47 protein-coding genes (1 of these 47 running past the window's edge) are annotated in these 57,671 nt (G+C 51.5%); 23 read left to right on the forward strand and 24 right to left on the reverse strand.

Annotated features, from left to right (window positions below):
- Positions 1–134: 134 nt before the first annotated feature.
- The 6 genes from FYJ73_RS06595 to FYJ73_RS06620 all read left to right on the forward strand — a co-directional run bounded on the left by FYJ73_RS06595 (position 135) and on the right by FYJ73_RS06620 (position 6,851).
- Entirely contained in the window at positions 135–1,025 is an 891-nt protein-coding gene (locus tag FYJ73_RS06595; RefSeq protein WP_336509585.1) for a tetratricopeptide repeat protein, read from the forward strand.
- A gap of 40 nt (positions 1,026–1,065) precedes the next feature.
- Entirely contained in the window at positions 1,066–2,037 is a 972-nt protein-coding gene (locus FYJ73_RS06600) for a hypothetical protein (RefSeq protein WP_154533924.1), read from the forward strand.
- A 166-nt stretch (positions 2,038–2,203) separates the two neighbouring features.
- Positions 2,204–3,037, forward strand: coding sequence for a hypothetical protein (locus FYJ73_RS06605; protein ID WP_154533925.1), 834 nt, complete (start codon positions 2,204–2,206; stop codon positions 3,035–3,037).
- 920 nt (positions 3,038–3,957) lie between these two features.
- Positions 3,958–4,434: a GAF domain-containing protein gene (locus FYJ73_RS06610; protein WP_154533926.1), complete on the forward strand. Its 477-nt coding sequence runs from the start codon at positions 3,958–3,960 to the stop codon at positions 4,432–4,434.
- Between the two features lie 36 nt (positions 4,435–4,470).
- Positions 4,471–5,754 (forward strand): YhjD/YihY/BrkB family envelope integrity protein, encoded by a 1,284-nt coding sequence (locus tag FYJ73_RS06615; RefSeq protein WP_154533927.1) that lies wholly within the window; start codon positions 4,471–4,473, stop codon positions 5,752–5,754.
- Between the two features lie 437 nt (positions 5,755–6,191).
- Positions 6,192–6,851 carry an NAD(P)-dependent oxidoreductase gene (locus FYJ73_RS06620; protein ID WP_154533928.1) on the forward strand — a complete coding sequence of 220 codons (660 nt, stop codon included), beginning with the start codon at positions 6,192–6,194 and terminating at the stop codon, positions 6,849–6,851.
- A 50-nt stretch (positions 6,852–6,901) separates the two neighbouring features.
- On the opposite strand, the gene FYJ73_RS06625 is transcribed toward FYJ73_RS06620, so the two are convergent.
- The 4 genes from FYJ73_RS06625 to FYJ73_RS06640 all read right to left on the reverse strand — a co-directional run bounded on the left by FYJ73_RS06625 (position 6,902) and on the right by FYJ73_RS06640 (position 10,718).
- On the reverse strand, positions 6,902–7,402 hold the full coding sequence (locus tag FYJ73_RS06625; protein WP_154533929.1) for a hypothetical protein: 501 nt from the start codon (positions 7,400–7,402) through the stop codon (positions 6,902–6,904).
- Positions 7,383–9,443 carry a TonB-dependent receptor gene (locus FYJ73_RS06630; RefSeq protein ID WP_154533930.1) on the reverse strand — a complete coding sequence of 687 codons (2,061 nt, stop codon included), beginning with the start codon at positions 9,441–9,443 and terminating at the stop codon, positions 7,383–7,385. Before FYJ73_RS06630 ends, FYJ73_RS06625 begins: the two co-directional genes overlap by 20 nt.
- 230 nt (positions 9,444–9,673) lie before the next feature.
- Positions 9,674–10,507 carry a LytR/AlgR family response regulator transcription factor gene (locus tag FYJ73_RS06635; protein ID WP_154533931.1) on the reverse strand — a complete coding sequence of 278 codons (834 nt, stop codon included), beginning with the start codon at positions 10,505–10,507 and terminating at the stop codon, positions 9,674–9,676.
- Between the two features lies 1 nt (position 10,508).
- Complete coding sequence (locus tag FYJ73_RS06640; RefSeq protein WP_154533932.1) at positions 10,509–10,718, reverse strand: hypothetical protein; 210 nt, start codon at positions 10,716–10,718, stop codon at positions 10,509–10,511.
- A 385-nt stretch (positions 10,719–11,103) separates the two neighbouring features.
- Between FYJ73_RS06640 and FYJ73_RS06645 the strand changes: the two genes are divergently transcribed.
- From FYJ73_RS06645 to FYJ73_RS06655, 3 genes are read left to right on the forward strand one after another with little or no spacing between them, the layout of a single operon-like run.
- Entirely contained in the window at positions 11,104–12,363 is a 1,260-nt protein-coding gene (locus tag FYJ73_RS06645; RefSeq protein ID WP_154533933.1) for an Nramp family divalent metal transporter, read from the forward strand.
- A 27-nt stretch (positions 12,364–12,390) separates the two neighbouring features.
- Entirely contained in the window at positions 12,391–13,491 is a 1,101-nt protein-coding gene (locus tag FYJ73_RS06650) for a cation diffusion facilitator family transporter (RefSeq protein ID WP_154533934.1), read from the forward strand.
- Entirely contained in the window at positions 13,482–13,742 is a 261-nt protein-coding gene (locus FYJ73_RS06655) for a hypothetical protein (RefSeq protein WP_154533935.1), read from the forward strand. Before FYJ73_RS06650 ends, FYJ73_RS06655 begins: the two co-directional genes overlap by 10 nt.
- A gap of 250 nt (positions 13,743–13,992) precedes the next feature.
- Here FYJ73_RS06655 and FYJ73_RS06660 read toward each other — a convergent pair whose 3' ends face one another.
- From FYJ73_RS06660 to FYJ73_RS06670, 3 genes are read right to left on the reverse strand one after another with little or no spacing between them, the layout of a single operon-like run.
- Positions 13,993–14,481, reverse strand: a complete 489-nt coding sequence (locus FYJ73_RS06660; RefSeq protein ID WP_154533936.1) for a 3'-5' exonuclease — start codon at positions 14,479–14,481, stop codon at positions 13,993–13,995.
- A 52-nt stretch (positions 14,482–14,533) separates the two neighbouring features.
- A complete protein-coding gene (locus tag FYJ73_RS06665; RefSeq protein WP_154533937.1) occupies positions 14,534–15,445 on the reverse strand; it encodes a hydrogen peroxide-inducible genes activator in 912 nt (303 codons plus the stop codon).
- 11 nt (positions 15,446–15,456) lie between these two features.
- Complete coding sequence (locus FYJ73_RS06670) at positions 15,457–15,786, reverse strand: hypothetical protein (RefSeq protein ID WP_154533938.1); 330 nt, start codon at positions 15,784–15,786, stop codon at positions 15,457–15,459.
- Positions 15,787–16,181: 395 nt separating this feature from the next.
- Here FYJ73_RS06670 and FYJ73_RS06675 point away from each other — a divergent pair, with 395 nt between their 5' ends.
- Entirely contained in the window at positions 16,182–17,240 is a 1,059-nt protein-coding gene (locus FYJ73_RS06675; RefSeq protein ID WP_154533939.1) for a tetratricopeptide repeat protein, read from the forward strand.
- Positions 17,241–17,289: 49 nt separating this feature from the next.
- Here the strand turns inward: FYJ73_RS06675 and FYJ73_RS06680 are convergent, their stop codons facing one another.
- Together FYJ73_RS06680 and FYJ73_RS06685 are read right to left on the reverse strand one after the other, a co-directional pair.
- A complete protein-coding gene (locus FYJ73_RS06680) occupies positions 17,290–18,072 on the reverse strand; it encodes a TIGR02757 family protein (RefSeq protein WP_154533940.1) in 783 nt (260 codons plus the stop codon).
- A complete protein-coding gene (locus tag FYJ73_RS06685; protein ID WP_154533941.1) occupies positions 18,069–19,142 on the reverse strand; it encodes an Rpn family recombination-promoting nuclease/putative transposase in 1,074 nt (357 codons plus the stop codon). Before FYJ73_RS06685 ends, FYJ73_RS06680 begins: the two co-directional genes overlap by 4 nt.
- 209 nt (positions 19,143–19,351) lie before the next feature.
- Here FYJ73_RS06685 and FYJ73_RS06690 point away from each other — a divergent pair, with 209 nt between their 5' ends.
- Both FYJ73_RS06690 and FYJ73_RS06695 read left to right on the forward strand, forming a co-directional pair.
- Entirely contained in the window at positions 19,352–21,007 is a 1,656-nt protein-coding gene (locus tag FYJ73_RS06690) for an alpha/beta hydrolase-fold protein (RefSeq protein ID WP_154533942.1), read from the forward strand.
- Between the two features lie 40 nt (positions 21,008–21,047).
- The gene (locus FYJ73_RS06695) at positions 21,048–22,568 is read left to right on the forward strand and encodes a glycoside hydrolase family 28 protein (RefSeq protein ID WP_154533943.1); all 1,521 of its coding nucleotides are present in this window, start codon (positions 21,048–21,050) and stop codon (positions 22,566–22,568) included.
- A gap of 83 nt (positions 22,569–22,651) precedes the next feature.
- On the opposite strand, the gene FYJ73_RS06700 is transcribed toward FYJ73_RS06695, so the two are convergent.
- Positions 22,652–26,122, reverse strand: a complete 3,471-nt coding sequence (locus FYJ73_RS06700) for a bifunctional proline dehydrogenase/L-glutamate gamma-semialdehyde dehydrogenase (RefSeq protein ID WP_154533944.1) — start codon at positions 26,120–26,122, stop codon at positions 22,652–22,654.
- Positions 26,123–26,601: 479 nt separating this feature from the next.
- Here FYJ73_RS06700 and FYJ73_RS06705 point away from each other — a divergent pair, with 479 nt between their 5' ends.
- Genes FYJ73_RS06705 through FYJ73_RS06715 form a run of 3 tightly spaced genes read left to right on the forward strand, consistent with a single transcriptional unit; the run spans position 26,602 to position 28,658 of the window.
- Positions 26,602–27,123 (forward strand): low molecular weight protein-tyrosine-phosphatase, encoded by a 522-nt coding sequence (locus tag FYJ73_RS06705; RefSeq protein WP_154533945.1) that lies wholly within the window; start codon positions 26,602–26,604, stop codon positions 27,121–27,123.
- A complete protein-coding gene (locus tag FYJ73_RS06710; protein ID WP_473733509.1) occupies positions 27,110–28,090 on the forward strand; it encodes an aminodeoxychorismate synthase component I in 981 nt (326 codons plus the stop codon). The genes FYJ73_RS06705 and FYJ73_RS06710 overlap by 14 nt, the downstream gene beginning before the upstream one ends.
- The gene (locus tag FYJ73_RS06715) at positions 28,074–28,658 is read left to right on the forward strand and encodes an aminotransferase class IV (RefSeq protein WP_154533947.1); all 585 of its coding nucleotides are present in this window, start codon (positions 28,074–28,076) and stop codon (positions 28,656–28,658) included. The genes FYJ73_RS06710 and FYJ73_RS06715 overlap by 17 nt, the downstream gene beginning before the upstream one ends.
- 39 nt (positions 28,659–28,697) lie before the next feature.
- On the opposite strand, the gene FYJ73_RS06720 is transcribed toward FYJ73_RS06715, so the two are convergent.
- Positions 28,698–30,065 (reverse strand): CE1 family esterase, encoded by a 1,368-nt coding sequence (locus FYJ73_RS06720; protein WP_206081717.1) that lies wholly within the window; start codon positions 30,063–30,065, stop codon positions 28,698–28,700.
- A 237-nt stretch (positions 30,066–30,302) separates the two neighbouring features.
- On the opposite strand from FYJ73_RS06720, the gene FYJ73_RS06725 reads away from it, so the two are divergent.
- A complete protein-coding gene (locus FYJ73_RS06725; RefSeq protein WP_154533949.1) occupies positions 30,303–31,802 on the forward strand; it encodes a DUF3843 family protein in 1,500 nt (499 codons plus the stop codon).
- On the opposite strand, the gene FYJ73_RS06730 is transcribed toward FYJ73_RS06725, so the two are convergent.
- From FYJ73_RS06730 to FYJ73_RS06740, 3 genes are all read right to left on the reverse strand, one after another.
- Positions 31,799–32,419: a hypothetical protein gene (locus FYJ73_RS06730; RefSeq protein ID WP_154533950.1), complete on the reverse strand. Its 621-nt coding sequence runs from the start codon at positions 32,417–32,419 to the stop codon at positions 31,799–31,801. The two genes, FYJ73_RS06725 and FYJ73_RS06730, sit on opposite strands and share 4 nt — an antisense overlap.
- Positions 32,420–32,490: 71 nt before the next feature.
- Positions 32,491–32,979 (reverse strand): RNA polymerase sigma factor, encoded by a 489-nt coding sequence (locus FYJ73_RS06735; RefSeq protein ID WP_154533951.1) that lies wholly within the window; start codon positions 32,977–32,979, stop codon positions 32,491–32,493.
- A gap of 441 nt (positions 32,980–33,420) precedes the next feature.
- Complete coding sequence (locus tag FYJ73_RS06740) at positions 33,421–33,972, reverse strand: NADPH-dependent FMN reductase (protein WP_154533952.1); 552 nt, start codon at positions 33,970–33,972, stop codon at positions 33,421–33,423.
- 129 nt (positions 33,973–34,101) lie between these two features.
- Between FYJ73_RS06740 and FYJ73_RS06745 the strand changes: the two genes are divergently transcribed.
- Positions 34,102–34,293, forward strand: coding sequence for a hypothetical protein (locus FYJ73_RS06745; protein ID WP_154533953.1), 192 nt, complete (start codon positions 34,102–34,104; stop codon positions 34,291–34,293).
- 152 nt (positions 34,294–34,445) lie between these two features.
- On the opposite strand, the gene FYJ73_RS06750 is transcribed toward FYJ73_RS06745, so the two are convergent.
- From FYJ73_RS06750 to FYJ73_RS06760, 3 genes are all read right to left on the reverse strand, one after another.
- Positions 34,446–35,069 carry a hypothetical protein gene (locus tag FYJ73_RS06750; RefSeq protein ID WP_154533954.1) on the reverse strand — a complete coding sequence of 208 codons (624 nt, stop codon included), beginning with the start codon at positions 35,067–35,069 and terminating at the stop codon, positions 34,446–34,448.
- A gap of 101 nt (positions 35,070–35,170) precedes the next feature.
- A complete protein-coding gene (locus FYJ73_RS06755) occupies positions 35,171–35,575 on the reverse strand; it encodes a DUF4878 domain-containing protein (protein ID WP_154533955.1) in 405 nt (134 codons plus the stop codon).
- A 12-nt stretch (positions 35,576–35,587) separates the two neighbouring features.
- Positions 35,588–36,256 (reverse strand): YiiX/YebB-like N1pC/P60 family cysteine hydrolase, encoded by a 669-nt coding sequence (locus tag FYJ73_RS06760; protein WP_154533956.1) that lies wholly within the window; start codon positions 36,254–36,256, stop codon positions 35,588–35,590.
- Positions 36,257–36,452: 196 nt separating this feature from the next.
- On the opposite strand from FYJ73_RS06760, the gene FYJ73_RS06765 reads away from it, so the two are divergent.
- Both FYJ73_RS06765 and FYJ73_RS16205 read left to right on the forward strand, forming a co-directional pair.
- Positions 36,453–37,490 (forward strand): helix-turn-helix domain-containing protein, encoded by a 1,038-nt coding sequence (locus tag FYJ73_RS06765; RefSeq protein WP_154533957.1) that lies wholly within the window; start codon positions 36,453–36,455, stop codon positions 37,488–37,490.
- 257 nt (positions 37,491–37,747) lie between these two features.
- Positions 37,748–39,958: a helix-turn-helix domain-containing protein gene (locus FYJ73_RS16205; protein ID WP_154533958.1), complete on the forward strand. Its 2,211-nt coding sequence runs from the start codon at positions 37,748–37,750 to the stop codon at positions 39,956–39,958.
- 355 nt (positions 39,959–40,313) lie between these two features.
- Here FYJ73_RS16205 and FYJ73_RS06775 read toward each other — a convergent pair whose 3' ends face one another.
- The 3 genes from FYJ73_RS06775 to FYJ73_RS06785 all read right to left on the reverse strand — a co-directional run bounded on the left by FYJ73_RS06775 (position 40,314) and on the right by FYJ73_RS06785 (position 45,135).
- Complete coding sequence (locus FYJ73_RS06775) at positions 40,314–41,327, reverse strand: S41 family peptidase (protein ID WP_154533959.1); 1,014 nt, start codon at positions 41,325–41,327, stop codon at positions 40,314–40,316.
- A 12-nt stretch (positions 41,328–41,339) separates the two neighbouring features.
- Positions 41,340–42,125 (reverse strand): DUF3316 domain-containing protein, encoded by a 786-nt coding sequence (locus tag FYJ73_RS06780; RefSeq protein ID WP_154533960.1) that lies wholly within the window; start codon positions 42,123–42,125, stop codon positions 41,340–41,342.
- 271 nt (positions 42,126–42,396) lie between these two features.
- Positions 42,397–45,135 carry a DNA gyrase/topoisomerase IV subunit A gene (locus tag FYJ73_RS06785; protein WP_154533961.1) on the reverse strand — a complete coding sequence of 913 codons (2,739 nt, stop codon included), beginning with the start codon at positions 45,133–45,135 and terminating at the stop codon, positions 42,397–42,399.
- Between the two features lie 92 nt (positions 45,136–45,227).
- Here FYJ73_RS06785 and FYJ73_RS06790 point away from each other — a divergent pair, with 92 nt between their 5' ends.
- Entirely contained in the window at positions 45,228–46,568 is a 1,341-nt protein-coding gene (locus tag FYJ73_RS06790) for an MATE family efflux transporter (protein WP_154533962.1), read from the forward strand.
- Positions 46,569–46,717: 149 nt separating this feature from the next.
- On the opposite strand, the gene FYJ73_RS06795 is transcribed toward FYJ73_RS06790, so the two are convergent.
- From FYJ73_RS06795 to FYJ73_RS06805, 3 genes are all read right to left on the reverse strand, one after another.
- The gene (locus FYJ73_RS06795; protein WP_154533963.1) at positions 46,718–47,035 is read right to left on the reverse strand and encodes an MGMT family protein; all 318 of its coding nucleotides are present in this window, start codon (positions 47,033–47,035) and stop codon (positions 46,718–46,720) included.
- Positions 47,036–47,108: 73 nt separating this feature from the next.
- Positions 47,109–50,087 (reverse strand): DEAD/DEAH box helicase, encoded by a 2,979-nt coding sequence (locus tag FYJ73_RS06800; protein ID WP_154533964.1) that lies wholly within the window; start codon positions 50,085–50,087, stop codon positions 47,109–47,111.
- Positions 50,080–51,114 carry a threonine aldolase family protein gene (locus FYJ73_RS06805; protein ID WP_154533965.1) on the reverse strand — a complete coding sequence of 345 codons (1,035 nt, stop codon included), beginning with the start codon at positions 51,112–51,114 and terminating at the stop codon, positions 50,080–50,082. The genes FYJ73_RS06800 and FYJ73_RS06805 overlap by 8 nt, the downstream gene beginning before the upstream one ends.
- Before the next feature lie 216 nt (positions 51,115–51,330).
- Here FYJ73_RS06805 and pflB point away from each other — a divergent pair, with 216 nt between their 5' ends.
- The 3 genes from pflB (at position 51,331) to tsaA (ending at position 56,046) form a co-directional block, all read left to right on the forward strand.
- Positions 51,331–53,577, forward strand: a complete 2,247-nt coding sequence (gene pflB / locus FYJ73_RS06810; RefSeq protein WP_154533966.1) for a formate C-acetyltransferase — start codon at positions 51,331–51,333, stop codon at positions 53,575–53,577.
- Positions 53,564–54,343 carry a pyruvate formate-lyase-activating protein gene (gene pflA, locus FYJ73_RS06815; protein ID WP_154533967.1) on the forward strand — a complete coding sequence of 260 codons (780 nt, stop codon included), beginning with the start codon at positions 53,564–53,566 and terminating at the stop codon, positions 54,341–54,343. The genes pflB and pflA overlap by 14 nt, the downstream gene beginning before the upstream one ends.
- A 959-nt stretch (positions 54,344–55,302) precedes the next feature.
- On the forward strand, positions 55,303–56,046 hold the full coding sequence (gene tsaA, locus FYJ73_RS06820) for a tRNA (N6-threonylcarbamoyladenosine(37)-N6)-methyltransferase TrmO (protein ID WP_154533968.1): 744 nt from the start codon (positions 55,303–55,305) through the stop codon (positions 56,044–56,046).
- A gap of 635 nt (positions 56,047–56,681) precedes the next feature.
- Here the strand turns inward: tsaA and FYJ73_RS06825 are convergent.
- Positions 56,682–57,671, reverse strand: partial view of a glycoside hydrolase family 31 protein gene (locus tag FYJ73_RS06825; RefSeq protein WP_154533969.1) — the end only. It continues 1,314 nt past the right edge of the window; only the last 990 of its 2,304 coding nucleotides appear in the window; its start codon lies off the right edge, out of view — the gene reads right to left on this strand; its stop codon occupies positions 56,682–56,684.

Consider the following 57,671-nt stretch of genomic DNA (forward strand, 5'->3'; position numbering starts at 1 on the left):
AATGTTGCATCCTTATTTGCCGGAAATGCTACATTGCTAATTTCCGAAATCTGCTACATTCATTTTTCCGAAATCTGCTACATTGCTAATTTCTGAAATTTGTTGGTGCAAAGATACCGATTACAGATGGCCAACTGCATTTGGGAAAATGCTATTATAATGGTGTAGGAATAGACCAAAATAACAATTTGGCACTTTATTGGTATCGCAAAGCCGCAGACCAAGGACTTGTAAATGCTCAGACCGAGCTTGGTGATTATTACTATGGTCAGGATGGTGTCTTTCAAAGTATCGAAAAGTTGAAGCAAGCTGTTACGTGGTATAAGAAAGCGGCTGAGCAAGGCAATGATTATGCGCAATATAGTTTGGCCTATTGCTATTACAATGGCAAAGGTGTAGATACCAATTACCCAGAGGCCGTGAAATGGTATAGGAAAGCTGCTGCACAAGGCTATGACGCTGCTCTATACGAGTTGGGGCAATGCTATTATGAAGGAAATGGCGTTGCAAAGAATTATCAAGAGGCTGTGAAACTATTCAGACAGGCTATTGATAAAGGAAACGAAGATGCCCAACTGGCACTGGCAGAATGCTATCTATACGGAAGAGGAGTAAAGAAAAATCTTGACAAAGCAATTGGATTGTACCAACCTCTTGCAGACAAAGGCAATGGTAGTGCTAAAGAAGGACTAAGAAACGTAGAAGCTGCGAGAAGGGCGCCTGCGATTGATCGCGCTCAGAATCAATATTATAATACGATTGTACGTAAATATGGAGCGAAAGCAGCAAATGCTATGCTAAATGGCCGTCCTTATGTCGGAATGCCTGAGGGCGTCATCAGAGACTTTGTCTTTGTTGATGGTGATGGTATAGCATTCAATGCTTATGGCTTCTCCAGATTAGTGCAAGGTTATAAACTCTATCTGCCAACGACAAGATTAGCCATATATATTGCTGCAGGTAATATAAAGGCACCTCGTTGGATTTATTGTCAAAGGGGACGTGTATCAGCGATTAAGTGGTAAGTTTATTTTAATATTGTTAAACTCAATTTATAATATGAAGATGAAAAAGAAAATTATTAGTCTGCTAATAGCCATCATGGCTATGCTGCAAGTTCTGCCATTAATGGCTCAGAACATTCAACAAACACCCGCGGATAAGTTATTCGCACAGTATCGTGAACAATACTCACAGGAGGCTCAAGTATTAACCCTTGACAAATCTGGGATTAAAGATGTCTATAACTCAGAAGAAGCTAAAAAAGCTGAGTTCTTTATCAACCATACTCAGTCGGCTGTCGTGCTCGTTTTTTCCAATCCGAAAGCAGAACTTGTTTCAACGGCCCAACGGGATCTAAACGAATTGACAAAACAAGGTTACACCAAAAACCCGGCAGAAGAAGCAAGCTACTACTTGGTTAAGGGCGACAAGATCGTGGAACAGGTAGGCCTAGAAAAAGAGGGTGGTTCGGTTATGATCATCTTAACCAAATGCGCTTTTCCAAAGGATGAATTTGAAGACTTGAACAGCATGGCTTCAGAAGAGCAAATTCCTGCAAGCCAAAATGAGTTGGACCAAGAGATAAAGAATGGCAATTTCCCGAACAATTATTCTTCTGCTATGGTTAAAGAATGTTTGGTCGCCTATAACTGCGGTGAGATTCTGAATAATATGGTCGCAGAACAAATGGGAAGCGATATTCCTTGTAAGGAAAACACAATTTGGAAATTCGTCTCTGCTTTAAGCAAGAAAAACAAGATGGCATGCTTCGTTATGGCAATTTGGCCTCTTCTTTATGAAAGTTACCAAAACCATTATGAAGGAACCGTCTTGAATCCTTCCTTGAAGGTTGTATTGAAAAAGTTAGTCGCAATTTATTGCAAGGCGGATCCCGCCTTAAAGAGTTACAAGGATTTTCCTAAGTATTTTACTATAGATGATCAAGGCAACGTAACGCTGAATGAGCCAGACAACTGGAGCGATTCTGACTATCAGGAGACACTCTACAAGACATTGGTTGATGCTATAGAATAATAACTTGCATAATAACCATTTGATGGGCAACGCAGGCTGTCAAAACGAAGAAAAAGTTTCGTACTAATCAGATGGAATGTCATCTTATATAATTTGAAATTAAGAATTATAACCCTCAGAACGGAGTCTTAATTTCCGTTCTGAGGCAATTAAAAATAAGGATAGAATGGAATTAGAGAATCTGAAGGAGCTACAGTGTAGCATTACTCAATTGTGGCGCATGGAGGAGAAAGATTTCTCCCCATGGCTGGCAAGTCATTTGTCAGTGATCAGCGAATTAACCAATACGATTCTCCGACCAGAGAGACTTGAACAACGGGTAGGAAAATATGAAGCAGACATCGTTGCAAAGGATGCTTTGTCGGGTGTCCAAGTGGTAATCGAGAATCAGTTTGGCAAATCTGATCACGATCATTTGGGCAAGAGTATCACTTACATGTCGAACATTGGCGCTAAAATACTCATTTGGATATGTGAGGAGTTTAATGATGAGCATTTAGCTGCCATCAGAAAGCTAAATGAAGATACCAATAGCGACCTGCATTTCTTTGCCATTAGCGTCAATTGCTATAAGATTGGTGATAAGGGACTCTATGAGTTCAAATTGGAAGAAGGTGGAGACGGGCTAAATACAACGGACTGCAAGAAACTCAGCTTCTGGAAGGATGTAGAATCTCTCCTTCCTAAGCCTTTGAATGAGAAGTTTACTCCTACAAACCGGAACTATGCTGACTTTGGAAAGATCCTTTCCCAGGCAAAATTCGGCATGTCGTTTGACAGAAAAGGCGTTAGTAGAGTCTATTTTTATACTGACAATGAGCAAGATGCTCATTTGATTGCCGATAAAGTAAAGGACAGTTCTCTTCCTTTTGAAAATTCCATAGGCTCCAAGAACAACTCACTCTACTATTGGATCCTGAGAAACGAAAAGGAGAAAGATCCTCATTGGTTTGCTGATACAGCCACAAAAATATATCATCTTCTTGAAGACAAGAAATAAGATTTAAGGCAGATCGTGTACGGTCTGCCTTATTCATGCTTGCGTAAGATCTTTCGTGAAGTTCAACTTAAGTGCCTCCGGCTATCCCGTCACTGAGGAGTTTATGAAGGAGATGAACAAGCGGTGGTTCTGGCATACATAATAATGATATTATTTCCCCTCAGACCACTTACAGACCACATAGAAGTCTTAACAGCTACATAGAAATTCTAAAACACCCCAATAGATAAGAAGTTATCTGTACACTATAGTATCAAATCAAAAGCAAATGCTTATTTTTGTAGACAATATCGTTGAAGCCGACCCTGCAAAGAGCCGCCTTTTTGACCTATAGGTCTAATTTTATGTAAGTTTGCTGCTGGCAAGTCCTTAACCAACGCGGTGACTACCATTCTCTGATTGCTTTCAAGAAAGCGGAATGCATCTATGATATAACGTACCATTTCGCCCATCGCGTTCTCAAGATTGGCGACCGGACGATAGACCAAATGGTCCAGGCCGCACGCCAGGTAAGCAGAATCTCGCCGAAGGATATATCGACGGCGTGACTTCCATGGAGAACTGCTTAACCTCCGCATCTATCATGCCACCTATCAATCCGTTTTAGAAGGAAGCGGGGTAGAAGAAGAAAGCGGCCATTCTCGAAAAGATCAAAGCTATTTTCAGCAGGTCCTATGATCTCATGGGACCAGGATTATCGGACGATACCAGCGCCGAAGCTCCTAAACGGGACTGTCTGCCGTAAGCCGGTCTTGATGACCTTTCCATGGCAGCAGAAGCCAGACCAGCAAGGGGGTAGGTATGGCTGTTGGTTTTATATACGAAGGACTGGTTCTTTCGGCTTTGCGATAGAAAAGGGCAGAGAAGATTCGGGTATGCCAAAGAAAAGTTGTAACTTTGCCTGAGATAGAATCTTATGTATGACAGCAATAGACAAAGATAAAGTTTATCAGCAACTGACGGCACAGGCAAAGAGTCTGGTCGATGGTGTAGACAACGTAGTAGGGGCCTTGGGCAATGTGATAGCTCTGCTGAAAGAAGAGCTTCCATCTTTCTTTTGGGTCGGCTTCTATGTGGTCAAAGAAGGGAGCCTGCAGTTGGGACCCTTCCAAGGTCCGGTCGCCTGCTACAGCATCGAGAAGGGTAAGGGCGTCTGTGGCACTGCTTGGGAAAAGGCGCAGACACTTGTCGTTCCCGACGTGCATCAGTTCCCCGGTCATATTGCCTGCTCCTCACGCTCCAATTCCGAGATAGTCGTGCCGGTCTTCCATGGTGGAGAGGTCGTTGCCGTTATCGATGTGGACAGCGAAGACTTTGATGCCTTCGACGAGGAAGACAAACGCGGCTTGGAGACGATAGCCCAAATCGTGGCACCGCTTTTTGCCGCAGGATATTGAGAGCTTTCCTACTCTTGCTATAGTCACTAAACCTGTATGAAGAAGTTGAATATGGACATTCGCAACATCATCCGTAAGCTCAAGGACAAGATGGAGACCAGCTACAGTCTGCCTTGGCGGGAAGACTTCGGAGGGTATCTGCTCCAGCGTGGTTATCTGCTCTACCAAAATCTTTTTATCAACCGTCACTGGGGCTTCGCTGCCCAACTCACTTTCAATACCTTCATGTCCCTTATTCCTGCCTTTGCCATCATTTTCGCCATCGGCAAGGGACTGGGATTTGAGGGCTATATTCTCTCTTGGTGTAAGTATGTCTTCTCGGCTCAACCGCAAGTATACGATGCCATCGTGAGTCTTTCGGAGTCCTATATCCAATATGTTCATACACGGGTCTTTGTCATCGCCGGCATTGCCGTCATGCTTTGGAGCGTGATCAGTCTCTTCATGGATATCGAGAGCGTATTCAACGACATCTGGGGCGTCAAGGAAGACCGGCCATTGCAGAAACGGTTGATCTATTATATTGCAATTATCTTCTGTGCACCGATTGTCATCATCCTCTGCAGTTTTTTCACTATCTACAGCTACTTACTCCTCGACTATCTGCCTGTCATCCGTTTCGTCACTCCTGTCATGCACTGGGCTACAGGCATCATCGTCCCCGTGTTGCTGATGTGGCTGTTTTTCTTGTGTCTTTATACCTGCATCCCCCATACGCCCGTGCCCGTCAGGCATGCTTTGTGGCCGTCACTTTTAGCCAGCTTCTGCATCATGCTGCTCCAGATGGCCTATATCCATTTGCAGGTTCTGGTCTCGAGCTACAGCATCATCTATGGCAGTCTGGCCGCCATCCCTCTTCTCTTGTTGTGGTTGCAGATATCTTGGTACATCATCATCGGATGCGCGGAACTCACGCATGCCAATCAGGATCTGGCAATCGGCAACGTTGATAAAACCACAGAGTACACGATGAACGAGATCATCGCTCAGTGCCTCATCATCCTTGACCTGCTCATCGATCGCCAGCAGAAGGGCTATAGTCCTCTCCGCTTTACTCAGCTACAACAGCGAACCCAATTCTCCCGTCCCGTGCTCTTGCAACGTCTCGCCCGGATGGAAGCCTGCGGCATCGTCTATGCTTCACCGTCACATCACCGTCATGACAAGATCTATACACTAAGTCAAAACACGCAGGATATCCAACCCGATGTAGTCGTTGCCCGACTGATGAACTCTCGTTTGGGTGATGATGGCCGTCGGGTCACCGATGCGAAGATCCGTGAGAAGATAAAGACTTTAAAGATCCATATAGATAGGTAGATAGCGCTCCACCGTTTAAGTGCGCTATCGCGTAATACCCGGTCTTAAATAAATGACTTTCTATATGTGATTTTAATTCTTGCTTGGTAGCATGTCATACACATATAATATATAATATAGTCAGACTCAGAAATTTTATTATTTACTGCTGTTCATAAACTATTCAGGGAATGCTGGCCGAAAAGAATCCACTGAATAGTTACTAACAAAAAAGAATTGGTTAATGCGTGTTAAAGTTGATTTGCAGCGCATTAGTGTTCTTGCAATTCCTACCAAACGGTAACCATAAGACTGGAAAGTAACCTCTTGCAGGATATTGGATTAATGCCTATCTTTGCACTCGCAAACGGGGATCAAGACCCAGACAAATGAGTTGGAGAATCCCTTACGGTAAGAAACATAATATTCACAATAAGCAAAAGAAAGGAAAACAGATTATGGCAAATGTAGTTTTAATCGGTGCGACAGGATTCGTAGGTTCAGCAGTTCTCAACGAGCTGCTCTCTCGTGGTCATAAGGTGACGGCAGTGGTGCGCAATGCCGCCAAGCTGCCCAAGAACGACAACCTCACAGCCGTGGAGGAGGATGTGGCCAACGTGGACGCTATCGCCAACATCGCAAAAGGCAAGGATGCCGTCATCTCGGCCTATAACCCTGGATGGAACAATCCACAGATGGGCAAGATCAATGATGAGAATTATCCCAAGATTGTGGAGGCCGTGAAGAAGAGTGGCGTAAAGCGTCTGCTCATTGTCGGCGGTGCCGGCACACTGTTTGTCAAGCCTGGTGTGCGTGTAGTGGATACAGGTGTTATCCCCGACGCGATCATTGATGCGGTCCGCTCTTTGGGCAACTTCTATCTCAACTACCTCACCAAGGAACACGACCTCGACTGGGTGTTCTTCTCTCCCGCCGGTGCTTTCGAAGATGCTGACAAAGGCAAGCGTACGGGCAAGTTCCGTTTGGGCAAGGACGACCTCATCGTGGACTCTGCCACAGGCACGAGCCATATCTCCGTACAGGACTATGCCATAGCCATGGTCGACGAGTTGGAGAAGCCTGCCCACCACAAGGAGCGCTTCACCATCGGCTACTAACTTGCGTTTTGCAAAAGCAGTAATCATTTGCAGGGGTGGTCTGACTGGTTTTAGTTCCTGCCCATCCCTTCCTTGAACCTTTCTAAAAGCATCTGGGCCAACGCGTTCTTTGGGTTGAGCTTCAGCGCCTCGTCGAAGCTGTCGAGGGCTTGACGGTAGTAGCGCGGTCCGTTTTGTTGTGGGTTGGTCACGATGATGGCTGTGTAGTAGAAGCCGTGGAGCGTGGCGAGGTCAGAGCGGTCGGCAGCTTTGGTGGGCTGCAGAGTCTCGATGCGTTGGATCATGCGCTGTGCCTCGTCGATATACTGCTGTGCCTTGCTGTTTTGAGGTTGCTCACAGACTGTACCGAGCAAGAGCATAGCCTGCTGGTATTTCGGTAGGATGCTGTCGGGCTGCATGGCTTCCAAGCGTTGCAGCGAGGCGAGTTGCTGCTCCATCGTGGGCTGACTCTGCTGAGCGTGGAGACTGAGGAGAGACACAACGAGGAGGACGAGGATTGTCATGCGACGGCTGACGGTGGAAGCTAGTACCTTAGAAATTTGCGATGTCATAAGCTTTATTACTTTTTAGTGAAACAAAAATTCCGATATACAGAAAGCGGTCGGAGCCGTTGGTGATGGGCTTGCCGCCACGGTAGCCATAGATGTTCTTGCGTCCGAGCAGATTGCTCAGCGAAGCGTAGACGATGACGCGCTTGCTCGCAAGGCAGGTGACGCTGGCATCGAGACTATTATAATAAGGTGTGGTGCGCCTCTCGCTCTTCCGTCCCGAGGCAAACGACTCGGTGAGTCCGAGGCTGAAAATGCCAATGCCATATTTCAGCGCGAGACGCAGGTTGTGACGCGAGACGTAGGGTGGCTGCTGCTCGGTGAGGTCGTTGAGGTAGCGTCGGTGTGAGTCGTTGTAGCTGTAGCTGAGCATCGTGGTGAGGTTGGGCATCAGCGACCGGTCGTCGATGAAAAGGTCAAAGCCCCGGCTTGCGCCATAACCGTCGGCAGTGTAGCGGCCTTGATGGAGGAGCGGCAGACGGGAGTATCGCTTGTAATAAGACTCTATGCGTACGAGCGTGTTGCCATGACTGTATTGCAGTCCGGCGATGTAGTGATGGGCCAGTGAGGATCGGGATGGTGCAAGGCTACGCGCCAAGATGGTATCGGCGGGCTCTTGGGTGTAGCTTCCGGCAGAGAGCGAGAGCAGCCAGTGGCGCGCAGGATTGTAGTTGAGCAGCAGGCGGGGCAGCAGCGTGCAATGGCGGGAGAGGCTGGAATATTCCGCGCGCAGCGAGGCTTCGGCAAAGCAACCTTTGAAGAGCTTATATTGCGTCATGGCGAAGAGTGCCGGCAACAGATAGCTTTTGGAACTGTGCAGACGGTCATGGAGGCGATAGTCGAGCCACTGATAGCGGAAGAAACTCTCCATGCCAATGGTACCTTTCATCCATGTAGAAAGCGTCTTCGAGGCTTTTGTCTTGACGTGGAGCTCGCCCGTGCGGTGACAATAGCGGTCGCCATGGAGCAGTGCGTCACTGATGTCTTGCCATACCATGCCACCGGCGAGCCCCGCGAACCAAGTGATGTGTCCCTTGGCAGAGCCTTTCGCCACACTGTTGAGATAGAGGTTGTTTTCCTCAAGGCTGAGCGTCCGCCCGTCAGTGTTGAGGCTCAGCGTCGTGCGGTCAAAGCCGAGATAGCTCTTCCATACACTCGACGGAGTGGGCTGCGTCTTCCATTGTGTTTCGAATGAGAGTTGTCGGTAGGGCTTGTGCCAAGTCCAACGGTCGGGGAACAGGCGGCTGTACAATCCCAAGTCCATATAGGTGGCATTCATCGACCAGCAGCCTTGTCTTGTTGTCTTTGTTCCTCCAATGTTCCAGTCGATCAGCGAGGCGCTCACGCCCAATTTGTCCGAGACCGATGCGTCGGTAGTCTCCATGGGCAGCACCGACGACAGCGCTTGCCCATATTCCGCGTCGTAGCCTCCGAGGGAAAAGGCGATGCCCTTGAAAAGAAAAGGAGAGAAACGTCCGCGCGACGGACTGTTGGGGGCTGTAGTGGAGTAGGGTTGCAACACGTGCATGCCGTTGATATAGGTTTGGCACTCCTCGCTGCTGCCGCCTCTGACATAGAGTTTCCCATCCTCGCCAACCTTCTGTGTGCCCGGCAGACTCTGCAGTGCTGCCACGATGTCACCGCAACTGCCACCGTCGAGCACCACATCGAGGGCTCCCAGCTGTTTCAAGCCATTAGCCTGCCCGAACTGGAAGGTGCTGCCGGTGACGACGACTTCATCGATGGTGGTTGTGCGCTCATATAGCCGGATGTCGAGCGGCCCTTGGCCTTTTTGCCAATCCCGTTCCGTGTTGTCATATCCTATGCAGGTGACCATCAGCTGTGCGCTGTCGGCTTTCAACGTTGAAAAGGAGAAGTGTCCGAGCGAGTCGGTGAGGCAGCCGTCCGTCGTACCTTTGACAAAGACGTTGGCGCCGGCTATCGGATGGCGGCCATCGGTCACCGTACCCGATACCAGTTGCTGTGCATAGCCGAGGCAATGGCACGACAGCAGTAGAAGGAGTATGAGCATGTTGCGTTTCATGCCGGCAAAGTTAGCGCATGAAACGCAACGCTGCAAATTTGTGGGACAGACAGCTAACTACGGGGCTATACGTCTATGTGTCTGGACGAAATGCAAGGATTTGGGACGAATGACTAAGCAGAAAAGCCCTGGCTTTGAGCGGAAGCGCGAGGGGGGGGGTGAGACAGGCAGCGAGGGCGGCGAGTTGTAACTCGCCGAACAGAACGGAGCAGAACAATGAGTGTGGTCTTTTAACCGACAAACGAGCGCAAGGTCTTTACGTAACTTCTCGATACGGGCACTGTATGGTGCTCGTCGCCCACGGTGAGTTGGTAGCCGTTGGAGTTGCCATGGGCGGAGAGAATGTTGTTGAGGTTGATGATGAACGAGCGGTGGCATTGAAAGATGCTCTTCTCGTTGGCATCGGCAAGGACAGAGGTCAGCGTGGTGCGCAATTGTTGGTGCTCGATATGACCTTCTTGTAGGAAGTAGATGTCAACGCAGTTTTTCTGTGCTTCGGCGTAGAGAAAGTCGGACAGGGGGAGTGTGAGGTCGTTGCCACGCACCGACGTGTCGTGAAAGGTCACTGTCTCTCCGGCTTGCGCATCGGTGTCCTTAGGCAGCAGTTCAGCCAGACGTGTGCGCAACCGCCGCTGATATTCCAAGGCCACGATGGTGAGCGTGATGGGAATGCCGAAGAGCAGGGTGACATAGAGATAAGCCAGGACGAGTTGGGGCGAGAGCGAATTGTGGAACAACAGCGTATTGACAACACTATTACTCATGCTGATACAGCAGAGCAATAGCAGAATGGCCACGCACTCATGCCACACCCGCCACGTCTTAACACGCCGCACCCAAGGTCTGAATACACACGCACCATAGCACCACGTGACGGCTACAGCCAACAAGGAGAAGCAGAGTGCCACGAAAAAGATGTTTCCTTCAAACTGACCCAGGCCAAAGGGTCTGAGAAAGAAAAGAAGGAAAAATACGATGGCACCGGCAATCAGTCCTGCCTGTAGCCAGTTGCCATTGTCGTTCTGAGGCAATGGTCTTGAGAAGAAACTTATCAACCTGTTCATGTTACTTCTTGGTCTTTACCTTCCTGTCGAACAGAAAGCTTTTCAGATGATAACTGTCATCGAAGGGCAACGGTCCGCCGATGATGTCGAAATAGGCATAGCTCAGCACGCTCGTCGTAGACCAGTGACGGCGAAGATAGCCAAGTCGCGGAGCGAAAAATGGATGTGTCGGATGTTCATGTCCGCTTGTCCATAGTCTTCCTTTTTGCAAAGATAGTGTTTTCTTTTGATAAGGCGACTCTTCTCTTGATTTTTATGTGGATTCTCTTTTTCCTGCGACTATTCACCGAAGATTTTCGACTTTAACTTGAAGTTCGGCGCAGTCTTCCCACAGTTCAAGAGAAAGGAAAGTTTTGAGGGCTTCGGTGTAGAAAAGCAGCAGCCTCCAATCTTGGAGAAGATGTACAATGAGAAGTGTTTGGTTTGGCGTGCAAACAGCTGCATCAAGATGATTTCACCAAGTTTCTTGTCAACCGCAAGGGGGAGGGGGCGTTTCTCCTCCCCCCCTTATTTTCTTGCCTCACTAGGACGTTTTTAGGAAAAACTATTGTATATTTGCATGAGTTTATTGATACTCGCAAAAACAACGATCTGTTATGAACATATTACAGGAACTGAGAAACAAGCGGCACCCCCATGTGTTGGGTGCCTTCGATATTTTCAAGTATATTGGTCCGGGACTCCTTGTTACCGTAGGTTTCATTGACCCGGGCAACTGGGCCAGTAACTTTGCCGCTGGTTCAGAGTACGGTTATGCGCTGTTGTGGGTGGTGACGCTGTCAACGATCATGCTCATCGCCTTGCAGCACAATGTGGCCCACTTAGGCATTGTCACCGGACTCTGTCTGAGTGAGGCGGCCGTGAAGTACACGCCCCGGTGGGTGGGTCGCCCCATCGTGGTGAGTGCAGTCTTGGCGAGTATTTCCACGTCGTTGGCCGAGATCCTTGGTGGAGCCATCGCCTTGCAGATGCTTTTCGGCATCTCCATTCCGGTAGGCGCGCTATTGGTGACCATTGCTGTGCTCATCCTGCTGTTTACCAACTCTTATAAGAAAATAGAGCGTGCGGTCATCGGTTTTGTATCCATTATCGGATTGTCGTTTATCTATGAACTCTTTTTAGTGCATGTCGACTGGGGCGAGGCGGCACGTGCCGCAGTGGTGCCCTCGGTGCCGCAAGGCTCCCTGCTCATCGTGATGAGCGTTCTCGGTGCCGTGGTCATGCCCCACAATCTTTTTCTCCATTCCGAGGTGATACAGAGCCGCGAGATCAACCTCAAGGGCGATGAGCGTATCCGCCACATGCTCAAATATGAGTTTGCCGACACGCTCTTCTCCATGCTCGTCGGCTGGGCCATCAACTCTGCCATGATCCTCTTGGCTGCCTCGACGTTCTACACCCATGGTGAACATGTCGATGATTTGGCGCAGGCCAACGCCATGCTGGCACCGCTCTTGGGCAGCAACGCTTCCAACATCTTTGCACTGGCACTGCTCTTAGCCGGCATCTCCAGTACCATCACCAGTGGCATGGCAGCCGGTAGTATCTTTTCGGGGCTCTTCAGTGAGTCGTACAATGTCAAAGACCCTCACTCGGTAGTAGGCGTGGTGCTTTCGTTGGGCATAGCCTTACTGATCATTTTCTTTATTGGCAATCCTTTCCAGGGACTGATCATCTCGCAGATGGTGCTGAGCCTGCAACTGCCGTTCACCGTGTTCTTGCAAGTGAGTCTCACCTCATCGAAGCGTGTCATGGGCAAATACGTCAACAAGCCGTGGAACACGGCTTTCCTCTATAGCCTGGCAGGTATCGTTACTGTTCTAAATATCTGGCTTCTCGTCTCATCTTTGGCGTGAGGTACATGAGCAATATATTATAAATATATGAGTAGAAACCAACAAATCATTCGTACAAGTTTGGTGGGCATTGCCGCCAACCTCTTCCTTGCCGCCTTTAAAGCCGTGGCAGGGTGGATAGCTGGGTCGGTGGCTATCATCATGGATGCGGTCAACAACCTCAGCGATGCACTCTCGTCTGTCATTACCATTGTCGGCACAAAACTCTCAGAGAAACCCGCCGACCGCGTCCATCCTTTTGGTTACGGTCGTGTGGAATATTTCAGTGCCATCATTATCTCGGTTATCGTCCTTTCCACGGGTATTCTCTCTTTGGTGGAGAGTGTAAAGAAGATTTTCGATCCCACCAATCCTTCCTACACCGCTGTCACGCTTACAATTATAATTGTGGCCATCGTGGTTAAACTCGTCTTGGGTTGGTATGTGAAGAAGCAGGGCCGCCAGTTACAGAGCAACGCCTTAGAGGCCAGCGGTGCTGATGCCACTTTCGATGCCGTAGTGACGCTCTCCACGCTTGTCTCCGCCGGTATCATGCTTTTTACAGGGGTCAACCTTGATGGCATTCTCGGCTCAATCATCTCGCTTGTCATCATCAAGGCTGGCATAGAGATGATTGGAGCACCTGTAGGCCAGCTGCTCGGCGAGAGCATCTCGAAGGAGATGATGGTCAACATCAAGAACGATGTGAAGCAGTTTGCAGGCGTTCTCGGTGTTTACGACATTATCCTCAACTACTACGGTCCTAATGCCATCATCGGTTCGCTCCACGTCAGTGTGCCAGAATCCATGACGGCCAACCGCATTCATGGCCTCACACGGTCCATCACCAAGCTACTCTATGACAAGTATCATGTCATCGTTACGGTGGGTATCTATGCTGTTTGCGACCATGGCAAGGAGAGTGAACTGCAAAAGGGTGTGATGGTTTTCCTGAAGAGCTACCCCCATATCGAGCAGGTACATGGCTACTTCTATCTTGAGGAGAAGCGCACAGTCACCTTCGACGTGGTGCCCGACGACTCGATTCACGATGACAATGCCTTTCAGTATCAGCTCCTTCAGGCCATCCGCAAGGTTTATCCCGGCTATATATTCAACATCGTCATCGACCATATCTATTGCAAGTAAGTATCCGCAAGCCGCGGACACAAGAGGAATACGAGAAGAAGATTAAGGAGAATATCGGTGTGGTGGATAACATGAACCGTATGGTCGACAACATGCTCATGCTTACACGCGCCGATAGTTCCCACTTTCGATTGCATTCCACCGACGTAGGCATCCGTGAACTGCTCAGCGAGACGTGCAGCGCCTATTCCAATCAGATCATCCGACGTGGCATTCATATCCGGTCTGATTGGTGCCACCGTTCATTTTGATAGTTGTCCGGAAGGACCAACGACGGTAACAGTGGAGCTATAAGACTGTCCTTTCCCATATGGCATTCCTATGAGAAATGTGGGAAATTTCATGGTTTTCATAGGAATAACATGTAATCCTGCCTAAAGGTTAGCTCTATGGGGAAAGAGTCTCCTTTGCAGCCTGGCCAGGCGTGTATCCGACTAAGAGAATGGGCAACAGCAAAGACGGAGGAAGTGGCAGCAGCATGATGCCAACGGCTCTTTAAGGCTAAAGGATCTCTAAGGCGATGGCAGCACAGGCCTCGGCATCGGCGAGCGCATGGTGATGGTTCTTGAGATCATAGCCACAGCGTGCGGCGATGATGTCGAGGTTGTGGTGTCCGCCGGGCCACACACGTCGCGAGGCGATGAGCGTGCAGTAGAAAGGATAGTCGGGATAGTCCATGCCATACATTCGGAAGACTGCTTTCAGGCAGTTTTCGTCAAAAGCCTTGTTGTGGGCTACGAGGGGCAGACCTGCTATCTTGGGCTCTATCTGCTTCCATACGTCGGGGAAGATGGGTGCGTCTTCGGTGTCTTCCCGGCAGAGTCCGTTGACGCTGGAGCAACGCCAGTTGTAGTAGTCGGGCTCGGGGTGGATGAGCGAGTAGAACGAGTCGACCATCTCGCCGTTTTTCACGATCACCACGCCCACGGCGCAGACGCTGGTACGCTCGAAGTTGGCGGTCTCGAAGTCGATGGCTGCAAAGTCTTTCATGGCTGTTGATTTGTGTAGAGAAAAAGCAAGGGAATCGTTTCCCCCCTGCCGTCTATTTGTTGTTAGGGCAGAGCAATGGTTTGGCACAGTCTTGGATGCGCTTCACGATCATGTCGAGCATCTTATGGCGGATGAAGTTGTCGGCGGTGATCATGACGATCTCGCGTCGTGGTTCCGGCAGGGCAAAGGGACGTACCAGTCGCTTTTGAGCGTCTTCCAACTGCGAGATGGCCATCTCCGGTATGAAGGTCACGCCTTTGCCATTCTCCACGATTCTCATAAATGTCTCGATACTTCCCAAAGTATAGGCTTTCTTGCTGACGGCAGCAGATTTCAGATGACAGAACTTTACGAGCTGGTCGCGGAAGCAGTGTCCCTCGTCGAGCAACCACAGAAACTCCCCGTTTAGATCGGTTGTCTTGATACGCTCCTTGGCAAACAAGGGATCGCCTTCAGAGATATAGGCAAAGTACTTCTCGGTGTAGAGATGTGTGCTGTTGAACATCTCCAGTCCTTCGATCTTAGCCAGTATCCCGGCGTCAATGTCACCATTGAGCAAGGCCTGTTTCATGTCCTTGGTTTTCAACTCGACGATGCGCAGATCCATTTCTGGATGCTCCCTCATCAACTGTGGGAAGAAATGGGGGATAAGATAGGGAGCAATGGTCGGAAGCACGCCGATGGTGAATGTCCCGAGATAAGTATCCTTCTCTTCCTCGACGATCTCTTTGAGGCGTCTGGACTGATAGAGCACCTCCTTAGCCTGTCGGATGACAGCCTGTCCAGCCTTGGTGGTGATGATGGGCTGTCGTCGACGGTCGAAGATCTTGATGCCCAACTCATTTTCCAGTTTCTGAATCATGGAGCTGAGCGTAGGCTGCGTGACATCGCAATAGTCAGCAGCTTTGGCGAAGTTGCCTAAGCGGTTGAGGGCTAAGATATATTCCAGTTGCTGTAGGGTCATGTCTCTTGTTTTTAATCTTTTGTTCCCCCTATTTGTGTAGTAGGGCCTGCATGAATATCTCTTGCAAATATCGCAAAAATATCTGAGATGAACAAGGATTCCTGGTATTTATCGACTACTCTTTTTGCTGGAGACGCCTGCCGATAGGAGAGAGAGGCCTGATTGTCTGTTTTAATAAAGTCTGCTGTGTGCTGACATCCTCGGGTATGCCCAGCTGTATGATAGAAGGCATAAAGAGGACGGAAAACTTCTTTTGAATGGGTAAAGATACACAACAAAAGACTGTCACGATTTCCTTTGCTTCTAGAGAGAAGCAGAGAAGCTTTTTGAGGGGAAAGCATGTTTGTAAAGAGCAAAAAGGGGTGGCGAAATGTGAAAAAAGCGTGATTGTAGTGTCATCTTGGCCTTTTCTCACTATAAAACAACCGAGATGACCGTGTGAAAAAGGCGTGATGATGGAAAATTCTCTAGAGAATTTTTCGTCAGAAAGGCTTTTTTTGTAAGACGAATAAATGTAATGTTTATTCAAGTCGTTAGTAGTTAACAAGTTAAGAATGTTGACGAGAATCGAAAAATCACGGGCAAAGACGTGCTCGCTCGAAAAGAACGCCTTCTCGTGGCCACTTTTTTGTCAGATAATTAAACAAATGCAGTTTTTTTACTTGGAAGACTTTCGTGTATGCCATAAAAACATTATCTTTGCAGCAACGTACTAAAAATTTAATTATTTAGAGAGATGAAGAGACTTACTACCCTTTTACTACTGGTCATGGCGATGGTCCTGACGGTGAGTGCCAACAATCAGTCCAACGACAACATCCGGCGGGGTGACTCCTGCATGGTGGACTATGATCTGAAACATGCCCTGGAGTTTTACCTCAAAGCTTTGCCCAGTGACGGCAGTGCTGCCTTGCGCATGAAGATCGCCAACGCCTATTATCGTCAGAGCAACTATGCCAAGTGCCTCGATATTGTCAATGAACTGCCCGCTGATTCGCTCGACCATGATACCATGCACCATCTGTTTGACTGCTGCAGGGCGCTTGGACTCAACCAGCAGACAATAGGGTGGGGCGAGGCTCTTGTCAAGCGGTGGCCGATGGATGGAGAGGCTGTGGCGAAGCTCGCTAAGGAATATTTGCTTTCGGGGTTGAAAGACAAGGCAGAAATTGTCTGTAACAGATTTTGGCTGAAAGACGAGACCTGCATGGCAGTCAATGATATCATGGCCGACGTGTATATGGCCCAACGGCAGTGGGTATTGGCCAAGGACAGCTATCTGCTGTTGTTGCAACAGGGCGACTCCACTTATAAGAACATGCTCAACCTTGGCGTGAGCTATGAGCGACTGGAGCATCCGGCAGAGGCACGGAAGGCTTTGGACGTGGCCATCGCCATGTCAGACTCCTCGGTTGCTGCTCCGCTCTATCATCAAGGAGTGGTGCTTGGTGCCTTGGGCGATTACAAAGCGTCGATGGACTGCTTCCATCGTGCTTTGGAATTGCTGCGACCCGACAGTGCGGTGATGTTTTCCTGTTATCGCGGTTTAGCGGAAGGTGAATATGCCGGGCAGGACTATCGTCGGGCACTCGATGATTTCGTTCTGGCAGAAGGCTATGATCCGAACTCTATCAGTACACCTTATTATATAGGTATCTGTTCAGAGGTTCTTGGCAAGAGACAAGAGGCTAAAGCCGCTTATCAGCGTTTCCTGCAAAGGGCAGCAGACGTGGAGAGTCCCAACAAAGAACTGAGGAAGATGATGGCGGATGCCAAAAAGAGAATAGGAAGGTAAGAGTCGATCTGAAACGATTCTTCTTTAATTGATACTTACGAAGATCGTTTCACTTGTTTTCTGTACTTGTGTCGATGTCATAGCCATAGAGTGCATAGTCGGCACGCGCAGGGTCATCGGGAAAGACCTCGCGCATCAGTCGGGTAAGAGCGACGACAGCTCTCCATCCGTTTGTTTTTCCGATGTCGAGGTGCAGCTTGTTGGCCGTTTGCATTACATGGGTGTCGAGTGGGATAAACAGATGACGCTTATCGATGAAGTCGCTCCATAGCCCTAAGTCTACGGGCGATCCGCTGCGCACCATCCAACGAAGAAACATACAAGGGCGTTTGCAGACAGATGTGTAGGGCATGGGCACAAGGCCCTTGATGCCTCGTTGACGGAAGTAAGTGGCAAAGGCAGAGAGAACGGCTTCTACGTCGGTTGTGTCCTCTGCCTTTTTATCAGCTTTTCCTGCGGCATTTTGTGCAAAGTGCCCTAATGTGCCGTAGCTGCGGAGGAGATCGTGCAAGGCTGTGAGCAGTGCATGGATGTCGGCAAAGGTATAGAGACGATAGAAGCATTGAGGTGAAGGAGTGAGTGCATGGTCAAAAGTTCCGCTGGCTATCCAATTGTAAGGATGCCACTGAGCCATGTTCATCAACTGCTCAATCTTTGGCAAAAATTGTTGGCGCGAGCCATAGCTGAGACACATGGCCAGGAAAGCTGTCATCTCCTGGTCGAGTGGATCACTCACCTGGTGCATGAACCAAGAAGGATCGTCCTTGATAAATGATGCGGTCTCGTAGCGATCGGCAAGAGAGGCCATGAGCTGACGTAGTGCTTTGTTCATAGCTTTTCTATCTGATCGATGGTCAGACCTGTGGTTTTGGCTATGTCGGCAATGGGATAGTTAAGGGCCTTCAGCTTTTGGGCCATCTCAAGCATCAAAGCCGTGCGGCCTTTTTCGATACCTTTCTCGATGCCTTGCTGCAAGCCTTTCTCGATGCCTTGCTGCATACCTTTCTCGATACCTTGCTGCATACCTTTCTCGATGCCTTGCTGCATACCTTTCTCGATACCTTGCTGCATACCTTTCTCGATGCCTTGCTGCAAGCCTTTCTCGATACCTTTCTCCATGCCCATCTCCATGCCTTTCTTCATACCCTTTTCCAATCCTTCTTTCATACCTTGCTGGGTTCCGTACTTAAGGGCATCATCCTTGATGGTGCGCTCAACCATGACGGCATCCCAGAACTCTTCGTAACCATAGAGCTGAGCCTCAGTATAGGACGATTCTTCCAATAGGGTGACAGCCTTATGGATCTCAGGATTCTCGATGAACTCGTCAGGAATTTCGCGCACATCGTCGTGCATCTCTGTGAGGAAACGGAGCCATAGCACCATCATCTTTTTGTCGAGTACACTCTGGGGCTTGAACTTGGGCAGCTCCACAAAGACGAAATGTAGTCCGTCGATGACTTTGTCGGTATGCTCAATGTTGACGATGTCGTAGAGGTGGTAGAACTCCTTCATCTTTGGTTCAAAGATGTCGTTGACCAAGCTCAGCGAGTACACTGGTTGGAGATAGCTGTAGTGGCAGGCCTTATCGAGCTGGCGCACATAAGCTTTAGAGGCGTTGAAAAGTACGCGTTGCATAAACGTGTCGGTCCAGTACATCTGCATCTCCACGAGAAACTGTCGTCCATGTGTGTCCCTGCAGCGCACGTCGACGATAGTGTTCTTTTTCAGAGGTGTGTTGGGCACCAGTTCGGCAGGAAGAAACTCCACAGTCTCTATCTGCTCCCCGTCTTTGAAGGGAAGCAGTGCATTAAGAAAACTGGTAGTCAAGTCAGGATGCTCACCAAAGATCTTCTTAAAAGTCAGGTCGGCTCGTGGATCCAAATATCTTAATACCTTCATAGTGTCGCGAATTTGAGTTCTTTGATTCTATCTGCAAATATCGCAAAAATATTTGAGAAATCCAAGAGAAAGCGTGGAATTCAGTGGCTTTTACTTTATATAGGCGAAAGAAACTGTGGGTAGAGACTTGCACGTGTCAGCATATTATATTATCTTTGTAGCGACGAAAGATACAATCATTTAACTAATAACTAATCATACAACAAATTATGAGAAAACTGATTTACTGTTTAGTGCTTCTTTTGGCTCCGCTGACCTCGATGGCCGGGACGTTGCTTCACCGCACGGCTCCCAGTGCTTTGCTGGGTGGCATGCCGCAGGTGGACTACACTATTTATCTGCCCGACAGCATGACAGAAGGACGGAAGTTCCCCATTGCCTATCTGCTCCACGGTGGCGGGTGCTCCAACACCGAGTGGCAGGACCATGGCCATCTGAAAGAGGTGATGGACAGTCTGATTCGTCGTGGCGAGGTGGCACCGATGATCGTCGTTTGTCCTGAGGCTAACAAAAAGAACATGATATGGTTCAACGATCCTCAGTGGCGTTACGAGGATTTCTTCTTCACCGAGTTTTTGCCCTATATTGAGCGTACCTATCCTGTCATCGCTGACCGCCGCTATCGTTTCGTGGGTGGCTTCTCCATGGGAGGCGGTGGTGCTGTGGTCTACGGCATTCACCATCCCGAATTGTTCTCGATGGTTTACGACATGTCTGGCTATTTGCGCCGTCAGCCTCTCGACTTCCTCAAGAACGATCCGCAGGGCGAGTGGCGGCAACAGGTGGTGGAGCGCAACAATCCTATTTTGGAGGTGAGCCGGGCCGGTGCCGACCAAGTGAACAGATGGAAACAAGTAAGTTGGTTTGTCGACTGTGGTGACCATGACTTCACACTTGAGGGCAACATGGACTTCGTCAAGGCACTCCGCAAACAAGGCATCGGCTATCAGATGCGGGTGCGCAGTGGGGCGCATAACTGGGACTACTGGGCTCCCTGTCTTGTCAACGCGCTCAAGCAGTTCTCGTTGCGTGCCTTCCATGCCAATCGTCTGCAGGTGGTGGAGCAGGGCGGATTGGGAACGTATCCGTCCGTGATGCTGTCGGTCGACGGATTCAAAGCTCATACAGTTTTCTGTCCGCAGGATCTGAGCACCTTTGATGCCCGCCATCCACTGCCTGTGGTGGTGTGGGGCAATGGAGCTTGCACGGACTCACCTTGGGAGCACTATCGCTTTCTCAATGAGATTGCCTCTCATGGCTATCTGGTCATTGCTACCGGATATTTCCCTAATGGCGACACGCCTTATCAGGGTCCCATGTCGTCGCCACAGCAGCAGATAGAGTCTATCGACTGGGCGGTGAAGCAGGCTTCTGACTCCAATAGTGTCTTCTATGGTAAGATTGACACACGGGCCATCTGTGCGTCGGGTATGTCGTGCGGTGGTTTGCAGACACTCTACAACTGTGGCGACCCACGCATCAAGACTTATATGATTTGCAACAGCGGACTCTTCATTGACCCGTCCATCGCTATGCCTAATATGCCGATGCCGCACAAAGAGCAGCTGCGCAAGGTGCATGGGCCGATCATCTACATCCTTGGCGGAAAGGAAGACATCGCCTACAACAATGGCATGGATGATTTCCATCGCATATCTCACGTGCCTGCCGTGGCTGTCAACTATCCGGTAGGTCATGGCGGCACCTATCGTCAGCCTCATGGAGGAGAGTTCCGCATTCCCGCTGTGGCCTGGCTCGACTGGCAACTCAAGGGTGACCGGCAAGCCGCAAAGATGTTTATTGGCAAAAACTGCGGACTCGCCCAAAGGAAGGGATGGACGGTGGAGCGCAATAAAAAGATGTAAGCGAACCTATAAAATACGATTTTAGACAAAGAAACAAATCATGAATCACACGACTTTGTTATGCAGCTTGGCAGCAGGGCTCATGGCTGTGCCTATGACTGCAAACGCCGACAGCGACGTGAGCAAAGAGAAAGCGTCGCAAAATACGCCCCAAGGATGGCGCGCTGTAGAGTTGCCTTCTATTGTCGCCATCACGGAGGCCAATACTCTAAACATCGAGGACTATGGAGCTTCCATCACGTCGGCTGACAATACAGTTGCCATTCAGCGAGCCCTTGATGCCGTTCCAGAGGAAGGCGGGATGGTGGTGGTGCCGGCAGGCACATGGCTGTGCGGCCCGCTGCAAGTCAAAGCGCATACCGTGCTGCATTTGGCAGCCGGTGCTACATTGCGGTTGTTGCCTTTTGGAACTTATCCCAGCGACAATGGCAATTACAAGGCGAAGACTTTCTTGACCAACCGCAAGAATGCCTCTGACATCATCATCGAAGGCGAGAGCACGTCGTCAAGCATCGTCGATGGACAGGGTGCCGCGTGGTGGAAAGCTGTGGAACAGAAGAAGTTTGACCGCCCCGCCCTCGTCCGCTTTTCCAGTGGAAGCCGTTTCCTGGTGCGCAACATGCGCTTTGAGAATGCGCCGGGAGTGAATGTCACTATTGGACAAAGTGGCAAGGGCAGCCATGGCACGGTGCACGACGTGGTGATACGCGAGCCGTCGTCGACAGCTTCCACCGGACAGAAATCCCACAATACCGACGGCATACCCATTTGGGCACCCTATGTGAATGTCTACAACTGCGACATCAGTAACGGTGACGATAATGTGGTGGTTGACTCCGACGGACAGTACGTGCATGTGTGGAATTGCAAGTTTGGCACTGGGCATGGTGCTTCCATCGGCAGCTTCACTGAACGCGTACATGACGTGCTGTGGGAAGGCATCAGCTTCCGTGGCACTGACAGCGGCTTCAGACTGAAGAGCCAACGGGGAAGAAGCGGACAGGTATACAATATTACGATGCGCAACTGCACCATGCAAAACGTGATGAATCCCATCTACATAGAATGCTGGTACGACAAGAGCACCAAGCCTGAGCCTTCTCTGGCACCAACGGCCGATTCTGTCGCCACCACGCCAGCCTTTCACGATATTCTCATTCAGCACGTCACAGCTACAGCCACGCCCTATAAGAAAAGCGGCAAAGCGGCTTTTCCCGTGTATATTTACGGACTACCCGAAAGTCTCGTGCACCGCGTGACGCTCGACGACGTACATGTAGATGCCAAGAAAGGCATGTTTCTGGCCTATTGCGATGTGACGTTCACCGGCGGATGCAGCATCAAGAATCTTACCGACTCCACAAAGTATATAGCAAAACGCTATGAGGCAAATATCACCGGCACCTACGACGGATCGGAAACAACTGCCATAAACGGCGTGAAAGTCTCAAAACCCATGAGCCATGACTATGCCTATACGCTCTTGGGCACACTGCGCTCGCAGCAATCGCTGTCGCGTGGCGTCTACATCGTCAATCATCATAAAGTGTTGGTGAGATAAAGTCTCTCGCCTATAAAACGAAACAACAGGCAACTGCCTTGTAAGCGGTTGCCTGTTGTGAACTGTGTGAAAGCTTTTCGCTTTTATGCTTCCTTGAATTCTTCCTCAATCTTTGGTGCCTTGTCCTGACCACTACCGTAGCGGTGATACTCAAAGGCGATGCTTTGCTCTTTGAGATAGTGGATGAGCTCCACACGTCCATCCTTCACTGGGACATCGGTAGCAATGAACTTGTTGGTGTCGGCGGCGCGCTGGTACATCTTCTCAGGAATGTCTGGCGCGCAGGTACGGATACGCTCATAGTCAGGTATGGAATCGATGAAGTTGTCGAGTGTCTCACGCTTGAGCCGTGCCCCTAACTTGACGAGTTGATCCTGCAAGTCAGGGCGTTTGTCGTTGGCATCGCAGCTCACTGTGAGCGGCGTGCCGCAGATGTGAGCGGCCAAGGCCACCATGAGCGCCTGCTCGTCAGTGTCGCTTTTGAACAGTCGCAGTCCCATGCCGCCTTTGAGCGGCAGATAGCGGAACACATTCTCTTCACCACTGATATGGTTCCAGTCGCGTGGATGTCGGAACTCGCTTTCCCATGCCTCGGCATAGCTTGTGTGGTAGTCGGTCTTCGACCCCGCCTTGTCGGTGATGATGGTGAACTGCTGGCAGTAATTCGGACCACCAGCCTTGATGCCTGGACCAAAGGCTGAGAGCTTCATGCCGCCGAAGGGTTGGCGATTGACAATGGCTCCCGTGATACCGCGGTTGATATAAAGGTTGCCGGCCATGATGGAGTCGCGCCACAAATGGCGTTCGTTCTCGTCGAGTGTCTGGATACCCGAGGTCAGTCCGTAGTCAAGACCATTGACCAAGTTGATAGCTTCCTCCAGTGTGTCGAAAGGAGCCACGGAGAGCATAGGCCCGAAGAGCTCGGTGCGGAACGAATAGTTTTGCGGGCTTACTCCCATCTTCACCGACGGAGCGAGGATATAACTCTTCTTGTCGACGAAGTGGGGCGGAACAAGCCAGGACTCTCCCGGTTCGAGGTTATTGATGGCATGGAGCAGTTTCTCGTTATGGTTGGTGATCATTGGTCCGACCACGTTGCCGGCATTCCACACACCACCCACCTTCATGCTTGTGGCGCAGTCACGAAGTTTCTCGCGGAAATCTTCACGTTCGTAAACCGAGCGCTCTACAAGGAAAAGCGAGCAGGCCGAGCATTTCTGTCCCGCGTTGCTGAAGGCCGAGTGACAGGCACTCATAATGGCGTGGTCCATGTCGGCCGATGCCGTACAGATGATGGCGTTTTTGCCACCGGTCTCTGCCGACAGCGGTGTTGTGGGCTTGGCACGCAGGATGGACTGTGCCGTGTCTGTGCCACCGGTGAGGATGATATGCTTGATCTCCGGAGCCTGTGTGAGTTTGTCGAGAGCGTCGTGCTCGGTGATGATGACCTGCAAAGCTTCCTTAGGTACACCGGCATCCCAAAAGGCTTTGGCAAAGAGCCATGCCACAGGAGCTGCCACGGAGGCAGGCTTCAGAATGACCGTGTTGCCGGATGCCAGTCCCGCTACGACACCACCGCAGGGAATGGCGCAGGGAAAGTTCCATGGTGAGATGACGAGCACGGTGCCCTTAGCCTTGATGTCGACATCTTTCAGAGCATAGAACTTCTTCATCGAGGTAGTGTAGAAGCGGCAGTAGTCTATACCTTCCGAAACCTCCACGTCACCTTCCACAACTGTCTTACCGGTGATGGCACACATGGCACCGATGAGGTCACCACGCAGGTTGCCCATGCGGTTTGCGGCATCGTACATGATCTTGTGGCGCTCCTCTATTGTCGTGTCGCGCCAGTGTCCCGGGTCAGCGGCAGCGATTTTCACGATTTCTTCCACTTGGTCAGCGTTGGCCTTTGACATCTCGCAGATCTCCACGTCTTCGTCCTGCGAGCGGTCGTAGTATTTATAGCTGCTGTCATTGACGACCGTTTTGCTGCCAATCTGTGTCGGGATGATGTCGGGTTTGTCTGTCGGGCTCTTCTTCCACTTCTTAAAGATGTCGCGCTGCCATTCCTGGTTGCACTCGCGGTCGAAGTCGGTATCCTGCTCGTTGATCATCACGTCCTGAGGCGGGATGGGGATATAAGGCTTGCGGCGGTCCTGTGTACGTGTCGGGGTGTGATTGAGATTGTCTTTGATGGCATAGGCATCCTCAAACTGCTTGCGCAGGAATTCCCATGTCTCGGTTCCCGGCTTGAGGTTGAACGAGTGGGTAAGGAAGTTGTCCGGTGCCGTGTTTTCGTCCATGCGTCGTACGAGATAGGAGACGGCATAGAGGAACTCTTTGTCGTGGACCACAGGGGCGTAGAGCACGACGTGGTTGCCGAGCTTCGACTGGGCGCGCCACACGTGATCGGCCATACCCTCAAGCATCTCGAAGCAGAAAGTGTCTTTTGGCGTGTGGTATTTCTGTGTGAGCAGATACGCGTAAGAAATGGTGTAGAGGTTGTGTGATGCCATACCAATGTGGAGACAGCGTGAGTTCTCGGGCAACAGGCCACGCTCGATGATATGGAGATAGTTGGCGTCGACCTCAGTCTTGTTGGGTCGCACCGGCGAAGGCCAGCCGTGCAGCGACGAGGTGACCGTTTCCATATCGAGGTTACAGCCTTTGACGATACGCATCTTGATCCAAGCACCGCCTCGTGCCACACGTTCTTTGGCAAACTCCAGCAACTTGGTCTGGAAGCCATAGGCATCGGGCAGATAAGCCTGAACCACGATACCGGCAGAATAGTGCAGGAACTCGGGCTTGGAAAGAGTGGCGAGGAACACGCGGATGGTCATGTCGAAGTCCTTGTATTCTTCCATGTCGAGGTTGACAAACTTCGGTTCCTTCTTGCCGTCGGGCGTGACGTAAGGATAGTCGATGGCTGTCTGGTAGAGCGTGGACATGCGGCGTACGAGCTCCGGGAAGGCCTCCTCGTAGTTTAGCGCGTGGGTTTGTGCATAGATACCCGAAATTTTCACCGAGATGTAGTTGATGTCGGGCTGTTTGAGTGCCTCGATGGTGTTGTAATAGCGTTGGTCAGCCTCTTTGTTTCCGAGTACCACCTCGCCGAGCAGGTTGACGTTCTGCCCGATGTTCTCCTGATTGCGTTCTGACAAATGTTTCGTCAGTGCCGGTCGTGCCGCATCGAGAATGACGCGTGAGGTATCCATGCGCAACCTTTTCTTGATGATGGGGATGGCGATGGGGTAGAAGTGGTAACCAAACGACTGGTATATCTTGAAGAGCAGACGGTCGCGGGCGTTGAGAAACTCCGGTATGCCGTACTCGTCGATGAGCACTTTGATGCGTTTGGCCAGTTTGCGGTCGTCGCGGATCTGTGAGCTCTCGTCAAGCATCTTCACGAGGAACTTCTTGTCACTGGGCTTTTCTACCATCGTGGCATACATGTTCTGTTCGCGTCGCTCAGCGGGCGTGATGCTCTCCTGACTCGTGGTGTAGAGTTTCATGAGCCAAGTCTCTACTTCTTGAATGGTCGGTTTTTCCATAGTAATCATGTTTAGTGGTTGTCTGATATATATAATAAGGTGTACACATCAACGTGTACTTTTGCAAGGTCGGAGAATGCTGACACCCTATTCTTTGGGCTCAGCACTTATGCGACCACAGTAGGACTAAACATGACGGCTCTGTATCGGTGTAGTTCCGACAGGGCTTGTTTGGTGAATGTGTCAAAATAGAATCTTCTCATCTCTCTTATTCATAGTTATTGATTTCTCGGTTGCAAAGATAAGAGAAAAAACGATATGAACAAAACAAAACGGAACTTTTTTGCATAAAAATATTGCGTAAGTTTCAATTTTAGTAAAATGAGATGTCATATCGACGCTTTTCAAAGATGCATGTAGCTATAGTCCTCTTTTTAGTTTAAATTCATTCAAAAGCAATCAGGGAAGAGTGGCTGAACCGAAATAAATTTCTACCTTTGCAGCCGAAACCCATCAGAATAGAGAATCGTAAAAGAATCATGGTAAAAGAGAATCACGAAAAGAGGAAAATAGCATTGCTGTTTATCTGTTTAGGTAATATCTGCCGCTCTCCGGCAGCCCATGCCATTATGCAGCGCGATGTCGAAGAGGCGGGTGTGTCAGATCGCTTTTTGATCGATTCGGCAGGCATTGGTCCCTGGCATGTAGGCGATTTGCCCGACCGCCGTATGCGGCAGCATGGTGCCCGGCGAGGACTGGACATCAGTCATATAGCCCGGCAGTTCAATGCCAAGGCTGATTTCCGGGCTTTCGACCGCATCGTAGTCATGGATGAGGACAACTATCTGGCCATCACGTCGAAGGCAATGTCTGAGGCTGACCGTGAGAAGGTCATCAGACTGTCGGACTATCTTCTTGATCATCCTGGTGCGCATTCTGTTCCCGACCCATACTATGGCAACGGTACAGACTTTGAGTTGGCATTGGACCTGATTGAGGATGGCTGTCGTCATCTGTTGGCTGCCATTATAGAGCAGGAGGATGGAATTGCAGTGGATTGACGCGAAAGAAGCGGAGGCGAGGCTCAATGCCTGGGGAGCCGAAGACCGTCCCTTCTTCTTTCTGACCGATTATCTCCGATGCCGTTGGCTGGTGGAGCCTATCGCAGCGTTGCCTGCTGACGAGTTGCTCTTTGCCTTTCCCGGGTATAGTAATGCACCTTGTGAAGAGACGAATGGAGTGTCGCTTGTTTGGCAGCCCCATCCCCTTCGACCTGACGCTTATCGCGAGAAGTTTGAGATCGTTCATCGCAACATGCTTGCTGGCAATAGCTATCTGGCCAATCTGACGTGTCGGATTCCCTTGGACACCAATCTCTCGCTGCGCGACATTTTTCTGCTTTCCCATGCACGATACCGATTATGGGTCAAGGACGCCTTCGTGTGTTTCTCTCCCGAGAGTTTTGTGCGTATCCGTGACGGTGTCATCAGCAGCTATCCTATGAAAGGAACCATCAGTTGTAGCGTACCCAATGCCTTGCAGACGCTTCTCGGCGATGTCAAGGAAGCGGCAGAACATGCGACCATCGTGGATTTGATACGCAATGATCTCAGTCGGGTGGCCGACTATGTGACGGTGCGTCGCTATCGCTATGTTGAGCGCTTGGAGACTTGCAATGGTTCTATCTTGCAGACCAGTTCAGAGATTGCCGGACGGTTACCCCAAGACTACCGCTGTCATTTAGGTGACATCCTCATGGCCCAGTTGCCCGCCGGGTCGATAACGGGTGCACCAAAGCCCAGTACAATGGCCATCATCCGTGAGGCAGAAGGCTATGACCGTGGCTTCTACACGGGTGTGGCTGGTATCTGCGACCGTGGGCAGATGGACAGCTGCGTGCTGATACGGTTTATCGACAAGGAAGATGGCCAGTTGTTTTTCAAGGCTGGCGGAGGCATCACAGCCCAAAGCGACTGGCAGAAAGAATATCAGGAAATCAAAGAGAAGACCTATGTACCCATTTGTTGAAACCATAAGAGTGGAGGATGGCGTGCCGCACAATCTCCGCTATCACCAACAGCGCATGACCGACACCATGCGCCGCTTCTTTCCCCATACGCCAGTTCCCTCACTTGCTTCAGAGCTCGAAGCCCGCAAGCGGCCTGCCGGCATCACGTGGAAGGTGCATGTGGAATACGATGCGCGTGGCATCACGCTTTTCAAGGCCGCCGAGTATCATATCCGCCACATCACCCGTCTGCGGCTTGTTGTCTGCGATGACATCGACTATGCCTATAAGAGTGCTGACCGCCGGCGGCTGGAGACTTTGTTTGCCCAGTGTGGAGAGGCTGACGAAGTAGTCATCGTCAGGAACGGACTGCTCACTGATACCTCTTATTCCAATATAGCCCTCTTCGACGGCCGTCATTGGGTAACACCCCGCCAACCACTGCTACGCGGCACCATGCGTCAGTCGCTGCTCGATGCCGGCGTGTTGACAGAACAAGACATCAAGGCCGAAGACTGGAACAGCTATCGCCAGGTGAGCCTCATCAATGCCATGATGCCTTTGGGAAGACTGGTCTGCAAGATATGATGGCAGTTTGTTGCTCAGCAGAATCCCTGTTTGTTGTTACTATTCTCGGATGAGCTTCATCGTCTTTCCACTTTGCTGCCGGATGATGATCCCACTCTGAGAAGCGTTGGCTTTATTGCCGTTGAGCGTATAGTAGCGGGCAGATTTTTGACCGTTTTCCGTGATGGTGGCTATTCCGGTGGATGTCTTTGCAGCGTGGATACTGATATTTGAAATCTTGATAGCTTCCAAGGCTGAGGAACGAAGAATGGTAAGTTGGTATTCAGCCCAGTTCTTATCTACCGAAAAATCGACGGTGACATCGCCACAGCTCATCGTCTTGTTGAGATATGTCTTTCCATCAGCGATGCTCTTCAGTTGTATTGTGATATTAGCAGGGATATGGCATTCAGCACGAAGGCTTAGCTGATAGCGTCCGGCGTTGAGCTGGAGCGAGTGATAGACATTTTGGTTGTCCCATGTCGATTGCTCACCACCAAAGTTCAAGAGAGTCGTGCCGTTGTCAAGGACGAAACCGTGTGCAGTCGGATTCCATCCTTCTGCTTCTATGTGTGGTTCCCAAATGATCGTAGTGTCGCAAGGGCTGTTGAGTGTGTATTGACTCATAAACTTCCACATCGTCATGGCAGAGTTCCCATCTTCTGTCTGCGTAGTGAAGTCGCAGTGTCCCATGTTGTCTATTTCGTAGTAGACATAAGGAAAACAGCCTTCCGTAGCCTCGTACACACTCTTGTCATAGTCTGTTCCGCGTATTTTCTTTGGCACAGGATTGCATCCGTTGCGTGCTACCATGTTGTCTACGATGACAGGCATATGCCGATATCGCACGAAGTCGTCAGCCTTGCCGTGTATGTGCAGGAAAGGCACGGGGCGGACACTTGTCTGATGAAGATGGAACTCGTTGATAGGATAACCGCTGATGGAGGCAAAGGCTGCAAACATATCGCTGGCCACGCAGGCGGCTGTATAGGCCATCATGCCACCATTGGAGAATCCACAGCAATAGACGCGCTTTCGGTCAATGGAGAAGTGAGCTGCCACATCGTCGATGACGGCTTTGAAGAATTCGATGTCATTGCTGTTTTCTCCAGTAGCATGCCATCCCGGAAGCGTGGAGCCAAAGACGGGGAAGAAGATGTCCTCGCCTTGAGGATAGGCGACAATGCAGCCTTCCTGGTCTGCCACCGTCGTGCGGAACGGTGACTTGTCGGCAGCGTGACCACCGGTGCCGTGAAGACTCAGTACCAGCGGAGCTGGGGTAGATACCTTGTCGGGGACATAAAGCCAATAGGCGCGTGTGGCTCCATTCACCGTGACGGTCCGCATTTCGTCGGTCTTGGCATTTGTTGCTAAGAGATTCCAGCAGAGAAGGAGTAGCGTGGTGAGACAGTTTAAGCAGTTGTTCATTTCTTTTTCAGTTGTTGCGTTCTTAGTTTTTGCAAAGTTACATATTCTTTCTTGTATCAGCATTGCTTTTTGTTTCCAAAACTATAGCATTTGTATAGTTCAGTGCTTGCGATGTTTCTTTTTCTTCTTTGTCCGGTATTATTTTTGCTTTTTGCTTTTTTTCATGCTTTTGTTTTGTCCGATAGAAAACAAATGATTATTTTTGTAGTCTGAATCATATAAGTATCGACCCAAACCATGAAAGGAATCATTACTACTCAAGAAATTCGTTTAGCACATCCAGGACAATGCGCTTGTGCTACAGATCTTTATTATACCCGTTTTGCGAATCGCCTCTACGATCGTCTGCGGACGTTTGTGGGCAAGGATGTTCCTGACAAGAACTTTGCCCATGTGCTGGCTCGCAAGTTGACCTGTTATTTCGAGGACATCGTAGCCGACATGGGTGTGTGGCACTCGTTTTCTGACCTGTGCATGAAGCTCTACGGCTATCCCGTACCCATGTACCATGCTGATGAGGAATACTACCCCGATGAGCCTAGTCTCGATGCCGTACGCTACCTGGTGTGGGACGTGGCCAACGAGTTGTTTCCCGACCGCATCTTTGAGACCGACCGTCTGTTGCAGGAGATGGGGCTGGAAGCGTATTATCAGCTCAGTGATGCCTTTGAGCAGGCACCGATCAATGAGGATGCCAAGAAGGTGATGGATGACATGCTCCACTATGCCGCAGGGGGATTCAATGAGCTGCGTAATGTTCTTGATTGGGTGCTTGCCGGATGCTACATCACGTCTGGCACCTGGCTTAATAAATTGTTGGCTGAAAAGGCCAGGGAGATAAATTCTGTTTCTTTCTTCGACGGTATGTCGCCGTCGATGAAGCAATACTTTGCAGTCACCAATATCAAGTTCTACGACCGTGTCGGTCCTCTGGCTCTGAAGTCTTATGAGTGGTTGCGCTCTTTGGCTCAGACAGTGGGACACCAAGAGCTTGCCACGTTGTTGGAGCAGGTCAAAGTCTTGAAAATGGACACCTATAAATATACACCGGACGATGGTGAGTCGCTGACATTGGAAAGCACCCATGGGCAGACGATAAAGGTTTCGCGCAAGGAGCTCAACTTGGATCCGGAGGTGGTCAAACAGCACAATGGCTGTGTGGCAGGTTTTGTTTTTTACAAAGACGAATGGCGTCTCAACGGACTGGTGGTTCCTCTTCAGCAGAGCGACGAAGACTTCGAAGAAGCTAAACGCAGCCAGGCTGATATCCCTCTTCCTGGTACAGAGATCATGACGGCAAAGATGCTTCTCGAGCAGACCGGTAACCGACGGATCCTTTATTTTAAGGATGTCGATGAGATGAAAACGTATCTTCAAGAGAAGTTAAACTATCCAGGCAGCATCTTCAAAGGCAGCCCACTTGCCAACATGGAACTTCCATGTATGTTCATTGATACTGTTGACGAGACCAACCCGCAGTTCTTTGCACAGAATTTGGAGCAGTATATCAAGGATCCGGACAATCCCTATTACGATGCAAAGAAAGCAAAGGAAGACGCTGTCAACATTCTTTGGAATGCCGACAGTGCCACGTCTAATATGGTCAACTATCTCATCGACCATGAGATGCTTCCCGATGCTGAGCAGCACTATGCGTTCAGTCAGCACAGCACGCATCAGCAGCGACTTGCCGACATGAATTTCTATATGCGCTACAATCGCAGAAGCCAGTACTAACTTTCCAGTGTGTCTTCCGCCATTAGGTCATTGATTTGGTCAATGACCTGCTGGCGTGTCTTCTGTTGCTTGTGATAGAGCTGGATGGCAAAGATCAGACCACATACCAATCCTATGCAACCGCCAGTCAGTCCTCCCCATGCGGCGGAAGTGAGAGCCTCGCTGTCATAGTTGATGCTTAGGAAGAAGTCGATAATAAACCAGACAAACCAGAGAAGAGTAAGCGGCAAACTGACTAACATCTGTAGGGCACTCAGCCGTTTGGCGCGTTGCAGTCGCAGGGCGGTGGGGATAAGATCGTCGGTCATAAAGGCTTCGTCCTTGATGTGGTTGACCTTATAGTCAAAGATCGTGTCAGCAAGACAGAGCAGGATGATGGCGATGACCGGTCCCCATGAGAGATGGAAGATCAAGGGTAAGAGAGGGAAGACGAAGATGATGACAGGCATGAGAATAGTCGCCTCCACGCTGAGAAAGCGGTTGATACTGGAGTAGCTGTGCTTCATCGACTCGCGCAGCAGGCGGTCGTTGACGATGGTCTCGTTGTGGAGTTTCTCTTGCAGGATGGCCATTTGACGGCGCATCTCTTCGAGGGTATTGCTTGCTTGTGGATTCATGATTCTGTAGTTTTTGATGGTTGATACTTTATTTTATATATAGGCCTTATATATACGACGTTTTACACGGGTTATTCTTCACTCATGGTTTTGAGCTGTTCCTTGATGCGGAAGAGTCTGACGGAGACGTTCTTGGTGGAGATGCCCACCACCTGTCCTATTTCTTCATAACTCATATTCTCAAGCCAGAGCAACACGATGGCACGGTCGAAAGGCCCCAGGCGGGCGATACGGTTGCGGAGCATCTGCACCTGCCGTGAGTCGGCATCGCTGTCCTCAAAGAGGTTGATGTCCATCGTCAGCGGAATGGTCTTCCGATGTTTCTTCTTCTTCCGGTCTGCCGAGATGCAAGTGTTCAGACTCACGCGGTAGACCCATGTGCGCGGGTTGCTGCGTCCTTGGAACTCTTGAAACCCTTTCCAGAGGTTGACGAGCACCTCTTCGAAAAGGTCAGCCACCTCGTCCTCGTCTTTGGAGAACATATAGCAAACCGTGTAGATGGTGCTCTTCTGCTCCTTGACGAGTTGGGCAAACTGCTGTTCTGATGGTTTTGTTGCCATTTTCTTGATTGAATTGTTACACCCATTAGACGCTATTTCTTTCGAAAAACTACAGAGAAACGAAAGAAATCTTCATAAATACGTATCAGCCCTTCTCTGTGTCTCAGTGCCTCTGTGTGAGATACACTTGATGAATTCTTTGATTCTCCAATTCTTGAAAAGGACAGAGGATTCCGTCTTTTTGTGATGATCCAATTGCTTTTTGTTGGGTATAAACAACAGCTTTCGTGGGGTGATCACGCCATTGTGCTGTTCCCATTTTAGCGCTTTCAATGTTGTAACCTTATAGAAAAAGATCGTTCACTACGCAGGGAAGGATCCTTTCCTACGCAGGAAAAGATCCTTTCCCCTTTAGGAAAATCAAGCGTGTAAAACTACGTGACCTGACCAGGAATAGCTTTACACTCCTTTGTTGTTGCTTACGGGCTTACTTCACATTGTCTATTTGATGAACTCCAGGAACAGCTCTGCTTGCTTGGCGAGCAGTGCTTTCTGCTCCTCAGTGAGGATCATGCGGCCCTCGGTCCAGGCTTCCAGGTTGAGTGCGATGCCCGTCTGTCCCTCTGTCATCACGTCGGCTTTCAGCACGGTGAGCAGCGTGGTGAGCAGCTTGCGGCATCCTGCTGTGGCAGCCTTACCGCCAGCTCCCGTGAGCGTGAACTTCTTTCCGGCGAGCACAGTCGGCGCGTTGCGGTCAGCAGGATCAACGGGGCGCGAGAGCCAGTCGATGAGATTCTTCACATGTCCGGGATAAGAATAGTTATACTCCGGCGAGAAGATCCACACGCCGTCAGCCTCTGCTACAGCCTTGCGTGCGTCGGCAACAGCCTGCGGAGCCGGGTACTCGTCGTCTTGGTTGATAAATGGCACTTGGGAGTAATCCAGTTCTGTTACTTCGGCTTTGCCTTGGAGCATGCCCTTGACCATCACACACAGTTCTCTGTTAAAGCTCTGCTTACGCAATGAGCCAATGATGAATAGTATCTTTTTCATGTTTGTTGGGTTGATAGTGTTGTTGTTGCAAAGATACGTTTTTCTCATTATAATATGGCTTTCTTCTTGCGCTTTTGCTTTTTTTTCTTTACTTTTGTATCATTGAAACACTAATTTGATATTTCTGCTATGAAACCGCTCTATACTATTGTGGTCTTTGTGACCCTGCTGTGTTGCTCCGTGTGGGCAGGCATGCATAGCTATCGTTGTGCCGAAGAGGAGATGGTAGCAGATATGAACCAGGCTTTGGCGGCCTGCGCCTTGATGAAGCCACACAGACAGGGATCATCGGCAGAAACTGATAATATTGTATTCACATGAATGTTCATGAATTGACCACGAATTTCTCATAAACATAAATAGTGAGAAATTCGTGGTTAATCCATGATGATGCAATGTCCAAAATACTATAGCTGAATGTTCATTAATGGTACAGATAGAGCTTTTCAAAAGTATTGGCTGAGTTGAGAATGCTACTTCCGCCACGTAATAGGAACATCGCGCAACTCGATATATCCTCTTTGGGCACCACTGCCATCTTCAAAGTCGTTGTAGAGAAAGAGCTTGACGAGCTGGAGCTTTTGTGTTTTCTTGGGCACATTGAGGAAGTGGAGATCGTATGCCCCCAGGTCCGCTTTCACGCTGATGCCCTCAGCAACCTTGATGGAGTAGGCGGTGTTGTCGATGCGGTACACATTGCCTTCGTCGTCATAGGCAGTGGTCTTGTCGTCACCGATATAGTTGATCTTGTCGATGACGGTCTTAGCCTTTAGTTTCAGAACCACCGACACATTGCCAAAGTTCATACTTTTGCTCGTGCCATAGACTTCAACGACCTCTACATCTAAGTTCTTCTCAAAGGGATTGTAGAGCGTACCGCCACCCGCGATGGGTGTGGCTTTCGCCTTCGGCCCGTCATCACTTTTCGCTGATGCAGCCGTGGAAGTAGTCGTGCTCGTGGATTTAGTCTGTTGATCTATAGTACTAAGTACCTTCTTGGCTTTCTTGAGGATACTGCCAAGACTTTGAGCTTGAGTAGGAATCGTGCCGAGCAAAAGGAAAGCAAGGCAGAGATAGAATAGATTTCGCGTTTTCATGTCTTTCGTCTTTTAATGATGTTCTTACTGTTCGGTCATCAGAAATCTTCCGTTGGAGGCTTCTAAAACCTCAGAATGACCGTTAAGGATGAAGGTGTGCTTTACTTTTTGTTCACTAAATACCAATGTCCATCCTCCTCTTTCTTCATATCGACATTGGTCTGCTCTGTTTTGCCCGATGCATACTTCACGTTGAAGACCTCAGATGCCGTGCCCTTTTCTTCATTGACTTGCTCAGAAACGAACTCATAGCTCACGGGCTGCTTGTCGTTTTTTTGCCCCTTCTCCTTGGCCTTCTTTACCTTCTCTTCAATCATGGAGACGTAGGCTTCTTTCTGTTCCTGCTTGTCAGCGGGGAAGTAAACACAGTCGAAATAGCCGCGATAGTCTTCGTCAATGGCACATTGTAAGGCCTTCTCGGCAACCGTACGCGGTTCCGACTTGCCGCAGCTTGCAAATACGGCAAGCACTGCGGTGAACATGAGAAATGACAATAACTTTTTCATAGTGGTTGTTTATTATTGGTGAAACTTGATCATAGTCTTGAGATGCCTTGAGGCGTAAATGTCGCTCGGAAGGATGCACGCTGCCTTGATGATGGGCAGGTCTATCTTGTGGCGCCTGCCTTCTGTCAGATCGATGCCAGCATGGCGATAGGCATAAACGATCAGTTCCGTGCAGTACATCTTCGAAGTATCCTGGTCGTCGAACTTATCGTCAAACAGTGTGCCTCTACGGTAAATACGTAGTGCAACGTCCGCTGCTCGCTGGGCTATGGAGCTGTCTTTTGTCCGGCAAACCTCTCCCTTTGATGCATTCTTGTATGAGAAGAACTTCTCCGGCGTGTCCATCTTCACCCGGTCAACATCGCCGTCAAAGTCTGGCTCGCCGGGAACGGCGTGGACGATCATCCTTCGTTCTGCGTAATCGACAACGATGCCAACGTGGGAATAGTTGCCATTTGCATCAGTGGCAAGGACCACGTGGCTCGCTATGCCCTCACCTCTGCGGAACACCACATCGCCTGCACACAGCGCAAAGTCATCGGGCAGGATGCTACGCTCTTCCTCTCTTTCTCCGCAGGAGACGAGTATCATCGCCAGACAGACAAGCCATATCCAGCCTATGGGCAGTGCCACGTTCCAATGCGACAGAGACAGACGGCAGATGGATGCGTTTGAACTCATAATGTTTGCTGATTGCTTTTTTGCAAAGATAGGTCAGCAGTAGCGTTTTGACAAGAGCAGTAGGTCAAATGTACTCTCTGACAACTTGTTTTTTACTGTTTGGTGCTCTTTTTACCGTTTGACATCAAAAAGCCGCTGATATATCGGTGATTCTGTTTTATTTTTTGTACTTTTGCCTTAGAAACCTATTACTACGATGATAGAACAGAGCTTTGCAAAATCTATATGTGATTTCTCTTTTGGTATGCTGGTTATGGCGCAGCTGGTCTGCACCGTAGCAATGTATTATAAGGGACAGCGCAACGACTTACAAAAAATGATGTTCCGCTTCATGCTGTATCTGTTGCTGATCAGTGTTGTAGAATTGTCTTTCTTCTACATGTCTGGTCAGCAGATGTCCGCATTGTCAGCTCCCGAGACCGACTTTCTGGAGATGACCGTAGTGCCATGTGCACTGTTCATTCTCATCAGACTCACCACACCGCGGCAGAAGATGCTGCGGCTTATCGCTGTTAACGCAGTGGTTTATCTCACGGCATTCATTCTATATCTTGTAACGGGTAGCGCGATTGTGTATCAAACCACACTCGTACTTACAGTCATCTATTCATTGGGCATCCTTGTTTATGGCTACTTCGCTGTCGAGAGGTTCAACCGTCAGTTGGAGTCTGATTTCTCCGACGAAGAGTTGTCGCTCTACTGGTTGAAATATATCGTGTGTCTTTACGCAGGGATGCTGTTGCTGTGGTTGGTTGACACTTTCTACAATTCGGAGATAATGGCTACGCTTTATAATTTTATCATGATAGTTCTCTTGGGGCTGTTCTGCTATTTTGTATATCGTCAGGAAGACATGCTCAAGGCCTTGGACAACCTGGATAAGGAAGAGAAAAAAGAAGGCTGTGTAAAAGCGTACGAGTTTGAAGGCCGTTTCCGAAAAGTCTTTGAAGAAGAAAAGATTTATCTGAATCCCAAGCTCAACATCGTGGAACTGTCTATGGCTGTGGGCACGAACCGTACCTATATCTCCAACTATATCAATCAGCAGCTGCACACCACGTTTTATGAATACGTGAACAAATGGCGGGTGAAACGGGCAAAAGAACTTCTGTCCTCCACGTCATTGCCATTGGAGGACATCGCTACACAGTCGGGATTTAATTCCTTAAGCAGCTTCCGCCGTTATTTCACCAAGTCGATGGGTACGACGCCCCAAGCTTTCCGCAAGGAATAATGTTCACAAGGAAAGGCGGGAGCAAGCATTTTTTACCTTTCTAAAGTCCCTCCTTCCGCACCTGCTTAAAGTCAGAGATGCCGTAGGGAATGCGCTTGAAATCGTTGCTCATAATTGACTGCTATGAATCTTTTCTGCAAATATACGTCTTTCTTTCCATATTTGCAAGTATTAAAAGCAAAGAAAACGCCACATCCTTTGGCTGTTTCGCTGATTTACATTAAATTTGTAAGAACAAACCGATTATAGCAGACAATATGGAAAACAAAGAGTTGCGCAACGCATGGGAATTTGCCGAGCACACCGGCATCAGCATCTTTCTCACCGGAAAGGCAGGAACGGGCAAGACCACTTTTCTCAAGACGCTCAAGGAGCATTCCTCCAAGCGCATGATTGTGGTGGCACCTACTGGTGTGGCGGCCATCAATGCCGGCGGCGTGACCATCCACAGTTTTTTCCAGTTGCCGCTATCGCCCTATGTGCCGGGCACTACATTCAAGGATCGCTATGACTTCGGCAAGGAGAAAAGGCGCATCATCCGCACGCTCGACATGCTTGTCATCGACGAGATCTCTATGGTGCGCAGCGACTTGCTCGACGCCATCGACAATGTGTTGCGACGCTATCGCGATCCGACACTGCCCTTTGGCGGTGTACAGCTGCTGATGATCGGAGATTTGCACCAGCTCACGCCTGTGGTCACACCGCGCGACGAGGAACTGTTGCGCCCTTACTACGACACTCCCTATTTCTTTGGCAGCCATGCCCTGCAGCAGACGAGTTACGTCACCATCCAACTCACACATGTCTACCGTCAGCAGGACCAGGCGTTTATCGACATCCTCAACCATGTGCGCGACGGTGTGCCGACGGCCGAGGATCTTGCCCGTCTCAACGCCCGCTGCAAGCCGATGTTCATACCAAAAGCTGAAGAAGGATACATTCGGCTGACCACCCACAACCGCATGGCAGACAGCTACAACGACAATGAGTTGCACAAGCTGCCCGGCAAGCGCTATGTCTTCAAGGCTGAGATTGAGAAAGAATTTCCAGAGAGCAGCTATCCTGCCGATGTCAACCTTGAACTGAAGCAGGGCGCACAGGTGATGTTCATCAAGAACGATCCTTCACCCTCACACCTATATTATAATGGACGCATCGGACATGTCGTCGGCTTTGAGGAAGGAAAGATCATTGTGAAGTGCCCCGGCGACGACTACACCATCAGCGTGGAGCCCGCCGAATGGGAGAACACTCGCTACGCCATCAACGAGGAGACAAAGGTCATCGAGCCGCAGGTGCTCGGCGCCTTCCGTCAATATCCCTTGCGGCTGGCCTGGGCCATCACCATCCACAAGAGCCAGGGACTGACCTTTGAGCACGCCATCATCGACGCGAGTGCTTCCTTCGCTTCGGGACAAGTCTATGTGGCATTGAGCCGCTGCAAGAGTCTCGAGGGGCTTGTCCTCGCCTCGCAGATACAGCCCCGCAACATCATCGGCGACGCACGTGTCAACGACTACATCGCCCGACAGCAGAGCGAGGCGGAGAAGAGCATCGAGGCTCTGCCCGCCCTCAAGGAGGAATACTATCGCACGCAGCTCTACGACCTCTTTAACTTCATGCCGCTCTTTGCTGCTGAGCAGCAGCTCCACCGCCTCTTGCTGGAGTATTTCCGGCAGTTTCCCAAGCTCACCAACTATCATGGTACGGTCATCGACCAACTGAAGCAGAAGGTTATCGACGTGGCGCTGCGCTGGCGCTCGGTCATCCAGCAGACATCTGTCGAGGGATTGCATGAGCCTGCCTTTCTAGAAAGGGTGAAGCGCAGTGCGGCTTACTTCGTCACGGGACTGGAGGAAATGCTGCCCGACGCCATCGAGAAAACAAAGATGGCCAGCACCAACAACAAGCGCGGCATGCAGCTCTTCGACGAGCGCTACAAGGATCTCTGGCTGGCTTATCTGTCCAAAGACCGGTTGCTCAGGACCATGGAAGAAACTCCCTTTACCGTCTCGGCCTATATGCAGGCCAAGCAGGAGGCTACGCTCGACGCCATGGATGTGGTGATGCCCGGCAGCAGGCCACGGAAGAGAAAGAGTAGCGTGGCTTCGCCCGTGTCGACTTCTTCAACTGAGCGCACTACGCCCAAGGCCGCTAAGGCACCCCGCGTGTCTACCTATGTCCAGACCTACACGCTCTTCCGCCAAGGCAAGACACCGCAGCAGATCGCCGAAGAGCGCCATCTGGCCCTCAGCACCATTCTCAGTCACCTGGTACCTTACGTAAGTTCCGGGCAGATCAGTGCCGACAAGATCATCGACGGCGAGAAAGTGAAGGCTATCCGTCACGCCATAGCGCAGTTGCCCGAGAATGCCACGACGGAAGATCGCAAGGCGGCTTGTCCGCCGGGCGTGACGCCGGCAGAGTTCTATTTCATTCTCAAAAGCATGCCGACAAACGAATAGCGCATGATGAAAGAAAATTGATACAAGGCTAAATGGGAAAGGATAAGGCTGCCGAACAAGTTGAAGCTCGAATGGTAAATGTACTCCCAAAACTGTAAACTAAAGAGGTCTTAATGTAGGCTTTCCGTTCCTCCAGACCAACACGAAAATCTCTTAGTTATCCATTCTAGCACGGAAGCCAGTGGCCGGGTAGTGATGATGGCTTTTGTTAGGCCTGTCTGTGCATTTGTATAGTCTTGATATGTCTGATTTTGATGCGGACTACCGAGTCTTTTTCCCCATTTTTTGCTCTTGTCTAAAGTACTGTACGGTATGACAGAGCTGGTATGAATGGTGAAAGCTGTTTTTTTCTCCGTTATTTCTTCTTTCCATCAAGTATTTTTCTTGCAGTCTCGATGATGGTGTCGCGGTTGCGGTAGAAATCCTCCATAGTTAGGGATACGCTGATGTCGGGTGCCATGCCATTCTCTGTACTTTGTTTGTCGCGGTCAAACATCGGGCAGGAAGAGAAACGGATGCTCCAACCGTTGGGGAGTTCGCTGGAGAAGGGCAGGCCTGCGCCGCCACCGGTGCGGTCACCCACGATCGTGACGTTGGGACAACAGCGCATATACTTCACAAACTCGTTGGCAGCCGAGTAGACCTGTCGGTTGGTGAGCACCACGACGGGTTTCTGCCAGCGTAGTCCCTTTCCGGGTTTCAGCCACTGCTCCTGCATGGGTGAGAAGTCGTTATGGCCTTTTCCCGTTTTGTGTCGGATGTAGCCAACGAGAATGCTTTCGTTGGTGAAGCGGGCGGCCAGCTCCTCAGCACTGGTGATCATGCCGCCGCCATTGTCGCGCAGGTCGATGATCAGCCCACGGCATGGAGCGAGATAGAGTAGGATGTCGTCGAGGTTGCCGCTGCCGATGTTGTTCTCGAAGGTGGCGCAGCGCAGGTATCCGATCTGGTCGTCGAGGATGCGGTACTTCATGCCGCTGGCGATGCGGTAGTCGGTGCCGAGATAGCGGCTGACGAGCGTATCGCTGTAGTTGCTGGGGTAGTTCTCGTGGAAACCCCAGTAGCGGGTATAGTCAAAGGAAGCAAAAAGGTTGACGTGTCCGTCCTTGAGGGTAGCGAGCATGTTGCCGAGAACCTCAAGGAGCTGTTCGTCGGTCATCTGACTGTTGATCTGCCGTGCATAGACCGTGTGGATGGAGTCCCAGTCGATGCCTTTCTCCTGAAAGAAGCAATAGTGCTCGTCCATGATTTTCCACAGTGCCTCGAAGTTGCCCTTGGGGTTGTCGGCAAACTGGTCCTCGTCGACGCAGGCGGCACAGAGCAGCAGGGCGGAGAGAAAGAGAAGGAGATGGCGAACGATGATTTTCATAGGCAGGGGGGATCAATAGCACCATCCGAGGGTGATGCTGTGGGTGTATTGGTGGTATTTGAGGTTGTTGGCTTTCATCTGCCGGTATTCGCCGAGGTAGCCCACGCGGAAGGTGGTGCGCCACAGCCGGAAGTCCACGCTCAGATGCTGATAGAGCTGTGGGGCGCTGAAGGGTGAGGTGCACACGATGTTGTGGTCGTAGTTGCCGCGGGAGAAGATCTCGTAGTACGACTGTCCGTAGTTGGGCGAGAAGGCCATGCCGATGAGGGGCAGGGTCACGTCGTAGTGCAGGGCGAGTGGGTGGCGCCCGGTGCGCAGCTGCCAGGAGAGGCGTGCGGTGGGGTCGATGCTCAGTGCGATGCGTGCCTGTGCCGGATTGTTGCTGTTGCGGGTGTCATAGGCTCCGCCGAGTGTGCCGTCGATGGCACCTCCGGCGAGCAGCGTCAGCCGTGGGGCAGCCCAGTGCCAGCGATACATCCATCCGAGCCTTAGGTTGTAGAGCAGGGTGAGCAGCGAGTTGTCGTTGCCGCGTGTGCCGGCCACGCCGACGAGCACGTGGTGGACGGTCTCTCGGACGATGTGGCTGCTGTCACGGCGGCTGAGCGACTGGGAGAGATAGCCAAACTCGGTGCCCGTGAACTTCTCCTGCGAGAGATAGGTATCGAGGATGTCGGTGTAGCCCACACTCAGTTGCCCGGCCCGCTCGCGCTCCGTGGCATGTTGAGTGGGCTGGCTTTCCTGGGCCGCAAGGCTTGCAGCGATGGCGGCGATAGCGATGGTTGTGGTTAGTCGACTCATAATGGTCAGATAGTATATAATAGGGAGATCTCTTAAACTTCCTGCTCTTCTCTTCTAGCTCCGGCCCCTCTCTAGCTCCCCCCAGAGGGGGAGAAAGGCGATACCCGAGCGCTGTGGTGTTGATGGTTTTGCGGTCCTCCCCCCTTGGGGGGAGTTAGAGGAGGGCTGTATTGATGGTTTTGCGGTCCTCCCCCCTTGGGGGGGAGCTAGAGGAGGGCTGTATTGATGGTTTTGCGGTCCTCCCCCCTCGGGGGGAGCTAGAGGGGGGCTCCTACTCTGGAAACAAGTTGAGCTGTCCCGTTATCTCGTCGATGACCTGCTGCTGCGACTTACCGGCATCAGGGTCGAGGTTCTCCTCCGGTCCGTTGTCCTCGGGATTGTTGTCCTCCGGCTCCGGGTCAGGCTGCCTGAGCGGTTCGAGTTCTTCCACTTTGTCGACCTGCCATGTGGCGATGCGCTTGCCTTTGGCCTTAAAGCCCTTCACGGCGATGAAGCTGTCCACGTCGATGTCCATCGGGGCGCGTGCCGCATCGGCACCGCCGAAGGTCACACGCACACGCGGATAGACAGTGTCGGTGAGCAATAGCAACTGGCTGTCGGGGTTGTCGCCAAGGAAGTTCTGGTGCTTTCGGGTGGCCTCCATCTGGAAGCGCTTGATATAAGCGTAGCCGTTGTTGTCGGCATCGAAGAGTACTGCCGTCCACACCTTGTCGGGTTTCCACTTTTCTATGATGCGGATGTTGTCCTCATAGTGGTTGTTCTGGTCGAAGTCCGTGATGTAGAATTCATTGTTGTCGAGCACCACGAGGATGCTGTCGTCGTTGTAGAACTCACCGAGCAGTCTTCCGTGCTCCTCATAGTTGATGCGGTTGACATCCGGGTCGAACCACACCTTGCGGCCTCCGAGAGTGGAGTGTCCGTGGCTTTTGAGCGAGATGCGGTGGATGCTCTGCTTTGAGAGCAGGTTGCCGTGTGCCGTGCGCCCTTTGATAGGCACCTCGGCGAAATCCTTGTCCATGAAGATGTTTTGCTTCTTCTTGGTTGGGTCGGGGTCGAGGGTGACCTTGATGATCTCTGCCTCGCCGTTAGGGTTGGCAGTGAAGTACAGCACACGCGATCCAGGCTTTCCCTGCGTGAGGTCGTAGTCGCGGTCGCGGATGATGCTGGTGATGTTGAAGCGTTTGATATAGTATTTGCCCTGTCGGCCGTCGCGGTAGACGACATTGTAGACCGTGCGCTTGTCGTTGCGCTTAAACACCTGCACCCAGAGAATGTTCTTGCCCACAAAGATCTTGTCTGCTACACGGATGACCTTGTACTTGCCGTCGCGGTAGAAGATGATGATGTCGTCGAGGTCGGAGCAGTTGCACACGAACTCATCCTTCTTCAGTCCCGTGCCTACGAAGCCGTCCTGGCGGTTGATATAGAGTTTCTCATTGGCTTCGACCACCTTGGCGGAATCGATATTTTCGAAGCTGCGTATCTCGGTACGGCGCGGATGGTCTTTGCCGTAGGTGTCTTTGAGATGTTGGAACCAGGCGATGGTGACATCAGTCATGTGAGCCAGGTCATGGTCGATGCCTTTGATCTCGGCTTTAATCTTTGCCATGAGCTGGTCGGCCTTGTCCTTATTATATTTCAGGATGCGTTGCATCTTGATCTCTAACAGTCTCAGGTAGTCGTCGCGAGTGATGTCGCGCAGCAGTTGTGGCTTGTAGGGCGTGAACTTCTCGTCGAGGAATTTTACGACAGCATCCTGGTTGGCAGCCTGCTCGAAGCGCCGCTCCTTGTACATGCGTTCCTCGATGAAGATACGCTCCAGAGAGGCAAAGAACAGTTGCTCCTGCAGTTCTCCCTTGCGGATGAGCAGTTCCTTGCGCAGCAGTCCCATCGTGCGGTCGGTGCTGTGGCGCAGCACATCGCTCACGGTGAGGAAGCACGGTTTGTTGTCCTCGATGACACAGCAGTTGGGCGAGATGTTGATCTCGCAGTCCGTGAAGGCATAGAGGGCGTCGATGGTCTTGTCCGACGATGTGCCCGGGGTGAGCTGTACCTGAATCTCCACGTCGCGGGCCGTCATGTCGATGACACGGCGGGCTTTGATCTTTCCTTTCTCGATGGCTTTGGTGATGGAGTCTTGCAGGGTAGCGGCGGTTTTGGTGTAGGGCACCTCGCGGATGACGAGCGTCTTGTTGTCGAGTTTGTCGATTTTGGCTCTTACGCGCACCACGCCGCCGCGCTGTCCGTCGTTGTATTTGCTCACGTCGATGGCACCGCCGGTAGGGAAGTCGGGATAGAGATGAAACTCCTCGCCTTTGAGGTAGTGGATGGCAGCGTCGCAAATCTCGTTGAAGTTATGCGGCAGTACCTTGCTGGAGAGTCCTACGGCGATGCCGTCGGCACCCTGTGCCAGCAGCAGCGGAAACTTCACGGGCAGGGTCACGGGCTCTTTGTTGCGTCCGTCGTAGCTCATTTGCCACTCAGTGGTCTTCGGGTTGAAGACCGTCTCAAGTGCAAATTTCGAGAGGCGCGCCTCGATATATCGGGGAGCGGCGGCACGGTCACCAGTGAGGATATTGCCCCAGTTGCCCTGCGTGTCGATGAGCAGATTTTTCTGTCCGAGCTGTACGAGCGCGTCGCCGATAGAGGCGTCGCCGTGAGGATGGAACTGCATGGTGTGCCCCACGATGTTGGCCACCTTATTGTAGCGTCCGTCGTCCATGCGCTTCATGGAGTGAAGGATACGGCGCTGCACAGGCTTCAGTCCATCCTCGATCTGCGGCACAGCGCGCTCGAGGATGACATAGGAGGCATAGTCCAGAAACCAGTTCTTGTACATGCCGCTGAGATGATGCACGGCAGAGGCGTCGAAGCGGTCGGCGGGTTTGTAGTCGGAGTGCTCATCCTCGGTAAGCTCGTCGTCGTCCGATGGCTGTCCCCCTTCGTTGGGCTTGCCGGTGCTGCTATCTTTCAGCTCTTTATCTTTGTCTATTGTCTTGTCGTCGTCCATATAAATGATTGGCGTATGTTTCTTGCAAAGTTAATAAAAAAGGAGAAGAAAGCAAAATATTCTTCGTAACTTTGCACTAAAAACAGACACCAATGAAGAAATACTTAAGCCATTACCGGGCGCTCGTCATGTTGGGCACACCGCTGATCATCGGGCAGATCGGCGTGGTGCTTCAGAACTTTGCCGACACACTGATGATCGGTCACCACACTACCGTGGAGCTTGCAGCGGCATCGCTGGTGAGCAACATCTTCATATTAGGACTGCTCATGGCGATGGGCTTTGCCCTGTGTATGACACCGCTTATCGGCAAAGCCTATGGACAGGGCGACGTGGCCAGCATCGGATCGACGGTGAAAAACGGACTGGCAGTGAACACGCTGGCTGCCCTCGTGCTGATGGCTGTCTACACGGTGCTCTATTTCTTTCTCGACAAGTTGGGTCAGCCCGACGAGCTCTTGCCCTATGTGCGCCCTTACTATCTCATCAACTTGGTGTCGATTCCCTTTGTCTGTTGGGTCAACGGATTGAAGCAGCTCTTCGATGCCACCACTGACACGAAGACACCGATGTGGATACTCCTCGGTGGCAATGCGCTGAACATCGTGGGCAACTGGCTGCTCATCTATGGCCACTGTGGCTTTCCCGAGATGGGTATCACCGGTGCGGGGCTTTCCACGCTTGCTGCCCGCGTGACGATGTTCGTAGCCATCGCCTTATGTTTTGCCTTTTCCGGGCGTCATCGTGGCGAACGCGCTGCCTTCCGGAAGAGTCGGGTGTGCCGTGGCGAGATGCGCTCGCTCATCGTCTTGGGCACGCCCATCAGCCTACAGATGGGCATGGAGAGCGGGGCATGGTCGCTGTGCAGCATCATCGTGGGCTGGATAGGCACCAATGCTTTGGCCGGACACCAGATCATGCTCACCATCAGCCAGCTCTTCTTTCAGTTCTATTATGCGCTTGCCTCGGCCGTGTCTATTCGCGTGAGCCACTTCCATGGGCAACACGACTACACGGCCATACGGCGTACGGCATGGGCAGGATGCCATCTCAACTTCATGATCGCGATCCTCGTATCAGTACCTGTGATCATCTTCCGCGAGCAAATGGGCTTCCTTTTCACCAGTTCGCCTAAGGTGGCGGCAGAGGTGGCCAGTGCCATCGTGCCGCTGATCATCTATCAGTTCAGCGACGGCTTGCAGTGTACCTTCAGCAATGCGATGCGTGGTCTGGCTTATGTCAAGCCGGTGATGCTCGTAGCCTTTCTCTCTTATTTCGTAGTATCGCTGCCCTTGGCTTATCTCTTCGGCATCAGCCTGCATGGCGGCTTAGTGGGCGTGTGGTTCTCCTTCCCCTTCGGACTCACTATTGCGGGAGTACTCTACTACTATTTCTATCATCGTCGCCTGCTGTCCTTGGAAAAGACAGAGTAAGGGCTTTAAAGACAGAGTAACAAAGTAAGGCTTTTAATAAGACAGAGTAACAAAGTAAACAGATTGGGAAATAGAACAGACAGAGTAACAAAGTAAGGCTTTTAAATAAGACAGAGTAACAAAGTAAACATATTGCTTAGCAGACAGCCTCAAAGTTTCCATTGACAGCGGTTCATGTCTACGCAACCGTTGGACTTGAAGAGAACGCCATCCTGGACGAGTCGCTCCCGCTGTTCCGGGAAGACGGGAGAGAGGCGCCCAGCACTGTTGATAACACGGTGGCAGGGAAGATGCATGTCCTCAGGTACGCGACTGAGCCAAAAGCCCACCTGACGGGCATGATGGGGACAGCCGGCCAGGGTAGCTACTTGGCCGTAAGTGAGCACACGCCCGGTGGGTATCTGCCTGACAATATCGTAGACAGCCTCCACAAACTCCCTTCTCTTGTCTGCTTTTGCGTCCTTCATTATGCACTATTTATTATTTTTTATTTTTTATTTTTTATTTATACACTATACATTATACATTATACATTATACATTATACATTATACATTATCGCCTTGACGAGGTCGTCTTTCTTGTCCTGCACCTTTTGTATTTGTTCTTCCAGTGAGCCACGGGTGATGAAGCGGTAGACCATGACCGAGCGTCGTTGTCCCGAGCGGTGAGCACGGGCAATGGCCTGTTCCTCAGCAGCATGGTTCCACCATGGGTCAAGGAGAAAGACATAGTCGGCCTCTGTGAGGTTGAGACCTTCACCACCCGCCTTGAGCGAGACGAGAAAGAACTGACAGGAGGGCGTCTGCTGGAAATGCTTCACAATGCCTTCGCGGTCACGGCTCTGTCCTGTGAGTATGTCATAGCTCCAGCCGCGCTGCTTCATCTCTTCTGCAATCACGTCGAGGAAAGAGGTGAACTCGCTGAAGAGTAATACCTTGTGGTCGGTGCCTCGCAATTCCTCCAGTCGATCGAAGACTTCCAACACCTTTCCAGAGTCGCCTTCTTTATGTTCCAGTTTGGGACTGCAGGCCAGTCGGCGCAAGCGGGTGATGGCGGCCAACACCACGATCCGGTTGTTGGCTTGCTCCGCATCCATCAGCAGGTTGCGCATCTTGCTCTGTTCTTCTTCGTAGAGAGCCGCTTGCGCCTCGGTCATATCGCACCATACCTGCTCGTCTTGTCGCTCAGGCAGACTGTCGAGTACGTCGCCACGCAGTCGGCGAAGGAAATAGGGGGCGACGAGTTTGCGTAGAATCGCTGTATGCTCATCCTGCAAGTTGACGTTGATGGAATGGATGAAATTGTTTTGAAAGGTCTCGTAGTCGCCAAGGAGAGCAGGGTTGAGTACGCTCATCAGCGTCCACAGTTCATCGAGCGCGTTGACCATCGGCGTACCTGTGAGTGCAATGGGGAAGTCGGCATGGATCTTCAGCACAGCCTGGTAGAGTAGTGACGTGTTGTTGCGGAAGGCATGTGCCTCGTCATAAACGGCAATGGCGAAGGACAGACGGCTGAGCACACCAATGTCGTTGCGGAGCATAGGGTAGGAGGTGAGCACTACGTCGGCATTGGCGAGTTGGGACTGTTTGACAGCCCGCTCGCGGGCATTGCCCGTATACTCCACCACACGCAGTGAGGGAGCAAAGCGCCGAAACTCGTCGTGCCAGTTGAAGACGACGGAGGAAGGAGCGGCAACAAGCACGGGGCGATGACCGGACTGCTGACGCAGATCGGGTTGGGAAGAGGCTGCCGACGGTATGGCTTGGGCGGCGTGCCCGCTCATCTCCTCATCAGAGAACAAACTCATCTGAACGGGAGTGTTGGTTGGGTTACTCCTTATTATATTGTTACTCCTGGTTACACTATCACTCCTTATTATATTATCGTCACCCTGATGATCGGGATTCTCGGCTTGTGTCGATAGGGCGTTGGCTGTTGCGTCTTCCCTACTACGGTCATCAGTAGAAGCTGAATCCGTACTTTCGAAATAGTGAAGGATGACGGCAATTGTCTGTACTGTCTTACCCAGACCCATGTCGTCACCGAGCAGACAGCCCGTACCGCCATGTTGATGGCTGAGCATCCATTGGTAGCCTAAAAGCTGATAAGGGCGCAGCGTGGCCTTCAGTCCTTTTGGTGGCAAGGCCTTTTCCTCTGTGTCGCCGGTTGCGGGAGCTTTCAGTGTAGTCGGCAGGAGGTCTTCAGTGGGCAACACCGTCTGCTGGGACCGGTGAAAGGTGAGTGTGCCCCGGCTCTTCATCAGCCCGAAGAGCATGGCAGCACTGTACTGGGCATACCACTCGTCGGGAATGACAAACCAGTTGCCCGAGGGTAGTCTCACCTCACGGTCGCCATTGATGATTGCATCACGGAAGTCGGTGAGTGCCATCTGTGTGCCGTCGGGGAAGACGAGGGTGACGTGCATCTGAAACCAGTCGCCCGTCCAGCGGTCGTTATGGAGTTTCTTCACCTCGCCGATGACATAGTGGTGACTGGTGCGCTGTTTTGTTTCGATACCATGCTGCGCAAGTACTGTTTCGTTGGCTGTCAGCCATGCTGTCATCTCTTGCAGCGGTGCAGTCTGAGGACGGTGGAGCTCGTTGTCGAGTAGTTCGGTGATTGTGGACTCCCATTCGCGGTTGCGCCAGATGCAGACAAAGGTCACGCTCTTGCCGTCGTCGTGGAGAGTCACACTCTTCTCCCGGCGGTCAGAAACGGAGAACGTAGCCGTGTCGTAGACAAACTGCGTGTCGAGCGTATAAAGACCATTGATCGATGCTTGCAGCGTCAGCACCGCCTTACCCTGAGGATGAAGGTTGTCGACGTCGAAACCATCGGAAGAGATGTCGATCTTCTTGACGATCTTCAGGATGAACTGCCGGAAATACTTTGCCTGGATGGAAGCTGGAATATGGTAGATCTCTTTCTTCAGAAAGGGCGTGAGCAGTTTGCCGCCAAGCCCCTCGTCGAGTTGTCGTAGGCTGTGGTCGATGACGAAGAGCGAAGGATTGTTGCAGAGCACCTGCGTGCGGTGAGCCAAGGGAATGATGTCCTGACCGAGTGTGAGGCGATAGTCGATGCCGTCATCAGTCTTGGTGAAGGCCGCGTGCAGCTTCAGCGGATCTGCGTTGAAGTGCAGTTCATCCTGTTGCTTAAGCCATTCTCCGGGTTTAGGGGCAAAGAATATATGCACGCCAAGGCGCGAGGCAGTGGCTACTGCCTCGGTGATGTGCTGATCCACTTGCGAGATGACATATCGCTGTGTGGTCTTGTCGGCTTTCTCGAAGAATGCTTTCTTGTTGCTAAAGTTGCGTCCTGCCCTGGCAAAGAGGTTGTCGGATTGCGTCCAAAGACACAGTTCTACGAGGCGTCGGAGTTCCTTGTCGTCTATGTCTGTCGCCTTGTCGATGAAGTCACCGCCTGCATACTCTTCACCCTCCTCGTGAACATGCCGCAACCGCAGGGTGTATAGATTCCAAAAGCCGAGCGGGCTGATGAGCAGGGCAAGGCTATCCATTGGCAAGAGCTTTCTCCAAGACAGTGAGATCTTCGTCGCTTGTTGCCCAACTGGTCACAAAGCGACAGACGAGCTGACGGTCGTCCTTCTGTTCCCACACCTCAAAGACAATGCTTTTGCTGAGTCGCTGTTGTTGTTCGGGCGTGAGGATGACAAACTGCTGGTTGGTAGGCGAGTCGATGGCCAGCTTGATGCCGTATTTGCGGAAGAGCGCCTTCATACGCATGGCCATGTCGATGGCGTGGCGTGAGATGCGGCCATAGAGGTCGTCGGTGAAGAGCGTGTCGAACTGCAATCCGAGCATACGTCCCTTGGCGAGCAGGGCTCCGTGGCGCTTGATAGTAGTGAAGAAACCGCGTGGCGGCCGCTGCTGCGAGAAGACCACGGCTTCGCCGAACATAGCGCCCACCTTTGTGCCTCCAATGTAGAAAGCGTCGCAGTGGTGAGCCAGGAAGGGCAGCGTCATGTCGGTGCCCTCGGCTGCCAGGCCGTAGCCCAGACGGGCACCATCGACATACAGAGCAAGGTGGTAGCGGCGGGCCATATCATAGAGTGCGCCAAGCTCCTCCTGAGAGTAGATGAGTCCCATCTCGGTGGGCAGCGTGATGTAGATCATCCCCGGCTGCACTTCATGCTCATGGCTGGGATCGGCAAGGAAAAGTTCCATATAGTCAGCCACCTGCTGCGCCGTGAGTTTCGTGTCGGCCGAGGGCAGGGCGAGAACCTTATGCCCGAAAGCCTCCACGGCGCCGGCCTCGTGCACGTTGATGTGTGCCATGTCGGTGGCAATGACACCCTCGCCCGGAGCGAGCAGCGCGTCGATCATCGTGGCGTTGGTCTGTGTACCACCGATGAGGAAGTAGATGTCCGCGTTGCCCATCTGACAGGCGTGACGGATCTTTTCTTTGGCCTGGTCGCAGTAGGGGTCGTTGCCGTAGCCACTGGTCTGCTCGTCATTGGTGTCGAAGAGGCGGTGCAGGATTTCGGGTTGCACGCCATTGTTATAATCGCTTTCAAAAGAAACCATATTGCTTACTGATTATTATTGCATTTTTGTTATGAACTTACAAAGATAAGACTTTTAAATTGATTGAGCAAGAAAAGCACGACTCATCATTTCTTATGATACTTTTTATTTGTGTATCTCGTGGAAATTGACTACCTTTGCAAGCCTAATCAACGGGGCGTGTGCGCAAACACCACTCCACATTATTTATTTATCCTCAAAAATACAACCACGCTTATGAGCAACGCATGGCGCAACTTCCGCGGTACTCTTTGGACGGAAGAGATCAACATCAGAGATTTTATTCAGCATAACTACACCCAGTACGACGGTGACGAGAGCTTCCTCGTCGGTCCTACTGACGCTACCAACACCCTTTGGGGCGAACTGCAAAAGTTGCAAAAGGAGGAACGTGCCAAAGGTGGCGTCCTCGATATGGAGACAGAAGTAGTCTCTGGACTCACTGCCTATGGTCCCGGCTACATCAACGAGAAGACCAAAGACCTCGAACGTGTCGTAGGCCTTCAGACCGACAAGCCTCTCAAGCGCGCTTTCATGCCCTACGGCGGCATCAAGATGGCAGAGCAGGCCTGCACCACCTATGGCTATCAGCCTTCTGAAGAGATCCACGAAATCTTCCATAAATATGTCAAGACGCACAACGACGGTGTCTTCGACGCTTACACGCCGGAGATGAAGCACGTGCGACACAACCATATCCTCACCGGTCTTCCCGACACCTACGGCCGTGGCCGCATCGTGGGTGACTACCGTCGTGTAGCCCTCTACGGTATTGACCGCCTCATTGAGGAGAAGCAGAAAGACCTCGCCAACATGGGCGAGCGCGAGATGATCGACGAGGTCATCCGTCTGCGTGAGGAGATCGCCATGCAGATCAAGGCGCTCAAGGGCCTCAAGGAGATGGCTGCCCAGTATGGCTTCGACATCTCCAAACCTGCTACCAATGCCCGCGAGGCTGTACAGTGGCTCTACTTCGGTTACTTGGGAGCCGTGAAGACACAGAACGGTGCCGCCATGTCGGTGGGCCGCGTCTCTACCTTCCTCGACATCTACATCACACGCGACCTCAACGAGGGTACGCTGACTGAGGACGATGCTCAGGAGCTCATCGACCACTTGGTGATGAAGTTCCGCATGGTGAAGTTTGCCCGTATCCCTTCTTACAATGAGCTTTTCTCCGGCGACCCTGTATGGGCTACGCTCGAGGTGGCAGGCATCGGACAGGACGGCCGCCACATGGTGACAAAGAACGACTTCCGCTTCCTCCACACACTGGAGAACATGGGTCCGTCGCCCGAGCCTAACCTCACCGTGCTCTACAGCAGCCGTCTGCCCAAGGCCTTCAAGCGCTACGCTGCCTACATCTCGGTGAAGACCAGCTCTATTCAGTACGAGAACGACGACGTCATGCGTCCTGTCTGGGGCGACGACTACAGCATCTGCTGCTGCGTGAGCGCTACTCAGACGGGTAAGGAGATGCAGTTCTTCGGTGCACGTGCCAACCTCGCCAAGTGCCTCACCTACGCCATCAGTGGTGGCGTGGACAGCAAGACACGTGAGCAGGTGGGACCTGCCTATCGTCCTATTGAGGGCGACGTGGTGACCTACGATGAGTTCATGCCCCGCTTCATGGATATGATGGAGTGGTTGGCCGCTGTCTATGTCAAGACGCTGAACCTCATCCACTACATGCACGACAAATACTTCTACGAGGCTGAGGAGATGGCTCTCATCGACACCGATGTGCGCCGCACCTTCGCCACGGGTATTGCAGGTTTCTCTCATGTCGTTGACTCCATCTCGGCTATCAAATATGCCAAGGTCAACATCATCCGCGACGAGACGGGCTTCCCCTTGGAGTTCAAGACCGAGGGCGACTTCCCCCGCTACGGCAACGACGACGACCGTGCCGACAGCATCGCCGTGTGGTTGCTCAAGACTTTCATCGGCATGGTGAAGAAACATCACACCTATCGCAACTCCGAGCCGACAACGTCTATCCTGACCATCACTTCCAATGTGGTCTATGGTAAGTACACGAGCAACATGCCTGACGGCCGTAAGGCCGGTGCCCCGCTCTCTCCGGGTGCCAACCCATCTTATGGCGCTGAGAAGAACGGCCTGTTGGCTTCGCTCAACTCGCTGGCTAAGTTGCCTTATAAGTATGCACTCGACGGCATCTCCAACACGCAGACCATCAGTCCGAGCGCACTCGGTCACGACGACGACCAGCGTGCCGAGACACTCGTCAGCGTCATGGACGGCTATTTCGACAAGGGTGCACACCACCTCAATGTCAACGTCTTCGGTGTGGACAAACTCAAGGACGCCATGGAGCATCCGGAGAAGCCGGAGTATGCCAACTTCACCATCCGTGTGAGTGGCTATGCCGTGAAGTTCATCGACCTTACCCGTGAGCAGCAGCTCGACGTCATCGCCCGCCAGGCTCATGAAAGACTCTAAGACACTCGGCCTCACCTCTCCTCAGGGAGGTGGGGCTTCTTTATACGTTCACTCCACCGAGTCGTTTGGCTCTGTCGACGGCCCCGGCATCCGCTTCATCATCTTTCTCAAAGGCTGTCACATGCGCTGCCGCTATTGCCACAATCCCGACACATGGCGCATGGCAGGAGCAGAGGAGAAAGCCACGACGGTGACGGAACTGCTCGACCAGGCTGAACGCTATCGTGCCTATTGGGGCGACAAGGGGGGAATCACGGTCAGCGGCGGCGAGGCTCTGTTGCAGATCGACGGGCTTATCGCACTCTTCGAGGAGGCGCACCGACGCGGCATCAACACGTGTCTCGACACGGCAGCCCAACCGTTTACGCGCCGCGAACCTTTCTACGGCAAGTTCCTGCGGCTGATGCAGAGCACAGACACCGTGCTGCTGGACTTGAAGCATATCGACAGCGAGGCGCACCGTCAGCTCACCGGTCACGGCAATGAGAACATTCTCGACTGTGCCCGTTGTCTCTCCGACCTTGGCGTGCCGGTATGGATCCGCCACGTGCTCGTGCCGGGTATCACCGACGACGAGGATCAGCTGCACCGTCTCAGGGCTTTCATCGACACGCTCAACAATGTGGAGCGCGTCGAGGTGCTGCCTTATCATACCCTTGGCGTCTATAAGTGGGAGGAACTCGGCATACCTTATACGCTCAAAGACGTGCCCACACCCAGCAAGGAACAAGTGGCGCGCGCCGAAGAGATACTCTGCGGCAAGTAAGCGACTGAGTATAAAAAGGTGGGCGACTGCCGAATTAAATTCAGAATATATAAACCATGCAGTGGGTTACCGAACTGGCAACCCACTGCATTTTTTTATCTATTACTGGCATGGGTGTTAGGGCGGGGATTATCGGCGCACTGGATATTTCCCGTGGGCCGATATGTTCATAATTGGTTAGAGAGGTCCATAACTCAAGGAAAAATAGGCAGGCTTAAGCTCCCGATGGAGCCATGGTGTGGAAGTGATGGGGCAGCCTTTGCGAGCAAGCTCGCAGTCTGCCCCATCACTTCCACACCACCCCTGACGGGGTAAAAGCCAGCCTATGACGAAAATTGCCTTGGCATAAAATTGCGCATAAGCGCATAAAATATGATGCCGCCCAACAGAACACAAGCAGCATAGCAGACTTTCAAGACGCTATGGACTATCTTTCGGCCGCAGGATTTTATGCCCAAGGGGCAATTTTACGCGTTAGCGATTTTCGTCATGGGCAGGCTTGACACCAAAGGTGTGGGGCTAAAGCTATGGGGTAGGCGGCGAGCTTGCTCGCAAGACTATCCCATAGCTTTAGACCCATTGCTCCTTGGGGAGCATAAGCATGACCATGATTTTCTTTTCTCTTTTCCGTTTGAAAATGCCAAAGCGATAATGGCAGTATAAAGATTTATATTTCCTCTCACTATGATTCCACGGAAAATATCCAGTGCGTCACGGGTAGAGATCTCTGTGTTCTCTTGTGAGAATATTACAGACAAGAGGGTTAGGGCGGGGATGAACCCCGCAAAACATATGAGTGGGCCGATATAGTCACCAATCTTGGAACTTGGGTGTCCCAATGATGAAAGCAGATGCTGATAGAATGATATTGTCTGGGACTGACTATATTCCTCTTTTTTTCCCATGCGAGTTTTTTTTCGTACCTTTGCAATCTCATCATCAACATCCCGCGAAGCAGTATGGAAATAGAGAAGATCGCAACGTTTCATTCGCCTTTCGGCAGTAAGTTTGGCATTCCCAAGCAGAGCGGCATCGTGCCGGAGCTGCGTGGAGAGATCGTCTTGGAGAAGGCCTACCGCAACCCCGACGCGCTGCGCGGCATCGAGGACTTTGACTATCTGTGGTTGGTGTGGGGCTTCTCAGCCAACCGCCATGCGCCTACCAGTCTCACCGTGCGGCCGCCGCGCCTTGGCGGCAATGAGCGGGTGGGTGTCTTTGCCAGCCGCAGTCCTTTCCGACCTAATGGCCTCGGGCTGTCGTCGGTACGCCTCGACCGTGTCGAGTGGGACACCCCACGCGGACCGGTGCTCCATGTGCTCGGCGCAGACCTGATGGACGGCACGCCCGTCTACGACATCAAACCTTACGTGACCTATGCCGACAGTCATCCCGAGGCACGCAGCGGCTTCGTTGACCGGCGGAAGTGGCAGAAGGTGGAGGTGGACATACCGGCGAATGTCCTCGCCCAGCTACGGGCGGCAGGATTCACGGAAGAAGATATTACGGCCCTGCGTGCCGTGCTTGAGGAGGATCCACGGCCACAGATACAGCGGGGAGAAGACAAGGAGTATGGAATGCCTTTTGCCGGACTCGACATCAAGTTCCAAGCTGTGGGTGGGAGACTGGTGGTAAGAAGCCTCACCAAAGGCCTCGCCAGCAGCCTCACCCCCCTCGCCCCCTCTCCAAAGGGAGAGGGGGAGTGAAATGCTGCAAGGGGTCAACAGGGATTAGAGAGCTTTCCTCAAAGTACTCCAAAAGGCGTAGCCTGCTTGGAGGATCTGAGACTCTGTGTGAGAAAAATGTATTTTGTTAATGATAAGTTAGAATGTAAGGAATCGATAAGCGAAGAATTATTCAGACAAAAACACCTCCGCGAGAACTTGCAATCTGGAGAATGAAAAATCGATGAAATAAGGGGCTATGGGTCAGAAAAGGACTTTGAGGGTGAGAAAACAGTGATTTTATGACATCATCTCAGTAGTTTTACCTTGTCAGAAAGCCTTTTTGATGAGGTCAAACAACTGAGATGATCAAAAATTCTCTAGAGAATTTTGTGAGAAATGGGCACTTTTGCATTCGGCTTCAAATGATTTTATTCGTAAATCATACCATTTTAATCATAACATATTGATTATCATCGGTTTGCGAAAAAGCTCGGAAATACCGTGAAATTGAGACAAAAATGCACTCTCGTTCAGAAAATCGTCGCCACGAGGGCGGAAAATTGTCACTTTATCCAACAATTAACCATAGACAGATTTCGTTGAGAGCAGGGGAGTCTACGCGTCTCGCATCACGATTGTCTTTGCCAATATTTGAGTTCGTGAAGCGGGACGCGTCACTCGACGACATGCCATGCCACCTTCGTCTTTCCTTTTACGGTCAGTTTCCTTTGTTTGTCGTTCCATAGGAGCCGGGTGAGCTGGTACTTTCCCTTCTTGTAGTCGTAGGAGATGCCGTCGTCGTGATAGAGGGTAAACGAGGCATCGGCACCGGGGAAGACCAGAGCGGTGACAGGTTTGCCCTCTTGCGCGTCGGAGTACTCGACGACGTCGGAGACGGGGATGACCGTTCCGGCCTTGACGAAGAGCGGCAGACGGTCGATGGTCACCACCACGGTGAGCCACTGGCCGCCTTCGTAGCGGCGATGCGTCCAATAGTCATACCATTGGCAACCACGGGGCAGATAGACGCTTCGCGTCGTCGTTTCAGACATCGGATGCGTCACGGGACAGACGAGAAGGGAGCCGAAGAGATACTCATCTTTCATGTCGAGCACCGTGGTGTCGTTGGGGAAGTCAAAGGCCAGGGGGCGTGCCATGGTGTAGTTGCCCCGTGTCTGTGCCGCTGCCATGCTGTAGATATAGGGCAGCAGGCGGTAGCGCAGCCTGATCATCCGCAGAATGGCATCGTAGTAAGGCGTACCGGGCTCACCAAAGCGCCAGATCTCGCGTGGCGTGTCGCTGCCATGGGAGCGGAGCATCGGCAGGAAGGTGGCCCACTGAAACATGCGCACGTAGTATTCGCGATAGGCCTTGTCGTTTACTCCGTCCGGAAACTCACCTTTGTAGAACCATCGGTGGCCGTCGTCGCGTGTGAAGAACGAGCCCACGTCGACCGTCCAGTAAGGATTGCCGGTGGCCATATAGTTCAGTCCGGATGGTATTTGCTGGCGGAAAGAAGCCCATGAGGCATGGGTGTCACCATTCCACACCACGGTAGCATAACGTTGCTGTCCTGCCCAACTGCTACGCGTGAGGTTGAGTACGCGCTTGCGGTCGGTGGTAGCCCGCTGGTTGTCGTAGAGGCCACGGGCGTGGTTGAGAGA

It is taken from the genome of Hallella mizrahii, from assembly GCF_009695775.1.
GTDB lineage: Bacteria > Bacteroidota > Bacteroidia > Bacteroidales > Bacteroidaceae > Prevotella > Prevotella mizrahii.

Coding starts and splice junctions, on each gene's coding strand:
- FYJ73_RS06600 (WP_154533924.1), top strand. CDS start 1,066: ATGAAAAAGAAAATTATTAGTCTGCTAATAGCCATCATGGCTATGCTG.
- FYJ73_RS06605 (WP_154533925.1), top strand. CDS start 2,204: ATGGAATTAGAGAATCTGAAGGAGCTACAGTGTAGCATTACTCAATTG.
- FYJ73_RS06610 (WP_154533926.1), top strand. CDS start 3,958: ATGACAGCAATAGACAAAGATAAAGTTTATCAGCAACTGACGGCACAG.
- FYJ73_RS06615 (WP_154533927.1), top strand. CDS start 4,471: ATGAAGAAGTTGAATATGGACATTCGCAACATCATCCGTAAGCTCAAG.
- FYJ73_RS06620 (WP_154533928.1), top strand. CDS start 6,192: ATGGCAAATGTAGTTTTAATCGGTGCGACAGGATTCGTAGGTTCAGCA.
- FYJ73_RS06625 (WP_154533929.1), bottom strand. CDS start 7,402: ATGACATCGCAAATTTCTAAGGTACTAGCTTCCACCGTCAGCCGTCGC.
- FYJ73_RS06630 (WP_154533930.1), bottom strand. CDS start 9,443: ATGAAACGCAACATGCTCATACTCCTTCTACTGCTGTCGTGCCATTGC.
- FYJ73_RS06635 (WP_154533931.1), bottom strand. CDS start 10,507: ATGAACAGGTTGATAAGTTTCTTCTCAAGACCATTGCCTCAGAACGAC.
- FYJ73_RS06645 (WP_154533933.1), top strand. CDS start 11,104: ATGAACATATTACAGGAACTGAGAAACAAGCGGCACCCCCATGTGTTG.
- FYJ73_RS06650 (WP_154533934.1), top strand. CDS start 12,391: ATGAGTAGAAACCAACAAATCATTCGTACAAGTTTGGTGGGCATTGCC.
- FYJ73_RS06660 (WP_154533936.1), bottom strand. CDS start 14,481: ATGAAAGACTTTGCAGCCATCGACTTCGAGACCGCCAACTTCGAGCGT.
- FYJ73_RS06665 (WP_154533937.1), bottom strand. CDS start 15,445: ATGACCCTACAGCAACTGGAATATATCTTAGCCCTCAACCGCTTAGGC.
- FYJ73_RS06670 (WP_154533938.1), bottom strand. CDS start 15,786: ATGCTTTCCCCTCAAAAAGCTTCTCTGCTTCTCTCTAGAAGCAAAGGA.
- FYJ73_RS06675 (WP_154533939.1), top strand. CDS start 16,182: ATGAAGAGACTTACTACCCTTTTACTACTGGTCATGGCGATGGTCCTG.
- FYJ73_RS06680 (WP_154533940.1), bottom strand. CDS start 18,072: ATGAACAAAGCACTACGTCAGCTCATGGCCTCTCTTGCCGATCGCTAC.
- FYJ73_RS06685 (WP_154533941.1), bottom strand. CDS start 19,142: ATGAAGGTATTAAGATATTTGGATCCACGAGCCGACCTGACTTTTAAG.
- FYJ73_RS06690 (WP_154533942.1), top strand. CDS start 19,352: ATGAGAAAACTGATTTACTGTTTAGTGCTTCTTTTGGCTCCGCTGACC.
- FYJ73_RS06695 (WP_154533943.1), top strand. CDS start 21,048: ATGAATCACACGACTTTGTTATGCAGCTTGGCAGCAGGGCTCATGGCT.
- FYJ73_RS06700 (WP_154533944.1), bottom strand. CDS start 26,122: ATGGAAAAACCGACCATTCAAGAAGTAGAGACTTGGCTCATGAAACTC.
- FYJ73_RS06705 (WP_154533945.1), top strand. CDS start 26,602: ATGGTAAAAGAGAATCACGAAAAGAGGAAAATAGCATTGCTGTTTATC.
- FYJ73_RS06715 (WP_154533947.1), top strand. CDS start 28,074: ATGTACCCATTTGTTGAAACCATAAGAGTGGAGGATGGCGTGCCGCAC.
- FYJ73_RS06720 (WP_206081717.1), bottom strand. CDS start 30,065: ATGAACAACTGCTTAAACTGTCTCACCACGCTACTCCTTCTCTGCTGG.
- FYJ73_RS06725 (WP_154533949.1), top strand. CDS start 30,303: ATGAAAGGAATCATTACTACTCAAGAAATTCGTTTAGCACATCCAGGA.
- FYJ73_RS06730 (WP_154533950.1), bottom strand. CDS start 32,419: ATGAATCCACAAGCAAGCAATACCCTCGAAGAGATGCGCCGTCAAATG.
- FYJ73_RS06735 (WP_154533951.1), bottom strand. CDS start 32,979: ATGGCAACAAAACCATCAGAACAGCAGTTTGCCCAACTCGTCAAGGAG.
- FYJ73_RS06740 (WP_154533952.1), bottom strand. CDS start 33,972: ATGAAAAAGATACTATTCATCATTGGCTCATTGCGTAAGCAGAGCTTT.
- FYJ73_RS06745 (WP_154533953.1), top strand. CDS start 34,102: ATGAAACCGCTCTATACTATTGTGGTCTTTGTGACCCTGCTGTGTTGC.
- FYJ73_RS06750 (WP_154533954.1), bottom strand. CDS start 35,069: ATGAAAACGCGAAATCTATTCTATCTCTGCCTTGCTTTCCTTTTGCTC.
- FYJ73_RS06755 (WP_154533955.1), bottom strand. CDS start 35,575: ATGAAAAAGTTATTGTCATTTCTCATGTTCACCGCAGTGCTTGCCGTA.
- FYJ73_RS06760 (WP_154533956.1), bottom strand. CDS start 36,256: ATGAGTTCAAACGCATCCATCTGCCGTCTGTCTCTGTCGCATTGGAAC.
- FYJ73_RS06765 (WP_154533957.1), top strand. CDS start 36,453: ATGATAGAACAGAGCTTTGCAAAATCTATATGTGATTTCTCTTTTGGT.
- FYJ73_RS16205 (WP_154533958.1), top strand. CDS start 37,748: ATGGAAAACAAAGAGTTGCGCAACGCATGGGAATTTGCCGAGCACACC.
- FYJ73_RS06775 (WP_154533959.1), bottom strand. CDS start 41,327: ATGAAAATCATCGTTCGCCATCTCCTTCTCTTTCTCTCCGCCCTGCTG.
- FYJ73_RS06780 (WP_154533960.1), bottom strand. CDS start 42,125: ATGAGTCGACTAACCACAACCATCGCTATCGCCGCCATCGCTGCAAGC.
- FYJ73_RS06785 (WP_154533961.1), bottom strand. CDS start 45,135: ATGGACGACGACAAGACAATAGACAAAGATAAAGAGCTGAAAGATAGC.
- FYJ73_RS06790 (WP_154533962.1), top strand. CDS start 45,228: ATGAAGAAATACTTAAGCCATTACCGGGCGCTCGTCATGTTGGGCACA.
- FYJ73_RS06795 (WP_154533963.1), bottom strand. CDS start 47,035: ATGAAGGACGCAAAAGCAGACAAGAGAAGGGAGTTTGTGGAGGCTGTC.
- FYJ73_RS06800 (WP_154533964.1), bottom strand. CDS start 50,087: ATGGATAGCCTTGCCCTGCTCATCAGCCCGCTCGGCTTTTGGAATCTA.
- FYJ73_RS06805 (WP_154533965.1), bottom strand. CDS start 51,114: ATGGTTTCTTTTGAAAGCGATTATAACAATGGCGTGCAACCCGAAATC.
- pflB (WP_154533966.1), top strand. CDS start 51,331: ATGAGCAACGCATGGCGCAACTTCCGCGGTACTCTTTGGACGGAAGAG.
- pflA (WP_154533967.1), top strand. CDS start 53,564: ATGAAAGACTCTAAGACACTCGGCCTCACCTCTCCTCAGGGAGGTGGG.
- tsaA (WP_154533968.1), top strand. CDS start 55,303: ATGGAAATAGAGAAGATCGCAACGTTTCATTCGCCTTTCGGCAGTAAG.